Source organism: Kitasatospora sp. NPDC048298 (genome assembly GCF_043201465.1).
GTDB lineage: Bacteria > Actinomycetota > Actinomycetes > Streptomycetales > Streptomycetaceae > Kitasatospora.
Genome location: NZ_JBICYZ010000078.1, coordinates 1 through 47,310, shown reverse-complemented (window position 1 = coordinate 47,310; position 47,310 = coordinate 1). Strand labels below are relative to the sequence as shown.

39 protein-coding genes are annotated in these 47,310 nt (G+C 72.7%); 27 read left to right on the top strand and 12 right to left on the bottom strand.

Annotation, left to right across the window (positions count from 1 at the left end; translation table 11 throughout):
• The first annotated feature begins 223 nt into the window (after positions 1-223).
• Positions 224-631, top strand: a complete 408-nt coding sequence (locus tag ACGF0D_RS37405; RefSeq protein ID WP_359908576.1) for a YciI family protein — start codon at positions 224-226, stop codon at positions 629-631.
• An 8-nt stretch (positions 632-639) separates the two neighbouring features.
• Positions 640-1,797: an RNA polymerase sigma factor gene (locus ACGF0D_RS37400; protein ID WP_392924124.1), complete on the top strand. Its 1,158-nt coding sequence runs from the start codon at positions 640-642 to the stop codon at positions 1,795-1,797.
• A gap of 37 nt (positions 1,798-1,834) precedes the next feature.
• Here ACGF0D_RS37400 and ACGF0D_RS37395 read toward each other — a convergent pair whose 3' ends face one another.
• The 5 genes from ACGF0D_RS37395 to ACGF0D_RS37375 form a co-directional block, all read right to left on the bottom strand.
• Positions 1,835-3,145 (bottom strand): DUF58 domain-containing protein, encoded by a 1,311-nt coding sequence (locus ACGF0D_RS37395; RefSeq protein ID WP_392924122.1) that lies wholly within the window; start codon positions 3,143-3,145, stop codon positions 1,835-1,837.
• A gap of 109 nt (positions 3,146-3,254) precedes the next feature.
• Positions 3,255-4,265 (bottom strand): AAA family ATPase, encoded by a 1,011-nt coding sequence (locus ACGF0D_RS37390; RefSeq protein ID WP_392880827.1) that lies wholly within the window; start codon positions 4,263-4,265, stop codon positions 3,255-3,257.
• Positions 4,262-5,488, bottom strand: a complete 1,227-nt coding sequence (locus ACGF0D_RS37385) for a DUF4350 domain-containing protein (protein ID WP_392924119.1) — start codon at positions 5,486-5,488, stop codon at positions 4,262-4,264. The genes ACGF0D_RS37390 and ACGF0D_RS37385 overlap by 4 nt, the downstream gene beginning before the upstream one ends.
• On the bottom strand, positions 5,485-6,198 hold the full coding sequence (locus ACGF0D_RS37380; RefSeq protein WP_392924116.1) for a DUF4129 domain-containing protein: 714 nt from the start codon (positions 6,196-6,198) through the stop codon (positions 5,485-5,487). Before ACGF0D_RS37380 ends, ACGF0D_RS37385 begins: the two co-directional genes overlap by 4 nt.
• Positions 6,199-6,203: 5 nt before the next feature.
• Entirely contained in the window at positions 6,204-7,385 is a 1,182-nt protein-coding gene (locus tag ACGF0D_RS37375; RefSeq protein ID WP_392924114.1) for a glycerophosphoryl diester phosphodiesterase membrane domain-containing protein, read from the bottom strand.
• A gap of 298 nt (positions 7,386-7,683) precedes the next feature.
• On the opposite strand from ACGF0D_RS37375, the gene mtrA reads away from it, so the two are divergent.
• Genes mtrA through ACGF0D_RS37360 form a run of 3 tightly spaced genes read left to right on the top strand, consistent with a single transcriptional unit; the run spans position 7,684 to position 12,332 of the window.
• Positions 7,684-8,361 (top strand): MtrAB system response regulator MtrA, encoded by a 678-nt coding sequence (gene mtrA, locus ACGF0D_RS37370; RefSeq protein WP_030247322.1) that lies wholly within the window; start codon positions 7,684-7,686, stop codon positions 8,359-8,361.
• Position 8,362: 1 nt separating this feature from the next.
• A complete protein-coding gene (gene mtrB / locus ACGF0D_RS37365; RefSeq protein ID WP_392924111.1) occupies positions 8,363-10,468 on the top strand; it encodes an MtrAB system histidine kinase MtrB in 2,106 nt (701 codons plus the stop codon).
• A complete protein-coding gene (locus ACGF0D_RS37360; protein WP_392880842.1) occupies positions 10,443-12,332 on the top strand; it encodes an LpqB family beta-propeller domain-containing protein in 1,890 nt (629 codons plus the stop codon). The genes mtrB and ACGF0D_RS37360 overlap by 26 nt, the downstream gene beginning before the upstream one ends.
• 93 nt (positions 12,333-12,425) lie before the next feature.
• Here the strand turns inward: ACGF0D_RS37360 and ACGF0D_RS37355 are convergent, their stop codons facing one another.
• On the bottom strand, positions 12,426-13,154 hold the full coding sequence (locus ACGF0D_RS37355; protein WP_392924108.1) for a ComF family protein: 729 nt from the start codon (positions 13,152-13,154) through the stop codon (positions 12,426-12,428).
• A gap of 370 nt (positions 13,155-13,524) precedes the next feature.
• Between ACGF0D_RS37355 and hpf the strand changes: the two genes are divergently transcribed.
• Both hpf and ACGF0D_RS37345 read left to right on the top strand, forming a co-directional pair.
• Positions 13,525-14,220, top strand: coding sequence for a ribosome hibernation-promoting factor, HPF/YfiA family (hpf, locus tag ACGF0D_RS37350; RefSeq protein ID WP_392880848.1), 696 nt, complete (start codon positions 13,525-13,527; stop codon positions 14,218-14,220).
• 202 nt (positions 14,221-14,422) lie between these two features.
• A complete protein-coding gene (locus ACGF0D_RS37345; RefSeq protein WP_392924105.1) occupies positions 14,423-15,175 on the top strand; it encodes a response regulator in 753 nt (250 codons plus the stop codon).
• A gap of 33 nt (positions 15,176-15,208) precedes the next feature.
• On the opposite strand, the gene ACGF0D_RS37340 is transcribed toward ACGF0D_RS37345, so the two are convergent.
• Together ACGF0D_RS37340 and ACGF0D_RS37335 are read right to left on the bottom strand one after the other, a co-directional pair.
• On the bottom strand, positions 15,209-16,417 hold the full coding sequence (locus ACGF0D_RS37340) for a winged helix-turn-helix domain-containing protein (RefSeq protein ID WP_392924102.1): 1,209 nt from the start codon (positions 16,415-16,417) through the stop codon (positions 15,209-15,211).
• Positions 16,418-16,499: 82 nt separating this feature from the next.
• On the bottom strand, positions 16,500-17,057 hold the full coding sequence (locus ACGF0D_RS37335; RefSeq protein ID WP_392924100.1) for a GNAT family N-acetyltransferase: 558 nt from the start codon (positions 17,055-17,057) through the stop codon (positions 16,500-16,502).
• 257 nt (positions 17,058-17,314) lie between these two features.
• Between ACGF0D_RS37335 and secA the strand changes: the two genes are divergently transcribed.
• Positions 17,315-20,077: a preprotein translocase subunit SecA gene (secA, locus tag ACGF0D_RS37330; protein ID WP_392880860.1), complete on the top strand. Its 2,763-nt coding sequence runs from the start codon at positions 17,315-17,317 to the stop codon at positions 20,075-20,077.
• A 101-nt stretch (positions 20,078-20,178) separates the two neighbouring features.
• On the opposite strand, the gene ACGF0D_RS37325 is transcribed toward secA, so the two are convergent.
• Entirely contained in the window at positions 20,179-20,685 is a 507-nt protein-coding gene (locus tag ACGF0D_RS37325; RefSeq protein ID WP_392924097.1) for an Rv3235 family protein, read from the bottom strand.
• A gap of 335 nt (positions 20,686-21,020) precedes the next feature.
• Between ACGF0D_RS37325 and ACGF0D_RS37320 the strand changes: the two genes are divergently transcribed.
• From ACGF0D_RS37320 to ACGF0D_RS37245, 16 genes are all read left to right on the top strand, one after another.
• Positions 21,021-22,208, top strand: a complete 1,188-nt coding sequence (locus ACGF0D_RS37320; RefSeq protein ID WP_392924095.1) for a patatin-like phospholipase family protein — start codon at positions 21,021-21,023, stop codon at positions 22,206-22,208.
• A 91-nt stretch (positions 22,209-22,299) separates the two neighbouring features.
• Positions 22,300-22,809: a DUF6912 family protein gene (locus ACGF0D_RS37315; protein ID WP_392880869.1), complete on the top strand. Its 510-nt coding sequence runs from the start codon at positions 22,300-22,302 to the stop codon at positions 22,807-22,809.
• A 47-nt stretch (positions 22,810-22,856) separates the two neighbouring features.
• Positions 22,857-23,513, top strand: coding sequence for an HAD family hydrolase (locus ACGF0D_RS37310; RefSeq protein WP_392924093.1), 657 nt, complete (start codon positions 22,857-22,859; stop codon positions 23,511-23,513).
• A gap of 139 nt (positions 23,514-23,652) precedes the next feature.
• Positions 23,653-25,278 (top strand): L-glutamate gamma-semialdehyde dehydrogenase, encoded by a 1,626-nt coding sequence (gene pruA / locus ACGF0D_RS37305; protein WP_392881349.1) that lies wholly within the window; start codon positions 23,653-23,655, stop codon positions 25,276-25,278.
• Between the two features lie 285 nt (positions 25,279-25,563).
• The gene (locus tag ACGF0D_RS37300) at positions 25,564-30,510 is read left to right on the top strand and encodes an NAD-glutamate dehydrogenase (protein ID WP_392880875.1); all 4,947 of its coding nucleotides are present in this window, start codon (positions 25,564-25,566) and stop codon (positions 30,508-30,510) included.
• Between the two features lie 443 nt (positions 30,511-30,953).
• Positions 30,954-32,222, top strand: a complete 1,269-nt coding sequence (locus tag ACGF0D_RS37295; RefSeq protein ID WP_392924091.1) for an ATP-binding protein — start codon at positions 30,954-30,956, stop codon at positions 32,220-32,222.
• On the top strand, positions 32,219-32,620 hold the full coding sequence (locus ACGF0D_RS37290; protein WP_392880879.1) for a roadblock/LC7 domain-containing protein: 402 nt from the start codon (positions 32,219-32,221) through the stop codon (positions 32,618-32,620). The genes ACGF0D_RS37295 and ACGF0D_RS37290 overlap by 4 nt, the downstream gene beginning before the upstream one ends.
• Positions 32,617-32,991 (top strand): DUF742 domain-containing protein, encoded by a 375-nt coding sequence (locus tag ACGF0D_RS37285; protein WP_392880881.1) that lies wholly within the window; start codon positions 32,617-32,619, stop codon positions 32,989-32,991. Before ACGF0D_RS37290 ends, ACGF0D_RS37285 begins: the two co-directional genes overlap by 4 nt.
• A complete protein-coding gene (locus tag ACGF0D_RS37280) occupies positions 32,966-33,556 on the top strand; it encodes an ATP/GTP-binding protein (RefSeq protein WP_392880884.1) in 591 nt (196 codons plus the stop codon). Before ACGF0D_RS37285 ends, ACGF0D_RS37280 begins: the two co-directional genes overlap by 26 nt.
• Positions 33,557-33,627: 71 nt before the next feature.
• Positions 33,628-35,007, top strand: a complete 1,380-nt coding sequence (locus ACGF0D_RS37275) for a cytochrome P450 (RefSeq protein ID WP_392924089.1) — start codon at positions 33,628-33,630, stop codon at positions 35,005-35,007.
• A gap of 215 nt (positions 35,008-35,222) precedes the next feature.
• Complete coding sequence (locus tag ACGF0D_RS37270) at positions 35,223-36,494, top strand: cytochrome P450 (RefSeq protein WP_392881350.1); 1,272 nt, start codon at positions 35,223-35,225, stop codon at positions 36,492-36,494.
• Positions 36,491-37,450, top strand: coding sequence for an enoyl-CoA hydratase/isomerase family protein (locus ACGF0D_RS37265; RefSeq protein WP_392924086.1), 960 nt, complete (start codon positions 36,491-36,493; stop codon positions 37,448-37,450). The genes ACGF0D_RS37270 and ACGF0D_RS37265 overlap by 4 nt, the downstream gene beginning before the upstream one ends.
• 169 nt (positions 37,451-37,619) lie before the next feature.
• Complete coding sequence (locus tag ACGF0D_RS37260) at positions 37,620-38,372, top strand: hypothetical protein (RefSeq protein ID WP_392924084.1); 753 nt, start codon at positions 37,620-37,622, stop codon at positions 38,370-38,372.
• A gap of 80 nt (positions 38,373-38,452) precedes the next feature.
• On the top strand, positions 38,453-39,289 hold the full coding sequence (locus tag ACGF0D_RS37255) for a hypothetical protein (protein ID WP_392924081.1): 837 nt from the start codon (positions 38,453-38,455) through the stop codon (positions 39,287-39,289).
• A 198-nt stretch (positions 39,290-39,487) separates the two neighbouring features.
• Positions 39,488-40,063 carry an RNA polymerase sigma factor gene (locus ACGF0D_RS37250; protein WP_392880893.1) on the top strand — a complete coding sequence of 192 codons (576 nt, stop codon included), beginning with the start codon at positions 39,488-39,490 and terminating at the stop codon, positions 40,061-40,063.
• Entirely contained in the window at positions 40,060-40,986 is a 927-nt protein-coding gene (locus ACGF0D_RS37245; RefSeq protein WP_392924078.1) for a CU044_5270 family protein, read from the top strand. Before ACGF0D_RS37250 ends, ACGF0D_RS37245 begins: the two co-directional genes overlap by 4 nt.
• A 5-nt stretch (positions 40,987-40,991) precedes the next feature.
• Here the strand turns inward: ACGF0D_RS37245 and ACGF0D_RS37240 are convergent, their stop codons facing one another.
• Positions 40,992-41,405 (bottom strand): hypothetical protein, encoded by a 414-nt coding sequence (locus ACGF0D_RS37240; RefSeq protein ID WP_392924075.1) that lies wholly within the window; start codon positions 41,403-41,405, stop codon positions 40,992-40,994.
• Between the two features lie 703 nt (positions 41,406-42,108).
• On the opposite strand from ACGF0D_RS37240, the gene ltrA reads away from it, so the two are divergent.
• Complete coding sequence (ltrA, locus tag ACGF0D_RS37235) at positions 42,109-43,500, top strand: group II intron reverse transcriptase/maturase (protein ID WP_392924073.1); 1,392 nt, start codon at positions 42,109-42,111, stop codon at positions 43,498-43,500.
• A gap of 673 nt (positions 43,501-44,173) precedes the next feature.
• On the opposite strand, the gene cyaB is transcribed toward ltrA, so the two are convergent.
• Positions 44,174-44,737: a class IV adenylate cyclase gene (cyaB, locus tag ACGF0D_RS37230; RefSeq protein ID WP_392924070.1), complete on the bottom strand. Its 564-nt coding sequence runs from the start codon at positions 44,735-44,737 to the stop codon at positions 44,174-44,176.
• 19 nt (positions 44,738-44,756) lie between these two features.
• Positions 44,757-45,512, bottom strand: coding sequence for a helix-turn-helix domain-containing protein (locus tag ACGF0D_RS37225; protein ID WP_392924067.1), 756 nt, complete (start codon positions 45,510-45,512; stop codon positions 44,757-44,759).
• Between the two features lie 316 nt (positions 45,513-45,828).
• Between ACGF0D_RS37225 and ACGF0D_RS37220 the strand changes: the two genes are divergently transcribed.
• On the top strand, positions 45,829-46,242 hold the full coding sequence (locus ACGF0D_RS37220) for an ATP-binding protein (RefSeq protein ID WP_392924064.1): 414 nt from the start codon (positions 45,829-45,831) through the stop codon (positions 46,240-46,242).
• A gap of 12 nt (positions 46,243-46,254) precedes the next feature.
• On the top strand, positions 46,255-46,806 hold the full coding sequence (locus ACGF0D_RS37215) for a hypothetical protein (RefSeq protein ID WP_392924061.1): 552 nt from the start codon (positions 46,255-46,257) through the stop codon (positions 46,804-46,806).
• Positions 46,807-47,310 lie beyond the last annotated feature (504 nt).

Genomic DNA, 47,310 nt, shown 5'->3' with positions numbered 1-47,310 from the left:
TGCAGGGGGGACCCTGTGGGAGAGTAGGACGCCGCCGAACAATTCTTCTGAAAAGCCCCTGATCCATTCGGATCAGGGGCTTTTCGCATTTCCGGGCCCAACCGGCGGCAGAGGGTCGAAAAGATCTTGGCCGGCCATGTCGAGAACCCGTGCCTGGCACCGTCCCCGGGGTGCGAGCAGCCCACAATGGGGCGCACCGGCTCCGAGGACCGAGGAGAAGACGATGGCCAAGTACCTGCTGCTGAAGCACTACCGGGGTGCCCCGGACGCGGTGAACTGCGTGCCGATGGACCAGTGGACGCCGGAGGAGGTCACGGCGCACATCACGTACATGCAGGACTTCGCTGACCGGCTGGAGAAGACCGGCGAGTTCGTCGACGGTCAGGCGCTCGCGCCGGAGGGGACGTGGGTCCGGTACGACGGCGAGGGGCGGCCGCCGGTCACCGACGGTCCGTTCGCCGAGACCAAGGACCTCATCGCCGGCTGGATGGTGATCGACGTGGACAGCTACGAGCGCGCCGTCGAGCTGGCCGGGGAACTGTCGGCCGCCCCCGGGGCCGGCGGCAAGCCGATCCACGAGTGGCTGGAACTGCGGCCGTTCCTGGCCATGCCGCCGACCATCACGGAGTGACCGCTCCGATGGACGAGGCCCTGCTGAGGAGCCTCACCCCGAGCGTCATCGGCGTCCTCGTCCGCCGCGGAGCAGACTTCGCGGCGGCCGAGGACGCCGTGCAGGAGGCGCTGGTCGAGGCGGTGCGGCTCTGGCCCGCCGAGCAGCCGCGCGATTCCAAGGGCTGGCTGGTCACCGTGGCCTGGCGCAAGTTCCTGGACGCGACCCGGTCGGACGCCGCCCGCCGGCGCCGGGAGGACCTGGTGGACCGGGAGCCGGAGCCCGGGCCCACGGCCGCCGTGGACGACACGCTGCAGCTCTACTTCCTGTGCGCCCACCCGTCGTTGACGCCCTCCTCGGCGGTGGCGCTGACCCTGCGGGCCGTGGGAGGGCTGACCACCCGCCAGATCGCCCGGGCCTACCTGGTGCCCGAGGCGACCATGGCGCAGCGGATCAGCCGCGCGAAGCGCACCGTCTCCGGGGTCCGGTTCGATCAGCCGGGGGACGTCGCCACCGTGCTCCGGGTCCTCTACCTGGTCTTCAACGAGGGCTACTCCGGGGACGTCGACCTCGCGGCCGAGGCCATCCGGCTCACCCGGCAGCTCGCGGCGGTGATCGACCACCCCGAGGTGGCCGGACTGCTGGCCCTGATGCTGCTTCACCACGCCCGACGGGCCGGCCGGACGGCGCCCGACGGTGCGCTGGTGCCGCTGGCCGCGCAGGACCGCGGCCGGTGGGACACCGGGCTGATCGCCGAGGGCATCGGGATCCTCCAGGCGGCGCTGGCCCGGGACCGGCTGGGCGAGTTCCAGGCCCAGGCGGCCATCGCGGCGCTGCACGCCGACGCACCGACCGCCGAGGAGACGGACTGGGTGCAGATCGTCGAGTGGTACGACGAGCTCGTCCGGCTGACCGGGAGTCCGGTGGTGCGGCTCAACCGTGTGGTGGCGGTCGGTGAGGCGGACGGGCCGCGTGCCGGGCTGAGGGAGCTCGCGGAGCTGGACGAGGCGCTGCCGAGGTACGCGGCGGTGGCGGCGTACCTCCACGAGCGCGACGGGGACCTGGCGATGGCGGCCCGGTTGTACGCGGTGGCGGCGCACAAGGCCCCCACGCTCGCCGAGCGTGACTATCTGACCCGTCAGGCCGCCCGGCTGAACACGGGCCTGAAGGAACGTCGGACGGGCTGATGGGTTTGTCGGGGCCCTCAGAGTTGACCGGCGGCCCTCAGAGCCGGCCGGCGGCCTTCAGCGCGAGGTAGGTGTCGGCCAGGGCTGGGGCGATCCGGGCCGGCGGGGCGTCCAGCACGGTGACGCCGTGGCGGGTGAGGCGCTCGGCGGTGGCCCGGCGGTCGGCGCGGGTCTGCTCGGCGGCCGCCGCGCCGTACACCGCCTCCAGGGTGCCCCGCCCGGCGGCGAGGACGTCCAGCTGGGGGTCGGCGACGGAGGCGAGGACGACCTCGTGGCGCTTGGTGAGCATCGGCAGCAGCGGGCGCAGGCCGTCCTCGACGGGGGCCGCGTCGAGGCCGGTGAGCAGCACGATGAGCGAACGGTGCGGCGCCATCTTGAGCGCGGTGGCGACCAGCGAGCGCATGTCGGTCTCGTGGAGCGCGGGTTCCAGGCCGGCCATCGCGTTGGTGAACGCGGGCAGCACCTCGTGGGCCGAGCTGCCGGCGACCGCGACGCGCTTGCGGGAGTCGTGGGCGAGCAGGTCGACCCGGTCGCCGGCCCGGGTGGCGAGGGCGGTGAGCAGCAGGGCGGCGTCGAGGGCGGCGTCCAGGCGGGGTGCGTCGCCGACCCGGCCGGCGGAGGTGCGGCCGGTGTCGAGGACGACGAGGATGTGCCGGTCGCGTTCGGGGCGCCAGGTGCGGACGGCGACAGTGTTGCGGCGGGCGCTGGCCCGCCAGTCGATGGAGCGGACGTCGTCGCCGGGCAGGTACTCGCGCAGGGAGTCGAACTCGGTGCCCTGGCCGCGGGTCAGCACCGAGGTGCGGCCGTCGAGTTCGCGCAGCCGGGCGAGCCGGGAGGGCAGGTGCTTGCGGCTGGCGAACGGGGGCAGGGCGCGGACCGTCCAGGGGACGAGGTGCGAGCCCTGGCGGCCGGCCAGGCCGAGCGGGCCGAGCGAGCGGACCGTCACCCGGTGGGCGTGGTGGTCGCCGCGGCGGGTGGGGGCGAGCACGGTGGTGATCCGGCGCCGTTCGCCGCCGGGGAGGGCCAGGGTGTGCCGGGAGGCGGTCTCGGCGGTGCCGGGGCGCCAGGCCGACGGGGCCCAGGCGTCGCGCACCAGGCCCCGGAGCAGTCGCCCGGAGGGGTTGGTGACGGTCAGTTCGACGGTGGCGGGCTCGCCGAGCCGGACGGTGGTGTCGCCGCCCCGCCCGAACCGCAGGCCGCGGATGGGGGCGGCGAGCACCAGGTCGACCACGACGGCGATCAGCACCGCCCCGGTGACCAGGCCGATCCCGGTCCAGGACGGCAGCAGCAGGCCCACGACGAGCGCGCCGAGTGCGGCGAGCAGGGCGGTTCGCCCGGTGAGGGCCATGCGGTGCGCTCCTTCGGAAGCCCGTGGGTCTGGGACCGGTGAGTCGAAAGTCCGTCGGCCGGAGGGCCGGAACGGGGGCGGTGGTGCGGTGCGGCGGGGTGCGCCGGGGTCAGCGCGGCGCGGGGGTCTGGGCGAGGACGGCCTGGATGACGGAGTCGGCGGTGACGCCCTCCATCTCGGCCTCGGCGCGCAGCGCGACCCGGTGCCGCAGGGTGGGCAGGGCGAGCGCCTTGACGTCGTCCGGGGTGACGTAGTCGCGGCCGGCCAGCCAGGCCCAGGCGCGGGAGGCGGCGAGCAGGGCGGTGGCGCCGCGCGGGGAGACGCCGATGGACAGCGACGGGGACTGCCGGGTGGCCCGGCAGAGGTCGACGATGTAGGCGAGGATCTCGGGGGAGACGGTCAGCCGGGCGATCTGCTCGCGGGCCGCGGCGAGGTGTTCGGGCCCGGCGACCGGGCGGACGCCGGCCGCGCCGAGGTCGCGCGGGTCGAAGCCGGCGGCGTGCCGGGAGAGCACCTGGAACTCCTGGTCGCGGTCGGGCAGCGGCAGGATCAGCTTGAGCAGGAAGCGGTCCAGCTGGGCCTCGGGCAGCGGGTAGGTGCCCTCGTACTCGACCGGGTTCTGGGTCGCGGCGACCAGGAACGGGACGGGCAGCGCGCGCGGTACGCCGTCCACGGTGACCTGGTGTTCCTCCATGGCCTCCAGCAGGGCGGCCTGGGTCTTCGGCGGGGTGCGGTTGATCTCGTCCGCGAGCAGCAGGTTGGTGAAGACCGGGCCGGGCTGGAAGGAGAACTCGGCGGTGCGGGCGTCGTAGACGAGCGAGCCGGTGACGTCGCCGGGCATCAGGTCGGGGGTGAACTGGATGCGCTTGGTCTCCAGGCTGAGCGCGGTGGACAGGGTGCGCACCAGCAGCGTCTTGGCGACGCCGGGGACGCCCTCCAGCAGCACGTGGCCGCCGCAGAGCAGGGCGACGACCAGGCCGGTGACGGCGGCGTCCTGGCCGACCACGGCCTTGCCGATCTCGGCGCGCAGGGCGGTCAGCGCGGCGCGCGGGTCGGTGGCGGGGGTGGCGGGTGCCGTGCCGGGGACGGAGCGCAGCTGGGCGGTTGCCTGGTCGGTCACGGGTTCCGTACCTGCCTTTCGAGGGCGTCGAGGTCGTCGGCGAGCCGCAGCAGCGCGGCGTCGTCGGTCGGGGGCGGGCCGTACAGCAGGGCCCGGACGTCCCCGGCGGGCCGGTCGGGCAGCCGGTCGGCCACGGCGACGCAGAGCGCGTCGGGGTCGGGTGCGCCGGCCCGGAGCGGGACGCCCAGGGCGGGGGCGAGGCGGTGGGCGGTGGCGCAGCGCAGCGCCTCGGCGGCGCGGCCGCGGGCCTTGGCCCGGCGGTACAGGCGGGCGCGGCCCTCGGTGGTCTCGGCGGCGCGGACCACCACGGGCAGGTTCTCACTGACCACCGGGCCGAGCCGGCGGCCGCGCCAGAGGGCGGCGAGCACGGCGGCGACGGCGAGCTGGCGGGTGGCCCAGCCCCAGCCGCTCGGCAGGTAGTCCTCGAAGGTCCTGGTGCGGGCGTCGTCGGGGACGGGGACGGAGTAGTCGGGCAGGTGCCAGGTGAGGCGGGGCTGCGAGCCGAGCAGGCCGAGCGCGAGGGAGGCGTCGCCGTCCTTGGCCAGTTCGCTGTTGTGCAGGAAGCTGCCGCTGCCGAGCACGATGACGTCGCGGTCGCCGTCGGCGGCCGGGAGGCTGACCAGCGGGTAGCCGTGGCCGCGCGGGTAGCAGCCCTCGCCGCGGCTGCCGCTGGTGTAGAGCATGCCGCCCTGCTGGGCGCTGCCGGCCCGGACGGCCTCGGTGAGCGAGCACTCCGCGGGGGTGGAGCGGACGGCGGCGTACGGCGGTCCGCCCGCGTCGTCGGACAGCCGGATGCCGGGGGCGAGCGTGGTGAGCGCGGCCGGGCCGGGGGCGACCAGCACCAGCCGCCGGTGCCGGGCGGCGGCGACGGCGCGCAGCTGGGCGGGGCTGAGCAGGTCGGGCTCGGGCAGGACGAGGGTGTCCTGGCCGGCCGGGGCGGTGGTCGGGTCGGTGGTGAACTCGGCCTTGAGGCCCTGGCGTTCGAGCAGGGCGAGGGCGGCGTGGGTGCCGTCGCGGTCGTACGAGCGCGGGTCCAGCGGCGGGTAGCGGCGGTCCTCGCCGAGGCTGGACACGGCGGCGGCGCCGATCAGCAGGGCGGCGAGGACGGCCAGGTACCAGCGGGAGCGGCGCCACAGGCCGCGCGCGGTGGGGGAGAGGCTGGTCGGGGCGCCGGCGGGTGTTCCGGGGACCGTGGCTTCGGGGGCGGGGACGGTGCCGGTCATGCCGCTCCTCCCGGGGTCGAGGCCGGGGCCGGGGTCGACGCGGGAGCGCCGGCGGCGTCGGGGGTGAGGACCGGGCGGGTGCGCTCCAGCGTCCGGTCGAGTTCGTGCAGCAGCCGGTACGCGTCCTGGTCGGCGGTGCGCTCGCCGTACGCGATGTCGTCGAAGGTCCGGGCGGCCGCGGCCAGCGCGGCGGCGTGCTCGGGCAGTGCCCGGCCGGCCTCGGCGGCGGCCTCGTCGGCGGTGCGGCCGGGGCGGGTGTCGAGCAGGGTGCGCTCCTCCAGGCCGCGCACCAGGGCGCGCATCTGCTCGCGGACGGCCTGGGTCCAGCGTCCGGCGGCGGCGTGTGCGGCGGCGTCGGCCCGGTACTGGTCGGCGCTGCGCGGGCCGTCGGCGCCGTACACGTCCTGGACGGTGCGGGCGGCGCGGCGGGGCGCGCCGAGGCGCCACCAGAGCGCGGCGCCGATCAGCACCGCGACGATCAGGAAGAGGATCAGTCCGGTGGTGCCGGTGGCGCCGCCGCCGGAGATGCTGTCGAGCGCCCTGGCGATGTGGTCGTAGACCCAGTCCGTGATCCGTTTCAGGACGGACGGGTCGTGCTTGTGGTACTCCGCGTCGAGCAGCTCGTCGCGGGCGGCCTCGCGCGCCGGGTCCCGTGGCACGGTGACCGGTGCGCCGCCCGCGGCGAGGAGCCCTTCCCCCCAGTCAGGCATCCGGCTCAGCGCCTCGCCAGGCTCGGGTCGCCCGGTCCGCCCCGGCCGGTGCCGTCGTGCTCGGACAGGCCGGCCGCGCGGGCGAGCTCGATGTCCAGGGCCTCGCGGCGGATCCGCTGGTCGATGTAGACCAGCACGCCGACGGCGGCGATGAACGGGGTGGTGAAGGTGCCGGCGATGATCCCGGCGACCGCGAGCAGCAGCACCATGGCGATGCCGCGGTCGGCGCTGTCGGGCAGGCCCTGGTCGTTGAGGCTCTCGAAGCCCAGCGCCAGGCCGAGGAACTGGAACGGGACCACGACGACCATCGCGACGACGAGCGCCAGCACGTGGCCCAGCAGGTTGATGCCGAGGACCCGCCACCAGGCGCCGCGGACCAGGCGCCACGAGCGTGACATCGCCGTCAGCACGCCCTGCTTCTCCAGCATCAGGGCGGGGGCGGCGAGGCTGAAGCGCATGTAGAGCCAGACGGCGACCGGCACGGTCAGCAGGCCGACCAGGGTGAGCAGGCCGACGATCGCGGGGGTGTCCTGGCCGGCGGCGAGGTAGCCGAGCAGCGGGGTGAAGCCGAGCAGCGTCACGCCGGGGCCGATCAGCGCGGTCAGCAGGGTCAGCCCGAGCAGCTGCAGCAGCCGGGGACGGGCGTCGCGCCAGGCCTCCCCGGCGGTCACCGACCGGCCGAGGACGGCGCGGCTGACCACGATGGTGAGCAGCGCGGTGGCGATCACGTTGAGCAGCAGTTCCAGCGGCAGGCCTGCCAGCAGTCGCAGGCTCTGGGTGGCCTCGCCGGTCTTGCCCTTGACCAGCAGGTTGACCAGGACGTTGCCGGCCTGGGCGACCACGGCGAGGCCGAGCGAGAGCGCGAGCGCGGTGCGCCAGTGCCGGCGCACGGTGGTGACGGCACCGTCCAGCAGCTCGCCGAAGCTCAGCGGGCGCAGCGGGATGACGCCGGGCTTGGGGCCGGCCGGGGCGCCCCAGCCGTACGGGCGGTGGCCGCCGGGAGGCTGCTGCCCCCACTGCTGCCCCCACTGCGGTCCGGGGGCGCCGGCCGGGCCGGTCCAGCCGGGGGTGGCCTGCGGTGGTGCCGACGGCCCGGGCACGGCGGCGGGCGCGTCGGCCGGGGGCCGGGCGTCGTCGCGGGGCGGCTCGGACGAGCTGGGCGAGGCCCAGCCCGGGGTGTCGGTCATCACTGCTCCTCGGAGGGCGTCACGGGCGCGACTGCGAACGGATCTTCCGCCCGCGCGCAGCGCCCATCGTGCCATGGGGCCGGAATTCGGCCCCATGGCGATCCGGTTGCTGATCGGCAACGGTCCTCCGTGCCGTGCCGGGTGGGGGGCCGTGGCGGGGCCGGCGAGGGGCCGCGGGCCGTCCCGGCGGGCACATTCGCCCGGTATGGCCGGAATGCACCGGTGGGGGAGTTGGCCGTTCTGGAGCATTGGCACTGCTGTGCGGCAGGTCACAATCCGGTAATGAGAAGATGGACGCATGAAGGGACGCGTCCTCGTCGTTGATGACGACTCCGCACTGGCCGAGATGCTCGGCATCGTGCTGCGTGGTGAGGGTTTTGAGCCGTTTTTCGTTGCGGATGGGGACAGGGCGCTAGCAGCGTTCCGGGAGACCAAGCCCGACCTCGTCCTGCTCGACCTGATGCTGCCCGGCCGGGACGGCATCGACGTGTGCCGACAGATCCGGGCGGAGTCCGGCATCCCGATCGTGATGCTGACCGCGAAGACCGACACGGTCGACGTCGTGGTGGGCCTGGAGTCGGGCGCTGACGACTACGTCACCAAGCCGTTCAAGCCCAAGGAGCTGGTGGCCCGGGTGCGCGCCCGGCTGCGCCGCGCCGAGGAGCCCACGCCCGAGCAGCTGACCATCGGCGACCTGGTGATCGACGTGGCCGGCCACTCGGTGAAGCGGGACGGCCGGGGCATCCCGCTGACCCCGCTGGAGTTCGACCTGCTGGTCGCGCTGGCCCGCAAGCCCTGGCAGGTGTTCACCCGCGAGGTGCTGCTGGAGCAGGTCTGGGGCTACCGCCACGCGGCGGACACCCGCCTGGTCAACGTCCATGTGCAGCGACTGCGGTCCAAGATCGAGAAGGACCCGGAGCGCCCCGAGATCGTGGTGACCGTCCGTGGCGTCGGCTACAAGGCCGGACCCAGCTGACGTGACGGACCGGGCAGACGACACCCCGTCGGGTTCCGCGACCGACGGGGCCGGGGCCGTGCGCGGCGACGTGCTGAGTTCGACCACCCGCCGCCGACGGGGCCTTTCCGCGGTGGCCGCACTGGTGAAGCGTCAGCTGCGCCGCCCCACGCACCGGGTGGCCGCGCTGTACCGCCGGTCGATCCAGCTGCGCGTGGTCGCGGTGTCCCTGCTGGCGTCCATCGCGGTCGTCGTGGTGCTGGGCGTGGTCGTGGTGGCGCAGGTGCGCAACGGCCTGCTCGGCACCAAGACGGACGCCGCCCGCGCGCAGGCCCGGATCGGCTTCCAGGTCGAGCAGAAGAAGATCGACGAGGCCAACGACCAGAAGCTGCGGGGCACCGCGGACCCGACGGTCGGCGAGGTCGGCACCTGGCTGCTGCGGCAGGTCAACGACCTGGCCGGGAGCGGGCAGACGGTCTACTCGGTGATCGCGATGGCCCCCGGCACCGGTGCCGTCGTCCCCGACACCGCGGGCTTCGCGCCGCGCTACTCGGGCGACATCCAGCCCAGCAGCATCCCGGACTCCCTGCGGGCCAAGCTGCTCGCCGAGCCCAACCAGATGTTCGACCAGCCGACCCGGATCTACCGATCACCCGGGAGCGACGTCAAGTCCGAGCCCGGGCTGGCCCTCGGCATGCAGTTCGACGGCCCGGCCGGGACGCCGTACCAGATGTTCTACGTGTTCTCCTTCGGCCAGGAGACCGACACCCTCAACCTGGTCACCGGCACCCTGGCCACCGCCGGGGTCTTCGTGGTGATCCTGATGGGCGGCATCGCCTGGGTCGTGGTGCGCCAGGTGGTCACCCCGGTCCGGATGGCCGCCGGGATCTCCGAGCGGCTCGCCGACGGGCACCTGGAAGAGCGGATGAAGGTCACCGGGACGGACGACATCGCCCGCCTCGGGGAGTCCTTCAACCGGATGGCCAACGCCCTCCAGGCGCAGATCCGCCAGCTGGAGGAGCTGTCCCGGGTGCAGCGGCGGTTCGTCTCGGACGTCTCGCACGAGCTGCGCACCCCGCTGACCACGGTCCGGATGGCCGCGGACCTCATCTACGACAGCCGCGAGGACCTGGACCCGATGGCGGCCCGCTCGGCGGAGCTGCTGCAGGGCCAGCTGGACCGCTTCGAGTCGCTGCTCGCCGACCTGCTGGAGATCAGCCGCTTCGACGCGGGCGCCGCGATCCTGGACGCCGAGCCGGTCGACCTGCGCGAGATCGTCGCCCGGGTGGTCGAGGCCGCCGACCCGCTGGCGCAGGCCAAGGGCAGCGCCGTGGTGATCCGCGGCGACGGCGAGCCGGTGCTGGCCGAGGTGGACTCCCGCCGGATCGAGCGGATCCTGCGCAACCTGGTGGTCAACGCGCTGGAGCACGGCGAGGGCCGCGACGTGGTGGTCCGGCTGGGCTCGGCGGACGGCGCGGTCGCGGTCGGCGTGCGCGACTACGGCATCGGCCTCAAGCCGGGCGAGGCGTCCCGGGTGTTCCACCGCTTCTGGCGGGCCGACCCGTCCCGGGTGCGGACCACCGGCGGCACCGGCCTCGGCCTGTCGATCGCCGTCGAGGACGCCCACCTGCACGGCGGCTGGCTCCAGGCCTGGGGCGAGCCCGGTGGCGGCTCGCACTTCCGGCTCACCCTGCCGCGCACCCGCGGCGGCGAGATCACCCGGGCGCCGTTCCGGCTGGAGCCGGAGGACTCCCGCAACAACCGGGGGCTGGGCGCGCAGGGCACGCCGTACCGGCGGGCGATCAGCCCGTCCGGTGCCACGGCGTCGGCCGTCGTCGACGAGCAGGCGGAGACGCCGGAGAGCGCGGGCAGCAGCCTCGGCAGCGGGCTCGGCGGGGTGCTGAACATCGGCCCCGGGCTGGGCCGGCGCCGGATGCCCGAGGGACCGCGCGCGGACCCCTCGGACGTGCGGACGGCCGCCGGGTACGGGGCCACCGGCGCCCAGGTCATGGTGGACCCGACGGCCGGACGGCCGTCGGTGGCGCAGCGGACGGCGGAGCCGGACGTGACGGGCGGGACGACGGACGCGGAGGGGTCGCAGCGTGCGAAGGACGAGCAACAGGACTGAGCCGCGGCTCCTCGCCGCGGTCGGCGGGCTGCTCGGCGCCCTGGTGGCGAGCGGCTGCGCGGCGATGCCGGATTCCGGCGGCATCACCAAGGTGGAGCTGTCCCAGGGCTCGGCGGACAAGAACCTCCAGGCCCGGGTCTACCCGGTGGCGCCCGGGAAGGGCGCCAAGCCGCGCGAGTTGCTGACCGGGTTCCTGGACGCGGTGACCGCCGACGAGGGGTACGACACCGCGCGCAAGTACCTCACCGAGAGCGCCGCCGCGGAGTGGAAGCCGGAGGCGGAGCTCCGGGTGCTCTCGTCCACGACCATCCCGGACGTCCCGGACGTCACCGACGCGGACACGGTCTCGGTGTCGGTGACCGGACAGCTGGTCGCCAGCGTCGACGAGAAGCACTCGTTCGACCTGGTCACCGGGCAGAACAACGTCTCGTCGCCCTTCACCTTCGTCCGGAAGGACGGCGAGTGGCGGATCGACAAGCTGCCGCCCGGCGTGATCATGAACGAGACCAACTTCCGGAACAGCTTCCGGCAGGTCGAGCGGTTCTTCTACACCATGCCCGATTCGTCGGCGGCGGCCTCCGGGAACGCCGGCCAGGAGGTGCTGGTCGCCGACCCGATCTACCTGCGGCGCCGGACGGACCCGCTGACCTCGGCGGCCCAGGCGGTGGCCGACGGGCCCTCGACATGGCTCTCGCAGGCGTCGGTCCGGACGGCGTTCCCGAGCGGTGTCCGGGTCGAGCGGGTGACCATCGACGACAGCAAGACCGCCCACGTGCAGCTCGGCTCCACCGACCTCGGCGAGACGACGGCCTGCCGGCGGATGGCGAACCAGCTCTTCTACACCCTCGCCGACCAGGGCAAGGGCCTCGACAAGCTGGAGCTGAAGGGGCAGCGCGGGTCCTGCACCGTCCGCCGCGGCGAGGAGCCGCTCGTCGGCCCCGGTGCCCTGGTCGGGCCGTCGTCCGCGACGCAGTACTACCAGCGTGCCGACGGCGCCCTGGTGGCGACCGACGAGGGACGCCCCGGAGACCCGGTCCGCGGCATCCTCGGCAAGCCGCAGTCGAACACCAAGCCGCCGCTCGGCGCCTTCGCGGTCAGCCGCAGCGGCACCCAGGCCGCGGCGATCAGCGAGGACGGCCACCAGGTCTACTCGCTGCCGCTGTCGGACAGCACGGTGGCCATGGGCGAGCCGGTGCTCACCTCGCCGGCCAAGGGCGGCGACAAGGAGGACGGCTTCGCCTCGCCCAGCTGGGACGGCCGCGGCGACCTCTGGGTGGTGGACCGCAACAAGCAGGGTCCCCGGGTGGTGATGGTGCGCGGTGCCAAGTCGTACACCGTGCCGGTCGAGGGGCTGCTGACCGGGCAGACCGTGCAGGGGATGAAGATCGCCTCGGACGGTGTCCGGGTCGCCCTGGTGCTCAAGACCCCCGGGGTGACCAGCCGCTCGCTGCGGTTCGGACTCGTGGTGCACGGCGGCACCCCGCAGGCGCCCACCGTGAAGATCACCGGGCTGCGCCAGGCCGCCCCGACGCTCACCGACGTCGCCTCGGTGTCCTGGGCGGAGGCCGACCAGCTGGTGGTGCTCGGCAAGGAGGCCGACCGGACCCAGCAGCTGTACTACATCAGCACCGACGGCTCGCAGAGCACGGACACCCAGCTGCAGAGCGCCGAGACCATGCAGACCGTCGCGGCCTCGGAGTCCCGGGCGGACAGCCTGACCCAGACGCCGCCGGTGCTCGCGATGGGCGAGGTCAAGCAGACGGACGGGAAGCCGAGCGAGCTCAAGGCCTTCCGCCTGGTCAACCACCAGTGGCGGGAAGCCTCGCTGATCGACAAGCCCCGGTCCTTCCTCTACGCGGGCTGACGGTGCGCGCGGGCTGATGGCGCGCCGCCCTGCTGACGGCGCGTCCGGGAGGGGCCGTCGGCTCGCCCGGGCAGGCCGCGGCCGCGGCGGTGGTCAGCCCGCCGGGTGCACGGTGGCCGCGACCGTGGCGCCGGCCCGGGCCGGCAGCCCGGCGTCGGCCAGTGCCCGGGCGGCCTCGGCGAGGCTGGCACCGGTGGTCACCAGGTCGTCCACCAGCACCGGGTGACGGCCGGCCAGGCCCGTCGGCCCGGTCCGGGCGCGCGGCAGCACGGTGAGCGCGCCGTGCAGGTTACGGCGCCGCTCGGCCGCGTTCAGCCCGGTCTGGTCGGCCACCGGCCGGGCGTGCCGCAGCAGCGGGGCGGCCCGGACGTCCAGGCCGGACCGGCGCAGCGAGCGGGCGGCCGCCCCGGCCAGCCGCAGCGTCGGATCGTGCCCGCGGGCGCGGACGGCCGAGCGCGCCGAGGGCATCGGGACCAGCAGCAGCGGAGCCGCCCCGGCCCGAGCGCCCAGGGCGGAGCGCACCGCCCGGCCGAGGGCCTCGCCCAGCGGCCCGGCCAGCCGTAGCGCGCCGCGCTCCTTGTGGGCGAGCAGCAACTGGCGGACCGGGTCGGTGTACGGCGCGGCCGCGTGCGTCCAGGGCAGCAGGGTGGGGGCGGGCCGGGCGGTGGCCAGCGCGCGCCGGCAGGCCGGGCAGAGCTGGGTGCGTTCGCTGCCGCAGCCGGCGCAGTCCGCGGGCAGCAGGACGTCCAGCAGCCCGGCCAGCGCGTGGCCGAACGGCCCTTGGGCGGACGGCGGACGGGTGGGGGTGGGGGACGGCGGCACGGCTGCTCCTGGCGGCGGCAGACACGGAGAGTCAGCACACAATGCGCCGTATGGGGGGCGTTGTCGAGGTATTTACCCATACTTCATCCGCCAGAGGGTAGACAGGGTGCACCAGCTTGACCGCCCGACCGCATTATCGGGTCATACCCTCCTTATCGGCTGAGGAGGCGAAAAACCCGTGTGAGGTGTTCGATAAGGCCCAGGGGGTTTCAACCGTCCCTGGTGGGGAGGAAGTGAGGTGAGGGCCAGTCGTTTCCCGCCGCTGGCGGCGGGGGGCGGGGGGCCGGCAGTGGATGGGCTGGTCCAGCTGGGTCTCAGTCCGGTCCGGTAGCACCCGGATCGGCGTCAGCACGAGGGATCGGAGTTCTGCGTGGACATCGTCGTCAAGGGCCGCAAGACCGAGGTGCCCAAGAGGTTCCGCGAGCACGTGGCCGAGAAGCTGGAGAAGGTCCAGAAGTTCGACGCCAAGGCCATCAGCCTCGACGTCGAGGTGTCCAAGGAGCACAATCCGCGGCAGGCCGACCGCTCCGATCGGGTGGAGATCACTCTCCGCAGCCGCGGCCCCGTCATCCGGGCCGAAGCCGCCGCCGCTGACCCGTACGCGGCGCTCGACCTGGCCTCGGCGAAGCTCGACGCGCAGCTGCGCAAGTCCGCGGACCGGCGTCGGGTGCACAAGGGCGGCGCGAACGGCCGCACCCCGATCAGCGTCGCCGCGGCGACCGCGGCCCTGGCCGCGCTGCCGGACACGACGGCGCCGGAGGGCGCGACGAACGGCGCCGTCCGCAAGACCATGATGGGATCCCTGGAAGTGGAGGGCGAAGGCCCGCTGGTGGTCCGGGAGAAGACGCACCCGGCCGCCCCCATGGCGCTGGACCAGGCGCTCTACGAGATGGAGCTGGTCGGCCACGACTTCTACCTCTTCGTGGAGAAGGACAGCGGCCTGCCGAGCGTGGTCTACCGCCGGCACGGTTACCACTACGGCGTCATCCACCTGCAGACCGACCTCGCGGCCGGGCCGGGCGGCGGGGCGGGCGGGGCGATCGGCGGGTCCGACGAGGAGGACTGACCGTCCGAGGAGCGATGGAGGGGTGACCCCGGCGGCCGTGGCCGCCGGGGTCACCGGCGTTCGGGGAGGGGCGTCGCGAACGGGGCCGCGTCCCGGGCACAGGGGTCACCCGATGCGGGGGAATCGGCATCGGAGGGTGACCGTGGCGGTGTCGGAGCGTGGAATGATTGGCGCACGACGACCCGCGAAGGGGGAGGAGCGGATGGGGGATCACTTCGGGCTGGGGCCCGGGGTCGGGCCAGGGCTGCCGTCGGGGGCGGAGGACGAGCCCGCGTACGAGCCGCACCGGGGTGAGCCGATCCGTGTGTTGGTGGTGGACGACCACGCGCTGTTCCGCCGGGGGCTGGAGATCGTCCTCGCGGAGGAGCCGGACATCAAGGTCGTCGGCGAGGCGGGGGACGGCGCGGAGGCCGTGCTGAAGGCCGCCGACCTGCTGCCCGACATCATCCTCATGGACGTCCGGATGCCGCGCCGCAGCGGGATCGAGGCCTGTACGGCGATCAAGGACGTGGCGCCCAGCACCAAGATCATCATGTTGACGATAAGCGACGAGGAGGTCGACCTCTACGAGGCGATCAAGGCCGGGGCCACCGGCTACCTGCTCAAGGAGATCTCCACCGACGAGGTCGCCACCGCGATCCGCGCGGTCGCCGACGGGCAGTCGCAGATCAGCCCCTCGATGGCCTCCAAGCTGCTCACCGAGTTCAAGTCGATGATCCAGCGCCGCTCTGACGACCGGGACCTGGTGCCCGCGCCCCGGCTCACCGACCGGGAGCTGGAGGTGCTCAAGCTGGTGGCCACCGGCATGAACAACCGGGAGATCGCCAAGGAGCTGTTCATCAGCGAGAACACCGTGAAGAACCACGTCCGCAACATCCTGGAGAAGCTCCAGCTGCACTCCCGGATGGAGGCCGTGGTGTACGCGATGCGGGAGAAGATCCTCGAAATAGGGTGAGCCGGGCGGGACTTGGGGGTGCTGCTGGCGGTCCTAGCGGTCCGCCAGCAGTTTCTCCAGGGCGGGGCGCAGCCGCTCGTCGTGCAGCGCCCCGACCCGCACCTCGTCGCAGCCGACCCAGGAGGCGGCCTCGCGCAGTGCCGTCGCGAGCGCATCGAGGTGCCGGGCGCCGCTCCCGCGGCCGTCCAGCGAGACCTGCCGGGCGACCAGGGTGCGGCCCTCGCGGGCAGGGTCGACCCGGCCGACCAACCGGCCGCCGGTCAGCAGCGGCATCGCGAAGTAGCCGTGCACCCGCTTGTGCTTGGGCGTGTAGGCCTCCAGCCGGTGCGTCATGCCGAAGATCCGCTCGGTGCGGGGGCGGTCCCAGACCAGCGAGTCGAACGGCGAGAGCAGCGTGGTGCGGTGGCGCCCGCGCGGGGCGGTGGCGAGGGCGGCCGGGTCGGCCCAGGCCGGGGCCGGGGCGCCGTCCGGGCCCCAGCCGGCCACCTCGACCGGGACGAGCCCGCAGTCGGCGAGCACCGGGTCCAACTGCTCGGCGCGCAGTCGGTGGTAGTCCAGCAGATCGGCCCGGGTGGCCACGCCGAGGGCCGCGCCGGCCTGGGCGGCCAGGGTGCGCACACACTCCTCGTCCGACCGGTCCTGCCCGAACAGGGCGTCCGGGACGGCCTGTTCGGCCAGTGCGTAGACCCGCTTCCAGCTCCGGCGCTCGGTGCAGACCACCTCGCCGAAGGCCAGCGCCCGCTCGACCGCAATCTTGGTGTCGGACCAGTCCCACCACTCGGCCGTCTTCTTGGCGCCGCCCAGCTCGGTGGAGGTCAACGGCCCCTCGGCCCGCAGCTTGTCGAGCACGGCGCGGTACGTCCCGGGCTCGACCCGGCCGCCCCAGAGGTGGCCGCGGTCGCGGTAGCGGCGGCGCCGGAAGGCGAACAGCGGCCACTCCTCGACCGGCAGGATGCAGGCCGCGTGCGACCAGTACTCGAAGGTCGTGCCGCCGCCCCAGTACGCCGCCTCGACGGCCGGGCGGCCGACCGCGCCGAGCCGGGCGTACGGCACCAGCTCGTGCGAGCGGGCCAGCACCGAGATCGTGTCCAGCTGGACGGCGCCCAGGTGCCGCAGCACCCCGCGCACCCCGCCGCGGCGGTCGGGCGCGCCCAGCAGGCCCTGGGCGCGCAGCGCGATCCGGCGGGCGTCGTCCGCGCTGAGCACGGTGACGGGGGCGGGGCGGGGGTCAGCGGCGGTCATGCCGGCGAGCGTAGCCCGGGGCACTGACAGCGCGGGCCCGGATCGGGCCGAGGGGAGGGGCCGTGGGCCGTGGGCCGCGGGCTCAGTCCAGGTCGGAGGGCAGCAGGGAGGCGATCCAGGCGTCGTGGAAGACGCCGCGCTGCTCCGCGTACGAGCGCAGGGTGCCCTCGAAGCGGTAGCCGGCCTTCCCGGCGACCGCACGGGAGCCCTCGTTGCCGACGTAGGCCTGCCACTCCAGACGGCGCAGGCCGAGCTCCCGCAGGCCGAAGCGGGAGACGGCGCGGGCGGCCTCGGTGGTGTAGCCGCGCCCGCGGAACTCCTTCACGGCCCACCAGCCGATCTCGGCGCAGCCCGGGTCCTGGGGGCGCAGGACGAGGCCCTGGGAGCCGACCAGAGCGCCGGACTCGCGCTCGAACACACACCAGATCCGGTTCGCTCCGGTGCGCCAGCCGTCGATCGCGAGATCGCGCACGAAGAACTCCGCGTCCTCGCGCCGGTACGGCGAGGGAACGACCGTCCAGCGCTGGATCTCGGGATCCTGGCAGGCGGCGAAGACCGCGTCGATGTCCGATTCCCGCGGGGCCCGCAGGACGAGCCGCTCGGTGGTGAGGGTGACAGCTTCGGTACTGGTTTCTTCCATGAACGGATTATTCGCCGGTGCCGGAAAGCGGGCATCCGAATATCCGGCCGGTCCCGCAGGGGGCCAACTCTCCGGCCCGCCGACCGATTTGTCCCGGTGGACGGTGCTATCTGGCCATGTGCTCGCGCGGGTGACACGGGAATACCGTGCTGACGCACCTCCCGGGGGGTTGGACTCCTCGCATACGATGGCCCGTGCGGTGGGGTGGACCCGCCGTGCAGTCGTCCAGTGCCAATACAGGCAAGGAGCCCGCTCACGTGTCCGTCTTCGACAAGATCCTGCGCGCCGGCGAGGGCAAGATCCTTCGCAAGCTGCAGCGGATTGCCGCCCAGGTCAACTCCATCGAAGAGGACTTCGTCAACCTCACCGACGCCGAGCTGCGCGCACTGACCGACGAGTACAGGCAGCGGCTCGCGGACGGCGAGAGCCTGGACGACATCCTCCCCGAGGCGTTCGCCACCGTCCGTGAGGCCGCCAAGCGCGTGCTCGGCCAGCGCCACTACGACGTCCAGCTGATGGGCGGCGCCGCCCTGCACTACGGGTACGTCGCCGAGATGCGCACCGGTGAGGGCAAGACCCTCGTCGGCACCCTGCCCGCGTACCTGAACGCGCTGACCGGCAAGGGCGTCCACCTGATCACCGTCAACGACTACCTCGCCGAGCGCGACTCGGAGTGGATGGGCCGGGTGCACCGCTTCCTGGGCCTCGAAGTCGGCGTGATCCTGGGCAGCATGACGCCCGTCGAGCGCAAGCGCCAGTACGGGATGGACATCACGTACGGCACCAACAACGAGTTCGGCTTCGACTACCTGCGCGACAACATGGCCTGGTCGCAGGACGAGCTCGTCCAGCGCGGCCACAACTTCGCGGTCGTCGACGAGGTCGACTCGATCCTGATCGACGAGGCCCGCACCCCGCTGATCATCTCCGGCCCGGCGGACCAGGCGACGAAGTGGTACGCCGACTTCGCCAAGCTGGTGATGCGTCTGAAGATCGAGCGCGACTACGAGGTCGACGAGAAGAAGCGCACCGTCGGCATCCTCGAGGAGGGCGTCACCCGGGTCGAGGACTACCTGGGCATCGACAACCTCTACGAGTCGGTGAACACCCCGCTGGTCGGCTTCCTGAACAACGCCATCAAGGCGAAGGAGCTGTACAAGCGGGACAAGGACTACGTCGTGATGAACGGCGAGGTCATGATCGTCGACGAGCACACCGGCCGCATCCTGGCCGGGCGCCGCTACAACGAGGGCATGCACCAGGCGATCGAGGCCAAGGAGGGGGTGGAGGTCCAGAACGAGAACCAGACCCTGGCCACCATCACCCTGCAGAACTTCTTCCGCCTGTACGACAAGCTCGCTGGCATGACCGGTACCGGCACCACCGAGGCCGCCGAGTTCCACCAGATCTACAAGCTCGGCGTGGTGCCGATCCCGACCAACAAGACGCCGCTGCGCATCGACCAGCCCGACCTGATCTACAAGTCGGAGCCGGCCAAGTTCGCCGCCGTGGTCGAGGACATCGCCGAGAAGCACGAGAAGGGCCAGCCGGTGCTGGTCGGCACCGTGTCGGTCGAGAAGTCCGAGTACCTGTCGCAGGAGCTGCGCAAGCGCGGCATCCCGCACGAGGTGCTGAACGCCAAGCACCACGAGCGCGAGGCGCAGATCGTCGCGCAGGCCGGCCGCAAGGGCGCCGTCACCGTCGCCACCAACATGGCCGGTCGCGGCACCGACATCATGCTGGGCGGCAACTCCGACCACCTGGCCGCCGCCGAGCTGGCGCAGCGCGGGCTGACCCCGACGGACACCCCGGACGAGTACGAGGCCGCCTTCCCGGCCGCGCTGGAGAAGGCCAAGGCCTCGGTGAAGGCCGAGCAGGACGAGGTCAAGGAGGCCGGCGGCCTCTACGTCCTCGGCACCGAGCGGCACGAGTCCCGCCGGATCGACAACCAGCTGCGCGGCCGCTCCGGCCGTCAGGGTGACCCGGGCGAGTCCCGCTTCTACCTGTCGCTGGGCGACGACCTGATGCGCCTGTTCAAGGCCGGCATGGTCGAGCGCGTGCTCTCGATGGCGAACGTGCCCGAGGACGTGCCGATCGAGTCCAAGATGGTCACCCGCGCCATCGCCTCCGCGCAGACCCAGGTCGAGCAGCAGAACTTCGAGATCCGCAAGAACGTCCTCAAGTACGACGAGGTGCTCAACCGCCAGCGCGAGGTCATCTACGGCGAGCGCCGCCGGGTGCTGGAGGGCGAGGACCTCCAGGAGCAGGTCGGCCACTTCATGGACGACACCGTCGAGGCGTACGTTCGTGCGGCCACCGGCGAGGGCTACGAGGACGACTGGGACCTGGACAAGCTCTGGACTGCGCTCAAGCAGCTCTACCCGGTCACCCTGGACCTGGACGAGCTGGAGGACGAGGCCGGCGGCCGGGCCGGGCTGAGCCCCGAGCTCCTGATCAAGTCCATCCAGGAGGACATCCAGGCGCAGTACGGCGCCCGCGAGGACCAGCTGGGCGAGGAGATCATGCGCGAGCTGGAGCGCCGGGTCGTGCTGTCGGTGCTGGACCGCCGCTGGCGCGAGCACCTCTACGAGATGGACTACCTCCAGGAGGGCATCGGCCTGCGGGCCATGGCGCAGCGCGACCCGCTGGTCGAGTACCAGCGCGAGGGCTTCGACATGTTCACCGCGATGATGGAGGGCATCAAGGAGGAGTCCGTCGGCTACCTGTTCAACCTGGAGGTCCAGGTCGAGCAGCAGGTCGAGGAGGTCCCGGTCGAGGACGCCCAGGTGGTGCTCGACAAGCTGGAGAAGGACGCCGCCCGCCCGGAGATCAAGGCCAAGGGCCTGGAGGCCCCGAAGCCGCAGCGGCTGCACTACACGGCCCCCTCGGACGAGGTCGGCGGCGGTGTCATCGAGGGCGACTTCGAGGACCTCGCGCCGGAGGACGAGGGTGACGGGCTGACCCGCGCCGAGCGCCGCAAGGCCGCCAAGTCGGCCAAGGGCCGCCGCCGCAAGGGCTGAGCCGGCCGCCGGACACCAGTCAGGACGCCACGCAGGGCGCCGTTCCCGGACCGGGACGGCGCCCTGCGCCGTTCCGTACCGCCGGGGGTGCGACGGGGTGCTCACCGGGCCTCCACGGCGGTGCACTGCCACTGCCCGGCCGGGCCGCGCTGCTCCAGCCGGAAGGCCACCATGTGGTGCCGCCGGCCGAGGTCGACCCGCACGCAGGCCTCGACCGCGTCCGGTGAGGGCGAGCGGTCGTGCACCGGCCCGAGCCGGGGGCGGTCGGCGGGGCCGCCGCGGCGCAGGGCGCCGGCCCGGACCAGTGAGGCGAGCTGCCCGTAGCCGGCCAGGCTGGTGTGCCGCACCAGCTGGCCGGAGGGCCGGGCGCCGGTGAGCACCTCGACCAGCCGGTGGGCGAAGCGGGCGGCCAGCGCGCCGGGGTCGGGCCCGGGCGCGGGCGCGCCGGTGCAGGCGGAGCGCGGGTGGCGCGGTCGGCGGCCGGCCGGGTCGCAGCCGGTGGCGCCGCGCGGTCGGCGGTGCGGGCGGGCGGTGATCCGGGCGTCGAGGTCGGAGCCGAGGCGGGCGGTGGGCTGGGCGCTGGCGTGGGCGGTGCAGCGGACGGTCACGGGGGTGGCTCCTGGACTGGGTGGTGCGGGTACGGACGGGATCAGGCTGGGGGCGGCCCGCGTGCGGCGGCAACGGGTTTCCGAGCCGGTGGGGGCGGGCTTTCGAATTCACCTATCCGGGTGAGGCGGCCAGTGTGGCGACGGGGCGGACGGGCCGTCCGCGGGCGCCCGGTTGACGTGCGGGGACGGGCCGTACGGTCCTAAAGGGGACGCTCCGGTTGGGCGGACCGGGTGGCGGCGCCCGGCCGCCGCATTGCGCCGTACCGGCCCGGCGCGCACCATCGGAGCCTGACCGGGAGCGGACGGCCGGGCTCCCACGACGAGGGGCGGCCGGTATGACGACACGGGTGACGCCGGCCCCGGCGGCCGCGGGTACCGCCCCGCCCGCCGCGGGGGCTCCCCGGTACGGCCTGGTGCTGGGCGGCGGCGGGATGCTCGGCGCGGCCTGGACGGTCGGCGCGCTGTGCGCCGTCGAGGAGGCCACCGGACGGCGGTCCGACGGGGCCGACGTCCTGCTCGGTACCTCGGCGGGCGCGGTCCTCGCCGCGATGCTGGCCGGGGGCGTCCGCCCCGAGCAGCTGCGCGACCACCAGCGCGGCCTGCCGATCACCGAGGGCCCGCTGGCCGGGGTGGCCTTCGACTACGACTCCGCCGTCGGCGGCGCGCTGCCGCCCCGCCCCCGGGCCGGGATCGGCTCGCCCGGCCTGCTGCGCGACGCCGTCCGGCACCCGCGCGAGTACCCGCTGCTGACCATGGTCTCGGCGATCGCGCCGCACGGCCGCGGCTCGCTGGCGCCGGTCGGCGAGCTGGTGCGCGGCCTGCTCGTCCCCGACGGGCCGCCCGACGGGGACGGGCCACCGGAGCCCGGCGGCGGGGGATCGCCACTGCGGGCGGTGGCCGTGGACTACCGCAGCGGCCGCCGGGTGGTCTTCGGCGACCCGGGCGCCCCGGCCGTCCCGATGCCCGACGCCGTGATGGCCTCCTGCGCGATCCCCGGCTGGTTCGCGCCGGTGCGGCTGGACGGCTCGGCGTACGTGGACGGCGGTTGCTGGTCCGCTACCAACGCCGACCTGATGCTCGGCCGGGGGCTGGACGAGGTGTACGTGCTCGCCCCGATGGCCCTGCGGCTGGACCGCGGCGCGGGGCGGGCCGCCCGGCAGGAGCAGGAGCAGGAGCGGGCGCAAGAGGAGGAGGAGCAGGGCCAGGGGCCGGGCGGGCCCGGCCGCGACACCCTGGCCGCCCTGCGCGAGTGGCGCGCCCGGGACCGCCCGCGCGGCGTGCTCGCCCAGCTGGTGAGCCGCTACCGCCACGCCGTGACCCGCCAGCTGCTGCGCGAGGCCGCGCTGCTGCGGGCCGAGGGCGTCCGGGTGCGGCTGCTCGCGCCGACCCTGGCGGACCTCGCGGTGATGGGCCCGAACATGATGGACCCGGCCCGCCGCGGCGCCGTCCTGGAGAGTGCCCTGCGCACCAGCCGGGAGGCGCTCCACGACAGCGGTGAGCGTCCGCCCCCGGACCGGAGGTGATCACGGGCGTCCCCGCGGCGCTTATTCTTGGGGCGCTGGAGAATCTGTGCCGCTGGACGAACCCCGCTGGACGAACCGGAGAGTGCCACCGATGCGCGTGTACGTGCCCACCACCCTGACCGGCCTGGCGGCGGCGCACGAGGGCGGCGCCCTGGAGCAGTCCGCCGCGTACGCCGTGACGCCCGCGCTGCGCGAGTGGTACGTCAGCGACGACCTGGAGGAGCTGGAGTACGCGGCGCTCAACCGGGCCGCGCAGTCCTCGCTGCGGCTGCTGGCCGCCGACCCGCAGGCCCCGTGCCGCCGGGTCGTGGTGGCGCTGGACGTGGCCGACGCGTCGGTGCGGCCCTTCCCGGGTGACGAGTACCAGGACCAGGCCTCGCTCGGCCGGGTGGTGCTGGCCGGCCCGGTGCGGCTGGCCAAGGCGGCCGCGGTGCACGCCGACGTGGCCGACGACGAGGTGGTCACGGACGTCGCCGCGGCGGTGGCGGCGGTGGCCGCGGCCGACGCGGGCGACCAGGACGCCCAGTTCACCGTGGACGGTGCCGAGGACCACGACCTGCTCTGGTACGCGACCCAGGAGATCCCCGCCCTGCTCGCGTGAGTTCCGCCCTACCGGCGTGTCGCCCGTCCGGGTTACCGTTTCACCCCGTGCGCACTCACATCGTTTGGGACTGGAACGGCACGCTCTTCCACGACATGGAGGCCGTGCTCGGGGCGAGCAACGCCGCGTTCGCGACCATCGGCGTCGGGCCGATGAGCCTCCAGGAGTACCGCGAGCAGTACGAGATCCCGATCCCCCGCTTCTACGAGCGCCTGCTCGGCCGGATGCCCTCCACGGAGGAGTGGCTGCGGCTCGACGACGCGTTCCACGACCGCTACCGGGAGCTCAGCCGGGCCTGCGGGCTGACCGAGGGCGCGCGCGAGCTGCTGGACGGCTGGCGGGACGCGGGGAACAGCCAGTCGCTGCTGTCGATGTACGAGCACGAGAAGCTGGTGCCGCTGGTCGACACCTTCGACCTGACCGGCGGGTTCCTGCGGGTGGACGGCCGCAGCGGCCCGTCCGGCGGCCAGAAGGCGGAGCACCTGACCAGGCACCTGGCCGCGCTCGGCGAGCGGGTGGACCCGGCCCGTACGGTGCTGATCGGCGACGCCGCGGACGACGCCCTGGCGGCGCTGGCCGCGGGCGCCCGCGCGGTGCTCTACACCGGCGGTTCGCACACCCGGGAGAAGCTGGAGCCGGTCGGCGTCCCGGTGGTGGACAGCCTGGCCGAGGCGGTGGAGCTGGCCGGCCGGATCAGCGGCTGAGCGCGCGGGGCCTGCCCGGGGACGGCGGACGTGGCGGGCGCCACGTCCTCCGTCCGCGTGTCTGAGCGGGCGGATCGGGCCCCGGCTGGTCAGGCTGGTGTCACACCCGACCAGCCGCCAGGACGGAGCCGCCATGCCCATCGACGCAGTCACCGAGGTACCGGTCCCGGTCAACGAGCCGGTGCGGGCGTACGCGCCCGGCAGCCCGGAGCGGGACCGGCTGGTGCGACGGCTGGACGAGCTGGCCGCCGAGCAGGTCCCGCTGCCGATGACCATCGGCGGCGAGCAGCGCTTCGGCGGCGGCGAGCGGATCGACGTCGTCCAGCCGCACCACCACGCCGCCAAGCTGGGCGTGCTCGGCAACGCCACCCGGGAGGACGCCCGGGCGGCGGTGGACGCGGCGCTGGCCGCCGGGCGGCAGTGGCGGTCGCTCTCCTTCGACGACCGCGCGGCGGTCTTCCTGCGCGCCGCCGACCTGCTGGCCGGCCCCTGGCGGGAGACGCTCAACGCGGCCACCATGCTCGGCCAGTCCAAGACCGCGCAGCAGGCCGAGATCGACTCCGCCTGCGAGCTGATCGACTTCTGGCGGTTCAACGTCCACTTCGCCCGGCAGATCCTGGCCGACCAGCCGATCTCCTCGCCCGGCGTGTGGAACCGCACCGACCACCGCCCGCTGGAAGGTTTCGTCTACGCGATCACCCCGTTCAACTTCACCGCGATCGCCGGCAACCTGCCCACCGCCCCCGCGCTGCTGGGCAACACCGTGGTCTGGAAGCCCGCGCCGACCCAGACCCTGGCCGCGTACCACCTGATGCGGCTGCTGGAGGCGGCCGGGCTGCCGCCCGGGGTGATCAACATGGTGACCGGCGACGGCCTCCAGGTCTCCCCGGTCGCGCTGGCCGACCCGGCGTTCGCCGGACTGCACTTCACCGGTTCCACGGCCACCTTCCGGTCGCTGTGGCAGACCATCGGCGCCAACATCGGCGGCTACCGCGCGTACCCGAGGATCGTCGGCGAGACCGGCGGCAAGGACTTCCTGCTGGCCCACCGCTCGGCCGACCCGGAGATCCTCAGGACCGCGCTGATCCGCGGCGCCTTCGAGTACCAGGGCCAGAAGTGCTCGGCGCTCTCCCGCGCCTACCTGCCGCGCAGCCTCTGGCAGAGGATCAAGGACGACTTCCTGGCGGAGGTGGACGCGCTCGCGGTGGGCGACGTGACCGACCTGTCCAACTTCATGGGCGCCCTGATCGACCGCCGCGCCTTCGAGAAGAACCGGGACGCCATCGACCGGGCGAAGGCCGATCCGACGATCGAACTGGCGGCCGGCGGGCAGTACGACGACGCGATCGGCTGGTTCGTCCGGCCGACCGTGCTGGTCTCCTCCGACCACCGCGGCGAGATCTTCCGGACTGAGTACTTCGGCCCGATCCTCGCCGTCCACGTCTACGAGGACTCCCGCTGGGACGACGTGCTCCGCCGGGTCGACGCCGGCGCCCCGTACGGGCTGACCGGCTCGGTGATCGCGCAGGATCGTTACGCCATCGCCCAGGCCGTCGAGGAGCTGCGCTTCACCGCGGGGAACTTCTACATCAACGACAAGCCCACCGGGGCCGTCGTCGGCCAGCAGCCCTTCGGCGGCGGCCGGGCCTCCGGCACCAACGACAAGGCGGGCGCCGCGCAGAACCTGCTGCGCTGGACCTCGGCGAGGTCGATCAAGGAGACCTTCGTCCCTCCGACCCACCACGGCCACCCCCACATGGGCTGAGAGTGAACTTCAGGCTCCGGTTTGGACATGCTGTCCAGGACGGACGCGACTTCCTGTGGGTTTGCGCCTACCTGTCCCTGTCCACCTTCGATTGATCCGGTTAGGCTGGCTGGCGTCGTCGGGTGGCTTGCAAGGCGAATGAGTCGTCCTACCCGCTGGGCGGGCGTTTCATGCGTGCCATGAGCCCCTTTCAGTCGGATGGTGCGGCAGGATTGCGGTGACCCGTCGGTGTACATCCACACACCACCGAGTCACGCAACGGCGCGCGACAGGAGCCAAGAAGTCATGCAGACCAAGCTGGACGCAGCCAAGGCCGAACTGCTCAAGAAGGCAGCCGCAGCCGCTGAGAACAGCCAGGTGGGGGGAGCGGCGCCGGGGGAGGGTCTGAGCAACGGCGCTCTGACCGCGTACCTGCACCACTACTACCTCCACACCGCGCCGGAGGACCTGGTCGACCGCGACACGGTCGACGTGTACGGCGCGGCCGCCTCCCACTACCGCCTGGGCCTCAAGCGCCCGCAGGGCACCGCCGAGGTGCGGGTGCACACCCCCTCGGTCGAGGAGAACGGCTGGTCCTGCGGCCACACCGTGGTCGAGGTCGTCACCGACGACATGCCCTTCCTGGTCGACTCCGTCACCAACGAGCTGTCCCGCCAGGACCGCGCGATCCACATCGTGATCCACCCCCAGCTGGTCGTCCGCCGTGACATCACCGGCAAGCTGCTGGAGATCCTGGACGTCGACGCCTGCTCCCGCAGTCAGGCCGCCGGCACCGAGTGGCCCGCCGACGCGAGCGTCGAGTCGTGGATGCACATCGAGATCGACCGCGAGACCGACCGCGAGGACCTGCGCTCCATCGAGGCCGACCTGCGCCGCGTGCTCGGCGACGTCCGCGAGGTCGTCGAGGACTGGGGCAAGATGCGCGAGAGCGCCCTGCGCCTGGCCGACGAGCTGGCCGAGGAGCCCCCGGCCGGCCTGCCCGAGCAGGAGGTCGGCGAGGCCTGGGAGCTGATGCGCTGGCTCGCCGACGACCACTTCACCTTCCTCGGCTACCGCGAGTACGACCTGGTCGAGCACGAGGGCGAGGAGGTCCTCAAGGCCGTCGCCGGGACCGGCCTCGGCATCCTGCGCTCCGACCCGCACAGCCACGACGACGCCCACCACGCGGTCAGCGAGGCCTTCGGCCGGCTCTCCGCGCCGGTGCGCGCCAAGGCCCACGAGAAGAAGCTGCTCGTCCTGACCAAGGCCAACAGCCGTGCCACCGTGCACCGCCCGGCCTACCTGGACTACGTCGGCGTGAAGAAGTTCAACGCCGCCGGCGAGCCGATCGGCGAGCGCCGCTTCCTCGGCCTGTTCTCCTCCGCCGCCTACACCGAGTCGGTCACCCGCATCCCGGTCGTGCGCCGCAAGGTCCAGGCGGTCCTGGAGGAGTCCGGCTTCTCCAGCGAGAGCCACGACGGCCGCGACCTGCTCCAGATCATGGAGACCTTCCCGCGGGACGAGATCTTCCAGACCCCGGCCTCCGAGCTGCTCTCCATCGCGACGAGCGTGCTCTACCTCCAGGAGCGCCGCAAGCTGCGGCTCTTCCTGCGCCAGGACGAGTACGGGCGCTACTTCTCGGCCTTCATCTACCTGCCGCGCGACCGCTACACCACGCGCATCCGGCTGCTGATCACCGACATCCTCAAGGAGGAGCTGAACGGCGCCACCATCGACTACACGGTGTACGCCACCGAGTCGGTGCTGACCCGTCTGCACTTCGTGGTCCGGGTCGCCCCGGGCACCGAGCTGCCGCAGCTCACCGAGACGGACATCGAGCGGATCGAGAACCGCCTGGCCGAGGCCGCCCGGTTCTGGATGGACGGCTTCCACGACCAGCTGCACACCGAGCTGGGCGAGGAGAAGGCCGCCGAGCTCGGCCACAAGTACGCCAACGCCTTCCCGGACGGCTACCGCGCCGACTTCCCGCCGCGCACCGCCGTCGCCGACATCAAGCAGATCGAGTCGCTGCACGGCGAGGGCGACTTCCGCCTGAACCTGTACCAGCCGGTCGGCGCCGGCGACGACGAGCGCCGCTTCAAGATCTACCGGGTCGGCGGCCCGATCTCGCTCACCGAGGTCCTGCCGGTGCTCCAGCGCCTGGGCGTCGAGGTGCTGGACGAGCACCCGTACGCGCTGCGCCGCTCCGACGGCACCACCGCGTGGGTCTACGACTTCGGCCTGAAGCTGCGCGAGGCCACCGATCTCACCGACGAGGCCCGCGAGCGCTTCCAGGAGACCTTCGCCGCCACCTGGACCGGCAAGGCCGAGAACGACGGCTTCAACGAGCTGGTGCTGACCGCCGGGCTGACCTGGCGCCAGGCGATGATGCTGCGCGCGTACGCCAAGTACCTGCGCCAGGCGGGCTCCACGTTCTCCCAGGACTACATGGAGGACGCGCTCCGCAACAACACCCACACCACGCGCCTGCTGGTCAACCTGTTCGAGGCCCGGCTGAGCCCGAGCCACCGTTCGGGTGCCCTGGAGCTGACCGAGGGCATCCTGGAGGAGCTGTCCGGCGCCCTCGACGAGGTCGTCTCGCTGGACGAGGACCGCATCCTGCGCTCCTTCCTGCACCTCATCAAGGCCACCCTGCGGACCAACTTCTTCCAGCGCGCCGCCTCCGGCGAGTGGCACTCCTACGTGTCGATGAAGTTCGACCCGAAGGCCATCCCGGACCTGCCGGCCCCGCGCCCGGCGTTCGAGATCTGGGTCTACTCGCCCCAGGTCGAGGGCGTCCACCTGCGCTTCGGCAAGGTCGCCCGCGGCGGTCTGCGCTGGTCCGACCGGCGCGAGGACTTCCGCACCGAGATCCTGGGCCTGGTCAAGGCACAGATGGTCAAGAACACCGTCATCGTCCCGGTCGGCGCCAAGGGCGGCTTCGTCGCCAAGCAGCTGCCGGACCCGTCGGTCGACCGCGACGCCTGGCTGGCCGAGGGCGTCTCCTCGTACAAGACCTTCATCTCGGCGCTGCTCGACATCACCGACAACCTGGTCGGCGGCGAGGTCGTGCACCCGGCCGACGTGGTCCGCCACGACGAGGACGACACCTACCTGGTCGTCGCCGCCGACAAGGGCACCGCGACCTTCTCGGACATCGCCAACGGCGTCGCCGAGTCCTACGGCTTCTGGCTGGGCGACGCGTTCGCCTCCGGCGGCTCGGCCGGCTACGACCACAAGGGCATGGGCATCACCGCCCGCGGCGCCTGGGAGTCGGTCAAGCGCAACTTCCGCGAACTCGGCGTCGACACCCAGTCCGAGGACTTCAGCGTCATCGGCATCGGCGACATGTCCGGCGACGTCTTCGGCAACGGCATGCTGCTCAGCGAGCACATCCGCCTGGTCGCCGCCTTCGACCACCGCCACATCTTCCTCGACCCGAACCCGGACGCGGCCGTCTCGTACGCCGAGCGCCGTCGTCTGTTCGACCTGCCGCGCAGCTCCTGGGACGACTACGACAAGTCGCTGATCTCGGCCGGCGGCGGGGTGTACCCCCGCACCGCGAAGTCGATCCAGCTGACCCCGCAGGTCCGGGCGGCCCTGGGCGTCGAGGCGACCAAGCTGACCCCGGCCGAGCTGATGCGGGCGGTGCTCCAGGCCCCGGTCGACCTGTTCTGGAACGGCGGCATCGGCACCTACGTCAAGGCCTCCACCGAGACCAACGCCGAGGTCGGCGACAAGTCCAACGACGCCATCCGGGTCAACGGCGAGCAGGTCCGGGCCCGGGTCATCGGCGAGGGCGGCAACCTCGGCTGCACCCAGCTCGGCCGCATCGAGTACGCGGCCACCGGCGGCCCCGAGGGCACCGGCGGCTGGATCGACACCGACGCGATCGACAACTCCGCCGGTGTGGACACCTCGGACCACGAGGTCAACATCAAGATCCTGCTCAACCAGGTCGTCGCCGAGGGCGACATGACGGTCAAGCAGCGCAACGCCCTGCTGGCCGAGATGACCGACGAGGTCGGCCACCTGGTGCTGCGCAACAACTACGCGCAGAACGTGGTGCTGGCCAACGCCGTCTCCCAGGCGCACAGCATGGTCAACGTGCACGCCCGGATGATCAACCGCTTCGAGTCGGCCGGCCAGCTGGACCGCGCGCTGGAGTTCCTGCCCACCGAGCGCCAGATCCGTGAGCGCCAGCAGAACGGCCGCGGCCTCTCGCAGCCCGAGATGTCCGTCCTGCTCGCCTACACCAAGATCATCCTGGCCGAGGAGCTGCTCGCCACCGAGCTGCCGGACGACCCGTTCTTCCGCGCCTCGCTGCACGAGTACTTCCCGAGCGCGCTGCGGGCGAGGTTCGCCGACGCGATCGACAACCACGCGCTGCGCCGCGAGATCATCACCACGCTGATCGTCAACGACACGATCAACCGCGGTGGCTGCACCTTCGCCTTCCGTCTGAAGGAGGAGACCGGCGCGACCTACGAGGAGATCGCCCGGACGCACACCGCCGCGCGGGCCGTATTCGACCTGGAGCAGATCTGGGCCGAGATCGAGGGCCTGGACAACAAGGTCCCGGCCCGGGTCCAGACCAAGATGCGGCTGCACTCGCGGCGCCTGGTCGAGCGCGCCACCCGGTGGATGCTCAACAACCGCCGCCAGCCGCTCGACATCGCCGGCACCATCGAGTTCTTCCACGACCGGGTCAACCAGGTCTGGGCCTCGCTGCCCAAGCCGCTGCGCGGCGAGGACCTGGCCTGGTTCGAGTCGGTGTACGACGAGCTCGCCGCGGCCGGGGTGCCGGAGGAGCTGGCCACCCGGATCGCCGGCCTCTCCTCGGTCTTCCCGACCCTGGACATCGCCGAGGTCGCGGACCGCTCCGGCAAGGACGTCGCCGAGGTCACCGACCTCTACTACGACCTGGGCGACCGGCTGCAGATCTCGCACCTGCTCGACCGCATCATCGAGCTGCCCCGCACCGACCGCTGGTCGTCGATGGCCCGGGCCGCGATCCGCGAGGACCTCTTCGCGGCGCACGCGGCGCTGACCGCCGACATCCTGGCCTGCGGCGCCGAGGGCGCCACCCCGGAGGAGCGGTACAACGCCTGGGCCGACCTCAACGCGACCCTGCTGAACCGCGCCCGGACCACCCTCGACGACATAAGGGGTTCGGACAACTACGAGCTGTCCAGCCTCTCGGTCGCGATGCGTGTCATCCGCACCCTGCTGCGCACCGGTTCGATGCGCTGACGAACGGCTGCACCGAAGGGGCCCGCGTCCACGGACGCGGGCCCCTTCCGCATGTGCGGCCCCGGAGAACGGGCGCGGCCGGAAAGGCCGGAAACCGGCTGCCGGATTCCACAGGGTGACGAACGAATCACTCTGCGCGTGAACCGGGGTGTGCGGGGGACGTGTCCCTGTGGTTAACGCGGCATCACAAACTCCACCAATTGGCGGCAGAGTTCCCGGCGGGTAGTGGAATTTCGCCCCAACTGCCCTTTTTGACATCTGTTCTGACATGGCATGAGTTGCAGTAGGCTGACTCCGCGATAGGCGTTGCCGCAGGTCTCGTGCCGGACCGCACTTCGATGTGACGTGACATCAGGTGCCTTTCGGGGAGGTTCCGGCCGCCAGTCCCATTCGCGCTTCGGGGCCCGGACCGGCTCCACGCGATGCCACCTGAAGAGAGTTTCATGACGTCATTTGTGCAGGAACCCTTTTTCTGGGTCTTCATCGTGGTGATGCTCGCAGCCGTCGGAGCGGCCCTCCAGGCACGCAGGACGAACATCGCCCTGCGACGGCAGAACGCCTCCCTGGAGGAGGCGAGCGCCGTGGCCCAGCGGCAGCGCGACGAACTCGCCGTGCTGCACGACCGCCTGCAGGGCCAGCACGCGTCCGAGCTGTCGGCCGTCCGCCGGGACGCCGAGGAGGACACCAAGGCCGTCCTCAAGGCGGCCATGCGGACGCTGCAGGGCCTGGCCGACGAGCAGCAGGTCGTCATCGACAGGGTGCAGCGGAAGTACGGCGACAGCCCGCAGATCCTCGCCGACCTGATGACGATCGACCACACCAACAGCCAGTTCGGCCGGCGCGCCCAGGGCATCGCGGTGCTCTGCGGCGGCTGGCTCGGCCGCCGCGAGAGCGTCGCCTCGGTCTACGACGTGGTCCGCAGCGCCCAGGGCCGGATCCGGCACTTCGACCGGGTGCGGATCCACTCCCGGGTCAGCGTCTCGCTCGCCAGCAAGGTCGTCGAGCCGGTCGCCGTCGTGCTGTCCGAGCTGCTCGCCAACGCGACCAACTACTCCGCCCCGGACACCCCGGTGGAGGTCAGCGTCCAGGCCGTCCCCACCGGCGTCTGCCTGATCATCGACGACGCCGGCCTCGGCATGGGCCAGGAGGAGAAGGACCGCGCCTCGCAGCTCCTGAACCCGGGCGCGCCGATCAGCCTCACCAGCCTGGGCAACCCCCCGAAGTTCGGCTTCGCCGTCTCCGGCATGCTGGCCGCCCGCTACGGCTTCCGCGTCTCCGTCGACTCGGTCTCCCCGTACGGCGGCGTGCGGGCCGTGGTGCTGCTTCCGGCCGAGCTGCTCAGCAGCGAGGTCGCGGCCCCGCCCTTCGCCGAGCACACCGACTACCAGGCCGCGCCGGTGGAGCAGCCCGCGCAGGCCTGGGCGCAGGCCCCCGGCCAGCGGCTCGTGTCGCTGTCCGAGCCGGCGGCTCCGCTGGCCCCGGTGCCGGCGCCGTACGCGGCGACGGCCGGACCGGAGACCACCGCGGACGGCCTGCTGCCGCGGCGCCGCCGCCAGCGCCCCGTGTCGGTCGTCCCCACCCCGCAGGACCCGGGCAGGCCCGAGGAACCGCGGAGCACCGGCCAGTACACGCCGTCCCGCCTCGGCGCGTTCCAGCGCGGCACGCTGTCCGGGCGTAACACCATGACCACGGAAGGAACCGAGATCCAGTGAGCCGTGATCTTTCCTGGGTGCTCAACGACGTACTCCAGGTACCCGGCGCCCGGCACGCCATCCTCGTCTCCGCCGACGGCCTCCTGCTCGAGCGCTCCAGCGAGATCGGCCGTGACGAGGCGGAGACCAACGCCGCCGCGATGAGCTCGATGCAGTCGCTGAGCCGCGCGGTCGCCCCGTTCGTCGGCGGTGGCGGCGGGGTCTGGCGCCAGACCCTGCTGGAGTACGACCACGGCTGGATCTTCCTGATCGCGGCCGGCAGCGGCGCGTACCTGGCCGCCTCCACCGCCCCCGACGTCGACATGGAGGCGATGTCCTTCCGGATGCAGCAGCAGGTGGGCGCACTCGGACGGGCGATGTCGGCGGCACCGCGCCAGAGCACGTACAGCGGCTCATGACGACCGGCGGCGAGGAACAGAGGGTCACGGGCGGGTTCATCCGCTCCTACGTCATCACCGGCGGGCGCGAGTTACCGAATGCGGACGACCTGTCTCTGATCACCCTGGTCACCGTCGGGCCCGGGCAGGACCTCCCCGGCCTGCCGAGCCCGGAGACCCGGGCGATCTGGGAGCTGTGCTCCGGCGGCTACCTCTCGGTGGCCGAGGTCTCGGCCCGGCTGGAGCTGCCGGTCGGGGTCGTGAGGCTGTTGCTGACGGACCTGATCCGTGAGGGACGGCTGCTGCGCCGGTCGGCCCCGCCCCCGGCCCAGGCCCCGGACCCGAGACTTCTAGAGAAGGTACTGCATGGACTTCAACGCCGGTTCGCCTGAGGACATCTACGTCCCGGGCGCGGTGACGACCGCTGTCAAGATCCTGGTCGTCGGGCACTTCGCGGTCGGCAAGACGACGCTCATCGGGGCCCTGTCGGAGATCGCGCCGCTGAGCACCGAGGAGAGCATGACGCAGGCGTCCGTCAGCGTCGACGACCTCCGCGGCGCACCGGACAAGAAGACCACGACCGTCGCCCTGGACTTCGGCCGGCTGACGCTCGGCGACGACCTCGTGCTGTACCTGTTCGGCACGCCGGGACAGCAGCGGTTCATGCAGCTCTGGGAGGACATGGCGCGGGGGGCGCTGGGAGCGCTGCTGCTGGCCGACCCGACCCGCCTCGCGGACACCTTCCCCGTCATCGACCTGATCGAGCAGTACGGCCTGGAGTACGCGGTGGCGGTCAACAGCTTCGACCGGCAGAGCGACTACACCGAGGACCAGCTGCGCGAGGCGCTCGACCTGCTGCCGCACACCCCGGTGGTGTTCTGTGACGCGCGGGACCAGCGCTCCTCGGCCAACGCGCTGCTGACGCTCGTCCGGCACCTGCTCGACCGGGCCTCCTGACCTCCCCCACGCCTCCCCCCTCACCCCTCCCGGGTCCGCACCCGCCCGGGGCCACCTCCAAGGAACGACCCATGGAATCTCTGCAGCGACCCGTCCCGCAGTCGCCTCCGCCGGGCTGCCCGATGCACGCCGGCGTGAGCACACCGCTCTACGGGGAGATGTTCTCGGCCGACCCCGGCGCGGTCTACGACCGGCTGCGCGCCAACGGTCCGGCCGCGCCGGTGGAGTTGGCGCCGGGGGTGGACGCCACCCTGGTCACCTCGCACGAGGCCGCGCTGCGGGTGCTGCAGAACCCGGGGATGTTCGCCCGGGACTCGCGGCGCTGGGCGGCGCTGAACGAGGGCCGGGTGCCGATGGACAGCCCCGTCCTGCCGATGATGTTCTACCGGCCCAACTGCCTCTTCACGGACGGCGCCGAGCACCTGCGGCTGCGCAAGGCCGTCACCGAGAGCCTGGAGCGGCTCAACGACAGCCGGCTCAACCGGCACGTCGAGCGGATCGCCGGCTACCTGATCGACCAGTTCAGTCCGCTGGGCCGGGCCGACCTGCTCAACGACTACGCCAAGCTGCTGCCGCTGCTGCTGTTCAACCAGCTGTTCGGCTGCCCGGCCGACATCGGCGACCGGCTGACCCGCAGCATGTCCGCGCTCTTCGACGGCCTCGACGTCATCCAGGCCAACGAGGAGCTGACCTCCTGCCTGATGGACCTGGTCGCGCTGAAGCGCCGCCAGCCGGGCGACGACATCACCTCCTGGCTCATCCAGCACCCGGCCGGCCTGCGGGACGAGGAGCTCAAGGACCAGCTGGTCATGCTGATGGGCGCCGGCGTCGAGCCCGAGCGCAACCTGATAGGCAACGCGCTGCTCCTGCTGCTGTCCGGCGAGGGCGGCTCCGGGCTGCGCATCGAGGACGCCCTCGACGACGTGCTGTGGAACAACCCGCCGATCGCCAACTACGCGACGCACTACCCGATGCAGGACCTCAACCTGGGCGGCGTCCCGATGGACGCCGGCAGCCCGGTGGTGATCAGCTTCGCCGCCGCCAACAGCGACCCGGCGCTGACCGACGCCCGGCTGACCCTCAGCAAGGGGGCCCACCTGGCCTGGGGTGCGGGCCCGCACGCCTGCCCGGCCAAGTCCCCGGCCCAGCTGATCGCCCTGAGCGCCATCGAGTGCCTGCTCAACGCGCTCCCGGACGTCACGCTCGCGGTGCCGGCGGAGAACGTGGAGTGGCGCCCGGGCCCGTTCCAGCGCGGCCTGGTCTCGCTCCCGGTGCGGTTCAGCCCGGTGGCCGCCCGCACCGTGGGGACGGCCCCGGCCGCGGACACCGTGCCGGGCCCGGCGCCGGTCGGCGCCGAGCAGCCGCAGGCGTACCAGCAGGCCGTCGCGCCGGCCCGGTCCCCGCAGAAGAAGGGGTGGTGGAGCTCCTTCCTGGACGTCTTCCGGCTCTGAGACGTCCCTCGGGTTCGGCCAGGGCTCCGGCTGTGCGGTCGGGGTCCCGGCCCGCCGCGCCGTCGGGAGCCGTCCGGTCACCGCGGGGTGAACGGCGTGCGACGGCGGTGCAGTACGTGACGGGGGCAACACGGATCGATGCTTGAGCGCGCTGTTGCTGGGTAGTACGCCGCCGTACTGCCCGCCCGCGTGTTGAAGGAGCCCGTGTGACCGCCATGTTGGAAGCCCGCCCCGCGGAGTCGGAGCGAGCTGACGGAAGGGCCGACCGCCGCGCCGCCGTCCCGCTGCTGCGCAGGCTGCGGTCGGCCGAGGGGCTCGCCGACCCGAGCCCGGTCTACGACGAGTTGCGGGCGCTCGGTGACCTCGTCCCGGCGCCCTGGGGCGGCTACCTGGTCACCGGCTACGAGGCGTGCGACCAGGTCCTGCGCGGCAGGACCTGGCTCGTCCCCGACTTCGCCTGGCAGGAGCGGCAGACCGGGACGGAGCGCTGGGAGGCCGTCGCCACCCGGGAGATGAGCCGGACGCTCTCCCGGCTCAACGCCCCCGAGCACACCCGGCAGCGGCGCAGCCTCGGCAGCCTCTTCGACCGGAACACCCTGCGGGCCATGGCGACGGACATCGAGGACGACGCCGCCGGGCTGCTCGACCGCCTGGCCGAGCGAATACGGACCGACGGCGAGGCGGACTTCGCCTCCGTGGTCAGCGAGCAGTTGCCGATCGGCACCATCGGGCGCTGGCTGGACATCGCGCCGGCGGACTACCCGCACATCCTGACGATGACCCACAACCAGGTGCACGCCCAGGAACTGCTGCCCACCAAGAGCCAGCTGGCGATCTCCGAGCAGGCCACCATGGAGCTGCGCGAGTACTTCACCCGGCTCGTCCGGGAGCGCCGCGAGAAGGACGGCGACGACGTGATCGCCGGCTGGATCCGCACCTGGGACGCGCTGGAGTCCGACCGTGAGGCCACCGACCGGATGGTCTACCAGCTCACCATGTTCGTCACCATCGCCTCGCTGGAGACCACGGCGACGCTGCTCTCCTCGCTGGTGTGGCAGCTGCTGCGGACGCCCGGCCGGTGGGAGTGGCTGCGGGCGAACCCGGAGCACATCGACGAGGTGATCGACGAGGCGCTGCGCTACGACCCGCCGATCCGCGTCAACAGCCGCGTCGCGGGCGAGGACACCGAACTGGCCGGGGTGTTCCTCCCCAAGGACACCATGGTCCACGTGATGTACGGCGCGGCCAACCGCGATCCGCGCCGCAACCCGGACCCGCACACCTTCGACCCGCTGCGCCGGGGCACCCACCTCACCTTCGGTGGCGGCGCCCACTACTGCATCGGCGCGGGTCTGGCCCGGCTGGAGTCGCGGGCCCTGCTCGGGCAGCTGCTGGAGCGCTTCCCGACGCTGCGGGCGGTGAGCCCGCCCGAGCACGCGCCCCGGATGGTGTTCCACCGGGTGACGTCCCTGAGAGTCGCCGCGTGAACGTTTCTCCGCAGGCTCCCCGCTACCCCTCGTACGCGATGCAGCCCTCGTACGTCCCGCAGCCTCCGGCGGCGACCGCCTGGTACGCCCAGCCCGAGCCGGCCCCCGAGCCGGTGGTCGCTTCCGTGGTCGCCCCCGAGTCGGTGGCCGCCCCCGAGCCCGTGGCCGCGCCCGAGCCGGCGCCGCCGGCCCGTACGGTCCGTTCCGAGCTCCGGGGCGCGGTGCTCCACGTCGAGCTGGACAGCCCGGAGACGGGCAACGCCGTCACCTCGGCCATGCTGGACGAGCTCCTCGCCGTCCTCGCCGCACCCGGCCCGGCCGTGCGGGTGATCGTGCTGTCCGCGGCCGGCCGGGACTTCTGCCTCGGCGGCGACCGCGACGAGCTCTTCGCGGGCCTGGACGAGGACCCGACCGGCGGCCGGATACGCAGCTACGGGGACCGGGCCCGCCGGGTCTGCGAGGCCCTCACCAACAGCCCCGCCGTCACCGTCGCCCGGGTCCAGGGCCGGGCGACCGGCGCCGGCTTCGCCCTCGCGCTCGCCTGCGACCTGCGGGTCGGCGCCGACAACGCCGTCTTCCGGCTGCCCGAGCTGGCCCTGGGGCTGCCCGTCGCCTGGGGTGGTCTGCTGCCCCGCCTGCTGCACGAGGTCGGCGCGGCCCGGGTCCGCGAGATCATCCTCACCGGCCGCCCGGTCGGCGCGGTGGAGGCGCGGGAACTCGCCATCCTGCAGCGCGTCGTCGCCGAGCCGGAGCTGGACGAGGCGGTGGCCGAGTGGGCCCGCCCCATCACGCGCCGCCCCGAGGCCGCCCTGCGGGTGACCAAGACGCTGCTCGCCTCGCACGCCTCGGCCACCCGGCTGGCCGACGCCTCGGTCCTGGACTCCGAGCTGATGGCCTCGGTCATCGCCGCCGCGCACTACACCCGTACTCTCGGCGCTCGGCCTCCGGCCGACTGACCGGTCGTCGGACGAACGGGAGGGGCCCACGTCCCCGGCGTGGGTCCCTCCGCCCTTTCGGTAACCGATTGTGAATCCCGCCCGGAACTTCGCTACTGTGTGCGATCGACGAAGGGGAGGGATCGTGGTGGGGACGCGGAACACCCGTGCGGCGATAGCGGTTCTGACGATGACTCTGGTCGCGGCCGGGGCGGCGGCCTGCGACGGGGACAAGGGCGGCGGCGCCGCCGCGGCGAGCACGCCGCCGCAGCCGTTCGGTGCCGGCGGCTACCGGGGACTGCAGCTGTCGATGACCAAGGAGGAGGCGCTCGCCTCCGGGGCCCTGGAGAGCGCGCCGGTCTCCGTCCTCAACGGCTGCACCGACTACGCGTACAAGGGCGGCCCGGCGCCGGACCAGGCCCGGATGGCGACCGAGGCGGACGTCCACGCGAAGGCCGACAAGGCGCTGGCCAGGATCGACGAGATCAGGGCGAAGCGGAAGACGATTCCGCCGCTGGCGCCCGGCGCCTCGCTGAAGGAGATGCAGGAGCACAGCGCCCGCCTCCAGGAGCAGCTCCAGCAGGACGCCGCCGACCGGCAGGAGATCACCGCGCTCGACAAGGACCTGGACCTCGTCGGGCCCGCCCGCAAGGCCAGGGACGAGGCCTTCCGGGCCACCGGTCGGGTCAACTTCGGCACCAAGGGCCTGCGCCAGCTGGTCGCCCCGGCGGAGGCGAGGACGGCCGAGGGCGTCGGCGCAGGCTCGACGGAGGAGCAGCTCAAGCAGGCCTACGCGGGCAAGGAGCTGAAGCCGGCCGAGGGCGGCACGTACGAACTCCCGGCCGAGAACGGCGGCGGCCCGGACTGGTTCTACGAGTTCACCGTGGCCGAGGGCAAGGTCGTCGCCCTCGCCCTGGTCAAGCACGACACCTACTGCTCCTGACCGCTCCCGGGAAACCGGTTGTGGATCGTGGTCGCACCCTCGGTACGGTGACCGTCGAACGATCAAGTGGGGGGTGTGACATGGGGAAGAACCGAGCCTCGGTCCGCGCGATGGGCGTGGGCATCTCGGTGGCACTGCTGGTCGCCGGAGCGGCGGCCTGCTCGTCCGACGGGGAGAAGGACACCGCGAAGGCGGGGGCCGCCGCCACCGGGGCGTCCGCGACGGCGTCCCCGTCGAAGGGCCCGGAGGCCTTCGCGGCAGCCGGGTACCGGGGGCTGAAGCCCGGGATGGCCAAGGACGCCGGGCTGGCCACCGGTGCCCTGGAGAGCGCGCCGGTCTCGCTGCTCGACGGCTGCACGGACTTCGTCTACAAGGGCGGCCCGGCGCCGGACCCGGCCCGGATGGCCGCCGAGGCGGCCACCGAGACCCGCTACAAGGATCTGAACGCCAAGGCCGACGCGGCCTCGGGCAAGGCGCCCGCCCCGGGTGGCGCCCTACCGCCGAACGCCTCCGCCAAGGACGCGGCGGCCGCCGCCGCCGGCTCGGCCGCCGGGGCCCGGGAGTCGGCCGACGCGGCCAAGCTGATCGCGGACGCGACGCAGGCCCTGGTCGACCTGAGGTTCGCGCAGGAGGCCAAGGACAAGGCCTACCTGACCACCGGGCGGGTCTCCTTCGCGGCGACGGGCCTGCGCGAGCTGGTCGCCCCGGCGGAGGCGAGGACGGCCGAGGGCCTCGGCGCCGGCTCCACCGTGGAGGCGCTCCAGCAGGCGTACGGCGCCAAGGGCCTCCAGTCGGCCAAGAGCGGCAAGTACGTGATGCCGGTCGAGGGACAGCAGGGCTGGCAGTACGAGTTCACCGTGGACGCCGGCAAGGTCACCGGCATGGCCGCGGTGAACCGCGAGATCAAGTGCGCCTGACGGCCTGACGGCCTGACGGCCTGACGGCCTGACCGGGCGACCGTCCGATGCGCGTTGGAGGCCCCGACGAACCACTGGGTTCGCCGGGGCCTCCGCCGTACTCCGGCGGGAACCCGGAGGCCCGTGCGGACAGGTGGGGGCGTGGAACTGTCACAGCGGGCCCGACTGAGGAATGGCGACCAATGGGCGTTCGGGGAGTTGTTCGATGAGACGGCGGACGACCTGTACTGGTACGCGGCGCGGGTGGTGGGGGACCGGGCGGCCGCGGAGGACGTCGTCCAGCTGACGTTCCTCGAAGCGTGGCGCCTGCGCGGCAAGCTGCGGGAGGACGACGGGCCGGTGCGTCCCTGGCTGTTCGGGATAGCCGCCCACGTCCTGCGCAACACGACCCGGGCGGCCCGGCGGCACCGGGCGGCGATGGCGCGGCTGCCCGACCGGGGCGTCCTGCCGGACTTCGCCGAGGAGCTGGCCGGGCGGCTCGACGACGACGCCCGGCTCGCCGCCGTCCGGCGGGCGCTGGGCGGGCTGCGGAAGGCCGAGCGCGAGGTGTTCGGGCTCTGTGTCCTGGCGGGTCTGGACTACGCGAGCGCGGCCGAGGCGCTCGGTGTGCCGGTCGGCACGGTGCGCTCCCGGCTCTCGCGCGCCCGTACCAAGCTGCGCGCGCTGACGGACGAGGAGCTCCGGGGCGGGCGGGAACTCCCCCCGGGCACCGGACAGGTACGGGGTGGCCGCAGCGGAGCGGCCAGGTCGACGACTCCGGGGAGGACCCGATGAACGAGGACGAACGCGCCCGGCTGCTGCTGGTACCCACGGGGCCGGGACTCTCCGCCCACCGCCGGAGGCAGCTGCGGGGGCACCTGATGAGCGAGTTCGCGCGTGGGCCGGTGACCACGCCCCGGCGGATCCGGCTCGGCTGGGTGGCCCTGCCCGCCCTGGCGGGCGGCCTGGCGCTGTCCCTGGTGCTGATCGGCGGGCAGCCGCGGCAGGGCTCCGACTCCAGCCGACCGGTGGCTGCGGTCGTCCTGGACCGCGCGGCGAAGGCCGCCGAATGGGCGCCCGCCCCGGCCGCACGCGGGGACCAGTTCGTCTACGTGAAGAGCCTGGACGAGTGGGCGAAGTCGGAGGGCGAGTCGCCGCAGACCCGGGAGGTCTGGAAGTCCGTCGACGGCAGCAAGCGGAACCTGCTCCTCGTGGACGGGCATCTGCCGAACCCCGGAGGAGGGGACGAGCACGGAGAGCCCGAGCCCGCGCCGTACTCCGGGATCGGCAGCTACGCGTACGTCGCCGCCCTGCCGACCGACCCGGACGCGCTGCTGGCCAAGATCCAGGCCGATACCGCAGGTCACGGGCCCGGCCCCGACGAGGAGGCGTTCAGGACCATCGGCGACCTCCTGCGCGAGCAGATCGCCCCACCCGCCGTCAGCGCCGCGCTCTACCGGGCGGCCGCGAAGATCCCCGGCGTCACGGTGATCGACGAGGTGACCGACTCCGCCGGTCGCCCCGGCGTCGCGGTCGCGCGCCGGGACGGCGGCGGGCACGTCGAGTCCCAGTGGATTTTCGACCGCGCCGACTACACCTTCCTCGGCGAGCGCGACGTCGCCCTCACCGACGGCGCGACCTTCAGGAAGGGCGACATCACGGCCCAGATGGCCGTCCTCGCCCGCGCCGTCGTCGACCAGCCCGGCACCCGCCCGTAACGGTCTCAGGCCGGCTGAGCCCGCCTGCGCAGCGCCGCCCGCGCCCGGGCCACGCCCCTCGGGGTGGCCCGGGCCCCGCTGCCCACGGCGACGGTTCTCGTGCCGAGGCCCGCGCAGGCACGGCAGATGCCGGGCCGGGGCACCGGATCGTGGCAGCGGCCGCACTCGGCGTAGGAGGCGGGCGGGGCGGGCGGGGCTTCGGGGCGTTCCGGTGGCAGCTTGCGCTGGAGGCGGTCCCGGAGGATCGCTGCCGGGGAGTGCATCGGCTGCGGCAGTCCGGGGATCAGGGCGTTCGCCAACTCGGCTTCGCCGCAGCCTCGTTCCAGCCACTGGGTGACGAGCGGTGCCAGCGCCTGCGCCTCGGCCTCGCCGAGGTGCAAGCGGGGCTCGGGCCTGATCACCCGGAACAGGGTGGCCACGGCCGCCCGCGTCCGTTCATCCGGGAGGGTGGGTTCTTGCCCCGGGTCCTTGTGCGCCGTGAGGCGCTGTGATTGCGAGTGGAGGTGAAAGGCCGCCACCTTCGGCCTGTCGCAGCAGGTCGGTGTAGCTGAGGGTAGCCCGTCCCGGGTGGTGCCGGGCTGGGTGGGAGCAACCCTGACAACGCCGGGACGTGACCAGTACTGCCAGATGGCGCGGGTTTGGCAAGCGAGTTGGAGAGGAGTACGAGAGGAACCGGCGTTGTAAAGCCCTTCAACGGTGCTGACCGGCTCAAACCTGGCGGATATGGGCCGGGCGCGGTGCGTCCCGTCAGCTGTTGGGACGGGAACTTCCGAGTTCGTATAAGAACGCGGGCTCGGGAGGCCACGAGGAAGGTCTGCGGCGTACTCGTGGCGATGCCGCTGGGGCAAAGCCGGGCTCCTACTCCGACGAACGCATCACAGTGAACACGGGAACCGTCCGGCCACGGTTCCCTGCCCCTCGGCTGCCGGTCGAGCGGGTGGGGATAGGTGCACCGACCGCTGAACGGGTCGGACGGGGCGGAGCCGCCGTAGTACTCCGAGGCCGGGAGAGCCGGTCACATGGGGAAGGGCGGCAGCGGAAATTCGCATGGGAGGAGTTGCAATGCCAGGAGAGGCCCCGCTGAACAGCGGAGCTCCGGGTCCTCGGGTCCGGGTACTGGAGATGCAGACCAAACTGCACCGTTGGGCGGCGGCCGGTCCCGGCCGCCGGTTCGATGATCTGTTCAACCTCGTGCATGACCCGGCGACGCTGCTCGTGGCGTTCGACCGGGTCGCGGGCAACCGGGGAGCGCGCACCGCCGGCGTGGACGGGATGACCGTCGCCGACGTCGAGGAGCGCATCGGCGTCCCCGGGTTCCTGCACGACCTGCGGGCCCGTCTCAAAGAGGGCTCGTTCCGCCCCCTGCCGGTACGGGAACGCAAGATTCCCAAGCCGGGAGGATCGGGAAAGGTCCGCGCCCTGGGGATTCCCACGGTGGCGGACCGCATCGTGCAGGCCGCGCTGAAGCTGGTCCTGGAGCCGATCTTCGAGGCCGACTTCGAGCCGGTCTCCTACGGCTTCAGACCGGGCAGGCGGGCCCAGGACGCGATCGCCGAGATCCACCATTTCGGCACCCACGGATACCGCTGGGTGCTGGATGCGGACATCGAGGCGTGCTTCGACCGGATCGACCACGTGGCCCTGATGGACCGCGTGCGCGCCCGGGTGAAGGACAAACGCGTCCTACTGCTGGTCAAAGCGTTCCTCAAAGCCGGGATCCTCACCGAACTCGGCGAAACGAGAGGCTCTTTGACCGGGACGCCGCAAGGGGGCATCCTGTCCCCGCTACTGGCCAACATCGCCCTGTCGGCGCTCGATGAGCACCTGCACGGGCCGTGGAAGCCGGGCGGGAGCATGGCCACCGAGAAGCGGCGGGCCTACCGGCGGTCCAAAGGGAGGCCGACCTGGAGGATCGTCCGCTACGCGGACGATTTCCTCGTTCTGGTCAACGGCAGCCGCGAGGACACCGAAGCAGTGCGAGAAGACGTCGCCCGGGTCCTGCAACCGCTGGGTCTTCGCCTTTCACTGGCAAAGACCCAGGTGGCGCACCTGGCCGACGGCGTCGATTTCCTGGGGTTCCACATCCAGTGGCGCCGCAAACGGGGATCACACAAGTGGCACGTCTACACCTTCATCGCCAAGCGTCCCGTCCGGGACCTGAAAGCGAAGATCCGTGCCCTGACGCACAGAACATCGCAACACGATCTCCGGTCTCTGCTGATCAGGATCAACCAGATCACGCGAGGCTGGACCGCCTACTTCCGGCATGCCGTGGCGAAGAGCCAGTTCAGCACGCTCGCCCACTTCCTGTGGTGGCGGCTGATCCGGATGCTCTCCACTCGGCACCGCTGGAACTGGACGGATGTCCGCCGGAAGCACACCGCCCGCAGCGGGCGGTGGCTACCGATTACGGCGGGTGGAATCGAGCTGTTCGACATGGGCAAGGTCCCCGTGACCCGCTACCGATGGCGAGCGACCCGAATCCCCAACCGATGGGCAGAGAGCGCAGCCTGACGGATATTTCCGTGGAGAGCCCGTTGCGTGGAGACGCGCACGGCGGGTTCGGCGAGGGGTCCGGAGAAACGGACCGGGAGCAATCCCGGCACCGCGCTCCGGGCCCACTCACCTACAGGAGGGGTGACAGCGCCGCCGGTCCCTCGCCCACCGGAAGCCGGGCGGGGGACAACCGGTGCGGACTGCGGGGTGTCGAAGACGTGGGCCTCGGAGCGGACCGTCCCGTCGGCCCTCCGGACCTTGTCGACCCGGTAGTACCCGGCGTCCTTCAGTTCTTTGAGCGCCCGCCGGACGGCGCCCCGCCCCTGCGGACTGCTGTCCGCCATCTGCCGCCCGTCCTCCCGCCACCCGTCGGGCCGGGAAAGGAGGTCCGAGAGGAGGCCACGAGCGGTGTAGCTGAGCCGACGGTCCTGCAACAGGCCGTTGGGAAGCACGGTGAACGAGCGCGCGTGAGCGCTACGATGAATCTGCATTGGGAGTCTGTTGCTCCTGGTGCCCGACCCCGGGGTGTTCCACCACCGCCGGGGTCTCCTATGTTCTGTTGATGATGCGGAAAGTAGCACACCGACTACAGGGAGTGCGAGCCGTTTGCGGCTTGCCGGCCCCAGCCAGTAGGGCGGCGTGCGCCAGCCCGCAGGCGTGACACACACTGCCCGCCCACGCTCCCCCGGGATCAGATACGAGCTGCGGCCACCGCGTCCGTGTAAAGCTCCGTTGTCAGGTCGTCCTCGCTGATCCCGAGCTCCGCCAGCACGGCCCGCACGGCGTCCAGCGCCGCTTCGAGGCCATCCTGGTCGGCCGCAGCGGTCTCGACCTCGATGAATGTCGCGTCGAGCTCCGGCACGCGGACGAGCGTGGCGAGGAAGCGCCGACTGCTGCGTTCGAAGTCGTAGTTGCGGCACCGCTTCTCGAGCCGGATGCGTGGGGTGAAGCCGAGGCCCCGGATGATCTCGTCGGCCGCCTCGGCGTCCTCCACCCGGGTCTCGGCCTCCCACTTCGACCCGGACGCCTCGTCCACCCGGGCGCCCTTGTACGTGAGCACGGTGCGAGTGTCGTCGGGCCCGTGGACGGTGCGGATCCGCAGCTCGCGGTCGGCTCCCATCGGGCTGCCGTCCGGGGCGTCGTAGTACGTGTCGCGGTACACCTCGGTGCGCCCGGCGCCGTACGACTTCTCCAGTCGTGCGAGGACGAGTTCGGGGTCGCTTACGACGGCCTTGAGCTCCGCCTCGATCGCCATGCCGGTTCCTCCTGAGGTGCTACGCCTCCGGCGGCACGCTGTAGCGGCCCAGGACGTCGTCAGCCGTGGACCTGTCCAGCAGACGCAGCTCCCAGGGCCCGGAGTTGACGTCGAACTCCTTGCCGAAGCCGACCCACTTGCCGGCCATCCGGCGCCCGGTCGGATCGACCAGCAGCTGAATGGCGCCGTGGTACCTGGCCCCCTGGTAGTAGCCGTCCTGCGCGGTCTGTTCCACCCATGAGCCCGTCACGACGTTCCGATCGACAGTGAGGTCGAACGACAGCGGTGAATCGGGATTGGACGACGCGCCGGGGAGGGACCGGCCGGTGATCCGGTTCCCGCGCTGGGACAGCACGACGTGGTGCAGGCCGGTGAACGTGTTCTCCCGGCTGCTGCTGAAGAACTCGTAGTGGCTGATCCAGACTCCCGAGTAGTCCTCGCCCGTAGGGGCGGGCGCGGCCTGGGCGGGAACGCCCGGATCGTCGCTGGTCATGTCATGGCCTCCTGCGCTGTCCACGCTGACCCTCGGTGGCAGCTGTGGTGATTTGAAGCCGAGGCGGTCCACGGAAAGTTTGGTGACAGCCTCAAGGGCTCGAACGTACACCGGGCGAGGAAATCGGACCTCCCCTGACTCCCAGCGCTGCACCAGGCGCTTGCTGGCGTCATTGGGCTCTCCCTGGGCCACCCCAACTGCCCTCAGGCATTTCGCGAACTCGTCTTGGCTGAGGCGAAGTCCAAGGCGCACGGCCCTCAGGGTCTCGTTCGGCGTCGTCATGAACCCCACCATAAGGGTCGACCTCCCCTGAACGACACCGAAATGACGTCTTGCCAGGACGCCGGAGAGGCGCCCAGGGGGCGTCGCAATGGACTGGCCCTCCAGGGGACCATCAAGCCCTCCGGGGACGCAGAGGAGTGGCGATGGCGAAGCGCGAACCGGCTCAAGGGTCGGAGAGGCGGCCCGACAAGTGCCCGCGCGGCACGCTGATTCGTTCGAACCTGCCAACCCCGAGTGCAGCTGACTGCCCGCCATTGGCCAATCGCCGGCAGTGGTGCGACTGGCCCCTCTTCGCTCCCCTTCGAGGTGCTCCCTCATGCTCATGTCCCGCCGTCCCCGCATGTTCGTCGCGCGCCTCGACTCGCGGACCGAATCGACGCCCCTGGCCCGGTACTTGCTCCGGGCCTACCTCGCCGGGCTGCCCTCCGGGGACCGCTACCGCGACACCGCCGAGCTGCTGCTGTGCGAACTCTTCGCCAACGCCGTTCAGCACTCCGGCGCGCCCGACGACCGCCACATCGAGATCCGCTTCGCCCTCGTCAGCTCCCGTCTCCGCCTCGAAGTCCACGATGCCAGTACCGTCCGCCCCTCCGTCCGCGCCGCCGCCCCCGATGACGAGCACGGGCGCGGGCTGTTCCTCGTCAACGAACTCGCCGAACGCTGGGGCTGCGCCTCCCGCCCCTGTGGCATCGGCAAGTTCGTCTGGGCCCTCATCGCCCCCGCCGTCTGAAGGGCCATCGCCGTGAACCTCGCGACCCTCGCCCGCCACACCCTCTCCCGTGGCGCCACTCCCGCCGCGACGTATGCCCTCCTCGCCCGCCTCGGCCACCGCCCCCTGCCGGTCGCCCGAGCCGTCTGTCTCGCCCTCGACATCCCCCGCGCCGAGACCACCCGCCGTCTGGCCGACTGCCACGACGCCCTCCTCGCCGACCCCCGCCCCAACTCCGAGAACGACATCGGCGAACTCCTCGAAGCCCTCGGCGTCTTCGACGTCCCCAAGTCCCTCACCGACACCGAACTCGCGGTCGTCGAACACTTCCTGGTCGCCATGGACGCCATGGGCGGCATTCGCCCCGGCCACCGCCACGGCCTCCAGCGCTGGTTCACCACCGGCAACCTCACCATCGCCTACCTGTCCCTCGCCGCCGCCCGCCCCCTGCCCCGCACCGGTGACCCCGCCCTCTACTGGGCCACCCTCGTCACCGCCGGCGAACTCCTCGCCACCACCGCCCCCTCCGACCGCCGCATCACCTACGCCCTCTCCCACTGCCGCACCCGCGCAACCCACCCATGAGCGCAGGAAGTCGGCCCCGCCGACTTCCTGCGCAGCGAGGGGGGGTTTCGAATCACCTGCTTTGGCGGCATCCTGATCTGCTGCTGCCAAGGGGGCCGGTTCTGCGCTTGGCGGCCCCGGCCACTCATGGCCGCGGCCGCCAAGGCCCTCGTCTCGGGCGGGCTCGTGTGTTGCACACGAGCCCGCCCGCATTTATCGATCGGTCACCGAACCTGTTCCTGCCATTTCGGCTCACCTCTCTTTCGGGCGGCCCGGCCGATCCCGGCCGGGCCGCCCGCACCTTGTTGTTGCGGGAGGGGTGGGCGGGCGGGCCGTTCCCAGCCTTGGCGTAGCTCGTCCACGGTCTGCGTAGGAAGTCGGCCTGGCCGACTTCCTACGCAGAGATAGAGAGGCGTGTCGGGCGGTTTCGTGGGGGGGGGGGGGGGGGGGGGGGGGGGGCGGGGGGGGGGGGGGGGGGGGGGGGGGGGGGGGGGGGGTGGGGGGGGGGGGCGCCCCCCCCCGGGC

Coding starts and splice junctions, on each gene's coding strand:
- ACGF0D_RS37405 (WP_359908576.1), top strand. CDS start 224: ATGGCCAAGTACCTGCTGCTGAAGCACTACCGGGGTGCCCCGGACGCG.
- ACGF0D_RS37400 (WP_392924124.1), top strand. CDS start 640: ATGGACGAGGCCCTGCTGAGGAGCCTCACCCCGAGCGTCATCGGCGTC.
- ACGF0D_RS37395 (WP_392924122.1), bottom strand. CDS start 3,145: ATGGCCCTCACCGGGCGAACCGCCCTGCTCGCCGCACTCGGCGCGCTC.
- ACGF0D_RS37385 (WP_392924119.1), bottom strand. CDS start 5,488: ATGACCGGCACCGTCCCCGCCCCCGAAGCCACGGTCCCCGGAACACCC.
- ACGF0D_RS37380 (WP_392924116.1), bottom strand. CDS start 6,198: ATGCCTGACTGGGGGGAAGGGCTCCTCGCCGCGGGCGGCGCACCGGTC.
- ACGF0D_RS37375 (WP_392924114.1), bottom strand. CDS start 7,385: ATGACCGACACCCCGGGCTGGGCCTCGCCCAGCTCGTCCGAGCCGCCC.
- mtrA (WP_030247322.1), top strand. CDS start 7,684: ATGAAGGGACGCGTCCTCGTCGTTGATGACGACTCCGCACTGGCCGAG.
- ACGF0D_RS37345 (WP_392924105.1), top strand. CDS start 14,423: ATGGGGGATCACTTCGGGCTGGGGCCCGGGGTCGGGCCAGGGCTGCCG.
- ACGF0D_RS37340 (WP_392924102.1), bottom strand. CDS start 16,417: ATGACCGCCGCTGACCCCCGCCCCGCCCCCGTCACCGTGCTCAGCGCG.
- ACGF0D_RS37335 (WP_392924100.1), bottom strand. CDS start 17,057: ATGGAAGAAACCAGTACCGAAGCTGTCACCCTCACCACCGAGCGGCTC.
- ACGF0D_RS37320 (WP_392924095.1), top strand. CDS start 21,021: ATGACGACACGGGTGACGCCGGCCCCGGCGGCCGCGGGTACCGCCCCG.
- ACGF0D_RS37315 (WP_392880869.1), top strand. CDS start 22,300: ATGCGCGTGTACGTGCCCACCACCCTGACCGGCCTGGCGGCGGCGCAC.
- ACGF0D_RS37300 (WP_392880875.1), top strand. CDS start 25,564: ATGCAGACCAAGCTGGACGCAGCCAAGGCCGAACTGCTCAAGAAGGCA.
- ACGF0D_RS37295 (WP_392924091.1), top strand. CDS start 30,954: ATGACGTCATTTGTGCAGGAACCCTTTTTCTGGGTCTTCATCGTGGTG.
- ACGF0D_RS37285 (WP_392880881.1), top strand. CDS start 32,617: ATGACGACCGGCGGCGAGGAACAGAGGGTCACGGGCGGGTTCATCCGC.
- ACGF0D_RS37280 (WP_392880884.1), top strand. CDS start 32,966: ATGGACTTCAACGCCGGTTCGCCTGAGGACATCTACGTCCCGGGCGCG.
- ACGF0D_RS37275 (WP_392924089.1), top strand. CDS start 33,628: ATGGAATCTCTGCAGCGACCCGTCCCGCAGTCGCCTCCGCCGGGCTGC.
- ACGF0D_RS37270 (WP_392881350.1), top strand. CDS start 35,223: ATGTTGGAAGCCCGCCCCGCGGAGTCGGAGCGAGCTGACGGAAGGGCC.
- ACGF0D_RS37260 (WP_392924084.1), top strand. CDS start 37,620: ATGACTCTGGTCGCGGCCGGGGCGGCGGCCTGCGACGGGGACAAGGGC.
- ACGF0D_RS37255 (WP_392924081.1), top strand. CDS start 38,453: ATGGGGAAGAACCGAGCCTCGGTCCGCGCGATGGGCGTGGGCATCTCG.
- ACGF0D_RS37245 (WP_392924078.1), top strand. CDS start 40,060: ATGAACGAGGACGAACGCGCCCGGCTGCTGCTGGTACCCACGGGGCCG.
- ltrA (WP_392924073.1), top strand. CDS start 42,109: ATGCAGACCAAACTGCACCGTTGGGCGGCGGCCGGTCCCGGCCGCCGG.
- cyaB (WP_392924070.1), bottom strand. CDS start 44,737: ATGGCGATCGAGGCGGAGCTCAAGGCCGTCGTAAGCGACCCCGAACTC.
- ACGF0D_RS37225 (WP_392924067.1), bottom strand. CDS start 45,512: ATGACGACGCCGAACGAGACCCTGAGGGCCGTGCGCCTTGGACTTCGC.
- ACGF0D_RS37220 (WP_392924064.1), top strand. CDS start 45,829: ATGCTCATGTCCCGCCGTCCCCGCATGTTCGTCGCGCGCCTCGACTCG.